This is a genomic window from Noviherbaspirillum sp., from assembly GCF_035254685.1.
In the GTDB taxonomy this organism is placed as follows: domain Bacteria; phylum Pseudomonadota; class Gammaproteobacteria; order Burkholderiales; family Burkholderiaceae_D; genus Noviherbaspirillum.
On the sequence record NZ_DATFAI010000057.1, the window covers coordinates 1 to 57,671 of the forward strand.

The 57,671-nt window shown below is 62.7% G+C and carries 45 protein-coding genes; 21 read left to right on the top strand and 24 right to left on the bottom strand.

Annotated elements, in window-relative coordinates:
- Positions 1–522 precede the first annotated feature (522 nt).
- The 3 genes from VJ698_RS23980 to VJ698_RS23990 are packed head-to-tail and all read right to left on the bottom strand — an operon-like array spanning position 523 to position 4,560.
- Positions 523–1,407 (bottom strand): universal stress protein, encoded by an 885-nt coding sequence (locus VJ698_RS23980; RefSeq protein WP_324105343.1) that lies wholly within the window; start codon positions 1,405–1,407, stop codon positions 523–525.
- Entirely contained in the window at positions 1,388–3,760 is a 2,373-nt protein-coding gene (locus tag VJ698_RS23985; protein ID WP_324105344.1) for a glycoside hydrolase family 65 protein, read from the bottom strand. Before VJ698_RS23985 ends, VJ698_RS23980 begins: the two co-directional genes overlap by 20 nt.
- The gene (locus VJ698_RS23990; RefSeq protein WP_324105345.1) at positions 3,757–4,560 is read right to left on the bottom strand and encodes a beta-phosphoglucomutase family hydrolase; all 804 of its coding nucleotides are present in this window, start codon (positions 4,558–4,560) and stop codon (positions 3,757–3,759) included. Before VJ698_RS23990 ends, VJ698_RS23985 begins: the two co-directional genes overlap by 4 nt.
- Positions 4,561–4,754: 194 nt before the next feature.
- Here VJ698_RS23990 and acsA point away from each other — a divergent pair, with 194 nt between their 5' ends.
- From acsA to VJ698_RS24015, 5 genes are read left to right on the top strand one after another with little or no spacing between them, the layout of a single operon-like run.
- Entirely contained in the window at positions 4,755–6,509 is a 1,755-nt protein-coding gene (gene acsA / locus VJ698_RS23995; protein ID WP_324105346.1) for an acetate--CoA ligase, read from the top strand.
- Positions 6,506–7,486 (top strand): pyruvate dehydrogenase (acetyl-transferring) E1 component subunit alpha, encoded by a 981-nt coding sequence (gene pdhA, locus VJ698_RS24000; RefSeq protein WP_324105347.1) that lies wholly within the window; start codon positions 6,506–6,508, stop codon positions 7,484–7,486. Before acsA ends, pdhA begins: the two co-directional genes overlap by 4 nt.
- A complete protein-coding gene (locus VJ698_RS24005) occupies positions 7,483–8,454 on the top strand; it encodes a pyruvate dehydrogenase complex E1 component subunit beta (RefSeq protein ID WP_324105348.1) in 972 nt (323 codons plus the stop codon). The genes pdhA and VJ698_RS24005 overlap by 4 nt, the downstream gene beginning before the upstream one ends.
- Positions 8,451–9,569, top strand: coding sequence for a dihydrolipoamide acetyltransferase family protein (locus VJ698_RS24010; RefSeq protein ID WP_324105349.1), 1,119 nt, complete (start codon positions 8,451–8,453; stop codon positions 9,567–9,569). Before VJ698_RS24005 ends, VJ698_RS24010 begins: the two co-directional genes overlap by 4 nt.
- A 10-nt stretch (positions 9,570–9,579) precedes the next feature.
- The gene (locus tag VJ698_RS24015; protein ID WP_324105350.1) at positions 9,580–9,825 is read left to right on the top strand and encodes an acyl carrier protein; all 246 of its coding nucleotides are present in this window, start codon (positions 9,580–9,582) and stop codon (positions 9,823–9,825) included.
- 421 nt (positions 9,826–10,246) lie between these two features.
- On the opposite strand, the gene VJ698_RS24020 is transcribed toward VJ698_RS24015, so the two are convergent.
- Positions 10,247–12,667, bottom strand: a complete 2,421-nt coding sequence (locus VJ698_RS24020; RefSeq protein ID WP_324105351.1) for an ATP-binding protein — start codon at positions 12,665–12,667, stop codon at positions 10,247–10,249.
- A 553-nt stretch (positions 12,668–13,220) separates the two neighbouring features.
- Here VJ698_RS24020 and VJ698_RS24025 point away from each other — a divergent pair.
- The 3 genes from VJ698_RS24025 to VJ698_RS24035 are packed head-to-tail and all read left to right on the top strand — an operon-like array spanning position 13,221 to position 15,869.
- The gene (locus tag VJ698_RS24025; protein WP_324105352.1) at positions 13,221–13,658 is read left to right on the top strand and encodes an archease; all 438 of its coding nucleotides are present in this window, start codon (positions 13,221–13,223) and stop codon (positions 13,656–13,658) included.
- A gap of 1 nt (position 13,659) precedes the next feature.
- On the top strand, positions 13,660–15,090 hold the full coding sequence (locus VJ698_RS24030; RefSeq protein ID WP_324105353.1) for an RtcB family protein: 1,431 nt from the start codon (positions 13,660–13,662) through the stop codon (positions 15,088–15,090).
- 2 nt (positions 15,091–15,092) lie between these two features.
- Positions 15,093–15,869 (top strand): hypothetical protein, encoded by a 777-nt coding sequence (locus tag VJ698_RS24035; RefSeq protein WP_324105354.1) that lies wholly within the window; start codon positions 15,093–15,095, stop codon positions 15,867–15,869.
- 199 nt (positions 15,870–16,068) lie between these two features.
- On the opposite strand, the gene VJ698_RS24040 is transcribed toward VJ698_RS24035, so the two are convergent.
- Complete coding sequence (locus VJ698_RS24040) at positions 16,069–18,903, bottom strand: AMP-binding protein (protein WP_324105355.1); 2,835 nt, start codon at positions 18,901–18,903, stop codon at positions 16,069–16,071.
- A gap of 133 nt (positions 18,904–19,036) precedes the next feature.
- Here VJ698_RS24040 and VJ698_RS24045 point away from each other — a divergent pair, with 133 nt between their 5' ends.
- Complete coding sequence (locus tag VJ698_RS24045; protein ID WP_324105356.1) at positions 19,037–20,350, top strand: MFS transporter; 1,314 nt, start codon at positions 19,037–19,039, stop codon at positions 20,348–20,350.
- Positions 20,351–20,361: 11 nt separating this feature from the next.
- Positions 20,362–21,372 carry a CapA family protein gene (locus tag VJ698_RS24050; protein ID WP_324105357.1) on the top strand — a complete coding sequence of 337 codons (1,011 nt, stop codon included), beginning with the start codon at positions 20,362–20,364 and terminating at the stop codon, positions 21,370–21,372.
- An 84-nt stretch (positions 21,373–21,456) separates the two neighbouring features.
- Here VJ698_RS24050 and VJ698_RS24055 read toward each other — a convergent pair whose 3' ends face one another.
- From VJ698_RS24055 to VJ698_RS24090, 8 genes are all read right to left on the bottom strand, one after another.
- Entirely contained in the window at positions 21,457–21,777 is a 321-nt protein-coding gene (locus VJ698_RS24055; RefSeq protein WP_324105358.1) for a pyrimidine/purine nucleoside phosphorylase, read from the bottom strand.
- Between the two features lie 26 nt (positions 21,778–21,803).
- Positions 21,804–22,355, bottom strand: coding sequence for an HPF/RaiA family ribosome-associated protein (locus tag VJ698_RS24060; protein ID WP_324105359.1), 552 nt, complete (start codon positions 22,353–22,355; stop codon positions 21,804–21,806).
- A gap of 175 nt (positions 22,356–22,530) precedes the next feature.
- Entirely contained in the window at positions 22,531–23,388 is an 858-nt protein-coding gene (locus VJ698_RS24065) for a hypothetical protein (protein ID WP_324105360.1), read from the bottom strand.
- 117 nt (positions 23,389–23,505) lie between these two features.
- Positions 23,506–24,504, bottom strand: a complete 999-nt coding sequence (locus tag VJ698_RS24070) for a hypothetical protein (RefSeq protein ID WP_324105361.1) — start codon at positions 24,502–24,504, stop codon at positions 23,506–23,508.
- 551 nt (positions 24,505–25,055) lie between these two features.
- On the bottom strand, positions 25,056–26,948 hold the full coding sequence (rpoD, locus tag VJ698_RS24075; RefSeq protein WP_324105362.1) for an RNA polymerase sigma factor RpoD: 1,893 nt from the start codon (positions 26,946–26,948) through the stop codon (positions 25,056–25,058).
- Between the two features lie 196 nt (positions 26,949–27,144).
- Complete coding sequence (locus tag VJ698_RS24080) at positions 27,145–28,059, bottom strand: diguanylate cyclase domain-containing protein (RefSeq protein ID WP_324105363.1); 915 nt, start codon at positions 28,057–28,059, stop codon at positions 27,145–27,147.
- 225 nt (positions 28,060–28,284) lie between these two features.
- The gene (locus VJ698_RS24085; protein ID WP_324105364.1) at positions 28,285–31,596 is read right to left on the bottom strand and encodes a PAS domain S-box protein; all 3,312 of its coding nucleotides are present in this window, start codon (positions 31,594–31,596) and stop codon (positions 28,285–28,287) included.
- 166 nt (positions 31,597–31,762) lie between these two features.
- On the bottom strand, positions 31,763–32,068 hold the full coding sequence (locus VJ698_RS24090; RefSeq protein WP_324105365.1) for a hypothetical protein: 306 nt from the start codon (positions 32,066–32,068) through the stop codon (positions 31,763–31,765).
- Here VJ698_RS24090 and VJ698_RS24095 point away from each other — a divergent pair.
- Both VJ698_RS24095 and ppsA read left to right on the top strand, forming a co-directional pair.
- Positions 32,067–32,423, top strand: a complete 357-nt coding sequence (locus VJ698_RS24095; protein ID WP_324105366.1) for an Hsp20/alpha crystallin family protein — start codon at positions 32,067–32,069, stop codon at positions 32,421–32,423. The two genes, VJ698_RS24090 and VJ698_RS24095, sit on opposite strands and share 2 nt — an antisense overlap.
- Positions 32,424–32,493: 70 nt before the next feature.
- The gene (gene ppsA / locus VJ698_RS24100) at positions 32,494–34,923 is read left to right on the top strand and encodes a phosphoenolpyruvate synthase (protein ID WP_324105367.1); all 2,430 of its coding nucleotides are present in this window, start codon (positions 32,494–32,496) and stop codon (positions 34,921–34,923) included.
- Positions 34,924–35,122: 199 nt separating this feature from the next.
- On the opposite strand, the gene VJ698_RS24105 is transcribed toward ppsA, so the two are convergent.
- Positions 35,123–35,512, bottom strand: coding sequence for a CBS domain-containing protein (locus VJ698_RS24105; protein ID WP_324105368.1), 390 nt, complete (start codon positions 35,510–35,512; stop codon positions 35,123–35,125).
- Positions 35,513–35,872: 360 nt separating this feature from the next.
- Here VJ698_RS24105 and VJ698_RS24110 point away from each other — a divergent pair, with 360 nt between their 5' ends.
- From VJ698_RS24110 to VJ698_RS24130, 5 genes are read left to right on the top strand one after another with little or no spacing between them, the layout of a single operon-like run.
- Positions 35,873–37,021 carry a 4Fe-4S dicluster domain-containing protein gene (locus VJ698_RS24110; RefSeq protein ID WP_324105369.1) on the top strand — a complete coding sequence of 383 codons (1,149 nt, stop codon included), beginning with the start codon at positions 35,873–35,875 and terminating at the stop codon, positions 37,019–37,021.
- Entirely contained in the window at positions 37,018–37,848 is an 831-nt protein-coding gene (locus VJ698_RS24115) for an FAD/NAD(P)-binding protein (RefSeq protein WP_324105370.1), read from the top strand. The genes VJ698_RS24110 and VJ698_RS24115 overlap by 4 nt, the downstream gene beginning before the upstream one ends.
- Positions 37,848–38,645, top strand: a complete 798-nt coding sequence (locus VJ698_RS24120; protein ID WP_324105371.1) for a sulfhydrogenase subunit delta — start codon at positions 37,848–37,850, stop codon at positions 38,643–38,645. The genes VJ698_RS24115 and VJ698_RS24120 overlap by 1 nt, the downstream gene beginning before the upstream one ends.
- A complete protein-coding gene (locus VJ698_RS24125) occupies positions 38,638–39,936 on the top strand; it encodes a Ni/Fe hydrogenase subunit alpha (protein ID WP_324105372.1) in 1,299 nt (432 codons plus the stop codon). The genes VJ698_RS24120 and VJ698_RS24125 overlap by 8 nt, the downstream gene beginning before the upstream one ends.
- Positions 39,933–40,415 (top strand): hydrogenase maturation protease, encoded by a 483-nt coding sequence (locus tag VJ698_RS24130; RefSeq protein ID WP_324105373.1) that lies wholly within the window; start codon positions 39,933–39,935, stop codon positions 40,413–40,415. Before VJ698_RS24125 ends, VJ698_RS24130 begins: the two co-directional genes overlap by 4 nt.
- 192 nt (positions 40,416–40,607) lie before the next feature.
- On the opposite strand, the gene VJ698_RS24135 is transcribed toward VJ698_RS24130, so the two are convergent.
- Positions 40,608–41,069, bottom strand: coding sequence for a CBS domain-containing protein (locus VJ698_RS24135; RefSeq protein WP_324105374.1), 462 nt, complete (start codon positions 41,067–41,069; stop codon positions 40,608–40,610).
- 292 nt (positions 41,070–41,361) lie between these two features.
- Here VJ698_RS24135 and VJ698_RS24140 point away from each other — a divergent pair, with 292 nt between their 5' ends.
- Positions 41,362–42,126, top strand: a complete 765-nt coding sequence (locus tag VJ698_RS24140; RefSeq protein WP_324105375.1) for an alpha/beta hydrolase — start codon at positions 41,362–41,364, stop codon at positions 42,124–42,126.
- Here the strand turns inward: VJ698_RS24140 and VJ698_RS24145 are convergent.
- From VJ698_RS24145 to petA, 5 genes are all read right to left on the bottom strand, one after another.
- On the bottom strand, positions 42,082–42,846 hold the full coding sequence (locus tag VJ698_RS24145) for a lysophospholipid acyltransferase family protein (RefSeq protein WP_324105376.1): 765 nt from the start codon (positions 42,844–42,846) through the stop codon (positions 42,082–42,084). The two genes, VJ698_RS24140 and VJ698_RS24145, sit on opposite strands and share 45 nt — an antisense overlap.
- A gap of 254 nt (positions 42,847–43,100) precedes the next feature.
- On the bottom strand, positions 43,101–43,880 hold the full coding sequence (locus VJ698_RS24150) for a slipin family protein (RefSeq protein ID WP_324105377.1): 780 nt from the start codon (positions 43,878–43,880) through the stop codon (positions 43,101–43,103).
- A gap of 14 nt (positions 43,881–43,894) precedes the next feature.
- Positions 43,895–45,310 carry a nodulation protein NfeD gene (locus VJ698_RS24155; protein WP_324105378.1) on the bottom strand — a complete coding sequence of 472 codons (1,416 nt, stop codon included), beginning with the start codon at positions 45,308–45,310 and terminating at the stop codon, positions 43,895–43,897.
- A gap of 129 nt (positions 45,311–45,439) precedes the next feature.
- Positions 45,440–45,718: a hypothetical protein gene (locus VJ698_RS24160; protein WP_324105379.1), complete on the bottom strand. Its 279-nt coding sequence runs from the start codon at positions 45,716–45,718 to the stop codon at positions 45,440–45,442.
- Between the two features lie 29 nt (positions 45,719–45,747).
- Complete coding sequence (gene petA / locus VJ698_RS24165; RefSeq protein WP_324105380.1) at positions 45,748–46,341, bottom strand: ubiquinol-cytochrome c reductase iron-sulfur subunit; 594 nt, start codon at positions 46,339–46,341, stop codon at positions 45,748–45,750.
- Positions 46,342–46,710: 369 nt separating this feature from the next.
- Here petA and VJ698_RS24170 point away from each other — a divergent pair, with 369 nt between their 5' ends.
- From VJ698_RS24170 to VJ698_RS24180, 3 genes are all read left to right on the top strand, one after another.
- The gene (locus VJ698_RS24170; protein ID WP_324105381.1) at positions 46,711–47,463 is read left to right on the top strand and encodes a peptidylprolyl isomerase; all 753 of its coding nucleotides are present in this window, start codon (positions 46,711–46,713) and stop codon (positions 47,461–47,463) included.
- A 184-nt stretch (positions 47,464–47,647) separates the two neighbouring features.
- Positions 47,648–50,707 carry a peptidase domain-containing ABC transporter gene (locus tag VJ698_RS24175; RefSeq protein WP_324105382.1) on the top strand — a complete coding sequence of 1,020 codons (3,060 nt, stop codon included), beginning with the start codon at positions 47,648–47,650 and terminating at the stop codon, positions 50,705–50,707.
- Positions 50,704–52,005, top strand: coding sequence for a sigma-54 dependent transcriptional regulator (locus VJ698_RS24180; protein WP_324105383.1), 1,302 nt, complete (start codon positions 50,704–50,706; stop codon positions 52,003–52,005). Before VJ698_RS24175 ends, VJ698_RS24180 begins: the two co-directional genes overlap by 4 nt.
- A 100-nt stretch (positions 52,006–52,105) precedes the next feature.
- Here the strand turns inward: VJ698_RS24180 and VJ698_RS24185 are convergent, their stop codons facing one another.
- The 4 genes from VJ698_RS24185 to VJ698_RS24200 form a co-directional block, all read right to left on the bottom strand.
- Positions 52,106–52,834 (bottom strand): ABC transporter ATP-binding protein, encoded by a 729-nt coding sequence (locus tag VJ698_RS24185; RefSeq protein ID WP_324105384.1) that lies wholly within the window; start codon positions 52,832–52,834, stop codon positions 52,106–52,108.
- A gap of 14 nt (positions 52,835–52,848) precedes the next feature.
- Complete coding sequence (locus tag VJ698_RS24190) at positions 52,849–54,801, bottom strand: branched-chain amino acid ABC transporter ATP-binding protein/permease (protein ID WP_324105385.1); 1,953 nt, start codon at positions 54,799–54,801, stop codon at positions 52,849–52,851.
- A gap of 2 nt (positions 54,802–54,803) precedes the next feature.
- A complete protein-coding gene (locus tag VJ698_RS24195) occupies positions 54,804–55,694 on the bottom strand; it encodes a branched-chain amino acid ABC transporter permease (RefSeq protein ID WP_324105386.1) in 891 nt (296 codons plus the stop codon).
- 358 nt (positions 55,695–56,052) lie between these two features.
- Positions 56,053–57,210: an ABC transporter substrate-binding protein gene (locus tag VJ698_RS24200; protein WP_324105387.1), complete on the bottom strand. Its 1,158-nt coding sequence runs from the start codon at positions 57,208–57,210 to the stop codon at positions 56,053–56,055.
- Between the last annotated feature and the right edge of the window lie 461 nt (positions 57,211–57,671).

The following is a 57,671-nucleotide window of genomic DNA, read 5'->3' on the forward strand; positions in this document are numbered from 1 at the left end:
CAGGCGAAAGCGGGAAGCGAAATAACTCGCCCTCGCTGCGCTCGGAACTCAGACAGATTTCGCTTCTTTATCCGCTTTCGCCTGCATTGCTTCGGCGGAGCCAGAGCGGGTGATTCAAACCCATCCCCACCCCGACCCTCCCCTTGAAGGGGAGGGAGAAGTCTGTTCTTTATCGGTTTCGCCTACAAGATAAAGAATGCTTTTCACTCCCTCCCCTTCAAGGGGAGGGTTGGGGTGGGGATGGGTTTGAAAATCCCCCTTCTGACGACGCCAAAAGAGTGCCTGCCGAAACGGAAAAAGAAGCGAAACCTGTTTGAGCCGAAGGCGAGTTTGTTTCGCTTCCCGTTTTGGCAGGCACTCTTTTGGGAACCCGCGAAGCGGGCGACGGCAGCGGGGTCGCCTTCTTTTGCTTACTTTTCTTGGCGAGACAAGAAAAGTGAGCGGCTGCCGGGCCGCCCCCGGCAAGCCCCCACGAAGAGACAACCGCATTGAATCACCGAAGAAAAAGCCAAACCTCAATACTTAACCCACAGCACCCCTACACCGATCACTCCCCCTCTGCGGCAACAACAACACCGGACACTCCGCCCCCTCAAGAATCGACTTCACCAGCAAAGCCCGCCCCGACCCGATCGCACAATGCCAGGGCAGCACGATCATGTCCGCCTCTTTCTCCCTTGCCGTGCGCAAGGTTTCGACCCCCGGATCTCCGGAAGCCATCAGTAACGTCAGCTTCTGCTCACCGATGCGCACCCCCATCGCCTGGATGCGATCGAGGAACTCCTGCCCCCAGATGTCCCATTCATACTGCGGATGATCAATATAGCGCGGCGTGGCGAGGCTGCCGGGTTCGGTCGGCTGGCCGACATCAGCACCGGCGACGCGCATGACCAGGTTCTCGATGCCGAAGTGCGAGGAGCGGTTGATGACCTGCGCCAGCGCACCCGCACATTCAGGCGTGCCGTCCTGCGGCAGCAACTGCTTGCGCCATTGCCAGGCATGCATGTCCCTGTCGGGCGGGACGATGAGCACGGGACGCGTGATGCGCTCCAGGATGTCATGGCCGAACGCGTCGCTGTCCGGCGCGGGCTCTTCCGCGCGCTCGCCGTGGAAGCGCGTCGCGAGGATGACCATGGCATGTCTCGCGGCGCCCGCAGCGTGCAGCGTGGCGTCGGCCAGGTCTCCGGTGGCCCGTTCGACGATGATGGCATCGCGCTCTTCCTGCGGCAGGTTCGCCCGGCGCAGGGCATCGTCCACTTGCGGCATCCGCGTCGCATCGGTCACGACGCGCAGTTCCGCACGCAGGGTCTTCGCCACGACCAGCGCCACCGGCAGGGCAGCGCCGAAGCCGGGCGAGTCCACGAATGGCAGGACGATATGCATCGCCTCAGCATTGACGGCATTCACGAGCCATCTCCTTCCATGTTCCGTCGCTGGACGTCCAGCGGTAGGTCAAGGCGGCCTGCAATGCGACCGCCGGTGAGTCGCCGACCGCGACAGGCACCGGAGCGCCATCGGTCAGCGCAATCTCCAGCATCGTTGGCGTGACACTGAACGCAATCCGCTGGCCGCGCCACAGCAGGGTGAAGCGAACGACATCCCAGTTGTCAGGGCAGTGCGGCGCAAGCGACAGGCCGGCGTCGTCCAGGCGCAGTCCGGCGAATCCGAACACGAGCGACTGCCACAGTCCGCCGAGCGCGGCGATATGCACGCCGCCGGAGGCATTGCCCATGTTGTCCGCCAGGTCGATGTCGCGTGCCTGCCGGAAGTAGCGCAGTGCGAGTGCCGTGTCGCCGAGGCGCGCCGCGAGCAGCGCGTGGATTGCGGGGCTCAGCGAGCTGCTGTGCTCGGTGCGCGGTTCGTAATAGCGGTAGCAGGCTTCCTGCATGGACGGCGCGATGCGGTGACCCAGCAGCGCGAGCAGCATCACGACGTCGGCCTGCTTGATGAGGGTGGAACCCTGCGTGCGTTCCCGGCCCAGGATGACGTCCAGCGGCAGGCTGCGCTGCGCATACGGCGCGAGGTCAATGTCTTCCAGCCCGAAATAGCCGGCGAACTGTTCGATCATGCCGCGCGCGGGATCGATGCCGTCGTATATCGCGGCGGCGATGGTGCGCCATCGATCGGCTTCACCCTCTTCGACGCCGAGACGTCCGGCGAGGCTGCGCCATTGTTCTGGATAACGTTCCTTCAGCACGTCCATGGCGTTGGCTGCGCATTCCAGGTTCCAGCGCGCCATCCAGTTGGTGTAGGCATTGTCATCGATCCCGTCGTGGTATTCATCCGGCCCGACCACGCCGCGGATGTGATACAGGCCGTCGCCCTCGAAGCGGCCGCGGCTCGCCCAGAAGCGTGCCGTCTCGACCAGGATCTCGGCACCGGCCTCGCACAGGAAGCCGTCATCGGCAGTAGCCTGCCAGTATTGCCAGACGGCGTAGGCGATGTCGGCGCTGATGTGGTGGGCCTGCGCACCGGTCACCACGGGGATGACCTTGCCTACAGGCGTGGTCGCGTACGACGGCGTGACATCGTCGCCGGTGTCGGCTGATTCCCAGGCGTACAAGGCGCCGCGATAACCCAGTCGTTGCGCCTTGCGGCGCGCGGCATCGAGCGTGTGGAAGCGGTACATCAGCAGAGCGCGCGCCGAGGCCGGATCGGTGAGCGTGTAGAACGGCAGCAGGTAGGTTTCCGTGTCCCAGAACACATGGCCCTTGTAGCCGTTGCCGGTCAGCGCGCGGGCTCCGATGGAAACATGCTCGTCCGCCGGATTGACGGTGGAGATCAGGTGATAGCAGGCGAACCTGATCGCGCGCTGCGCATCCTCGTCGCCATCGATGCGCACGTCCGCGATGTCCCAGCGCCGCTGCCAGGCTTCCACGTGGCGCTGGATGGCCGGCATGACACCGTCGGCCAGCACGGTATCCAGGTTTGCGATCGCGGCCTGTGCCGGTGCTGCGTGCTCGTGCGTCGTGCAGCATGTCTCCACCCAGTCGTAGCGCCAGGTCTGACCCGTTTCGATATCTGCCTCGACGGTGCTGTCGATGCTTTCCGGCGACGATGCCACGGGCGCGGCTTCCACGCCGGTTTCCAGCGAGACGAGCCGCGGCGCGACGGCCAGGGCGATGTGCATGCCGGCCTGCGTGCTGCCTTCGAGCACATGCACGCGGCCGAAATGGGCATCGAGGCAGGATATGCCGCGCGAAAATGTCCTCGCCGCCGCCGCGGACGGCGGCACGAAACCCGAACGCGCCACCAGTCTCCCCGCGAGCGTTTCCGAGGTGCAGAGCGAGCTTTGCAGCAGGAGATGCCGGTCCGCGAGCGAGGCGAGGCGCAGGAAGAGCACGCGAATGATGCCGCCGCCCTTGTCACGCAGGCGGAACTCGCGGCGGAAGACACCTTGCCGCATGTCGAGGATGCGGCGATGCTCCATGAGCGAAAATCCCTGCTCCGTGCGCGCATCGGATGCCGTTCCCGCCGACAGCAGCGTCCATCCCGGCGCGGCGACCAGTTCGGGCAGGGTGGAGGGCGGGATCACATCGAACACGCCGGCGATGAATACCGCCGGCGCCGAGAGGGAGGTGCCGAACGGCAGCGAACCGCGCTGGCCGAGGTAGCCGTTGGCGACGGCGAACATCGATTCGAATTCATGTTCGCGCGCTGGCGTGAACTCGTTGTCGATCATCAGCCAGAGCGGATCGTCGGTCGGCTGGAACAGCGGATCGGCCGCAGGCTGCTGGATGCCAGGTGAAAGATCGTTCATGGCTGAGCCTGGTCCGGTTGGCATTCCGCGCTGGCAGCGATCTGCGACAGATCCTCCACGACCACCGTGGCGCCGGCGTGCGCAAGCGCTTCGGGCCGTCCCAGCCGGTCCACGCCGATCACCGCTCCGAAACCGCCGGTGTGTCCCGCCTCCACGCCGGCGGCAGCATCTTCCACCACCACCGCCCGCCCCGGTGTGACGCTAAGGCGGCGTGCAGCCTCGAGAAATGTATCCGGGGCGGGCTTGCCGCGCAGCTCGCCGCGCGCCAGGTCGATGCCATCGACACGTGCATCGAACAGCGGCAGCAATCCCACCGATGCAAGGATCTCGCGGCAGTTGGCGCTGGAGGAAACCACGGCGGTGCGCAAGCCGCAGCCGCGCAAGGCGCGGATCAGTTCAACCGTCGACGGATACACCTCGACGCCCTGGTTGCGGATCAGCTCAAGCAGCAGCGCGTTTTTCCGTGTGGCCAGTGCGTGGATCGTCTGCGCGTCTGCAGGGTCGGATGACGTCCCTTGCGGCAGGGAAATCCCGCGCGAGGCAAGGAAGCGCCGCACGCCTTCCTCGCGCGGCAGACCATCGACGTAACGGCTGTAATCCTGCACCACATCGAACGGCAACTGCTTGCGGCCGGTCTGCTTTTCCCATGCGCGGAGGAAATCGTCGAACATCGCTTGCCATGCGCGCGCATGCACCGTCGCCGTCTTCGTGACGACGCCGTCGAGGTCGAACAGCACGCCGTCGAAGCGTGCGCGGTCGAGCGTGAAGGATGCACTGTGCGCGGCGCCCGGCATCTGCATGTGGGGATCTCCATGGCAAAGAGACATGCTGGTAAGACCGGAAAGCCGCCAAACAATTTCCAGGCGCGCAGCAGGCAGGCGGCATCGCGCCCCGGGGGACGAACCGCGGGCATATCGCGCTTTGATGCCGATCAATAGCCCGCAACACCCCGGCGGGACAATGGTTTGAAGCAAGGCATGAGGGGAATGAGCGCATGGAACGCAGCTCCGTCATCCGCAAGTCCGCAACCGGTTTCGGCGTGTCGCCGAACTGGGTGGATTACGCTGAAACCCGGCGCGAGTTCTCCTGGGAAAGGGCGCGCGCGGAGTTGGCCGGCCTGCCGGGCGGCGGCATCAACATGGCGTTCGAAGCAGTGGATCGCCATGCCACGGGCAAGGCGTGTGGCCGTGTCGCGTTCCGCTTCCTGGGCGCGGACGCCGACCGCGACATGACCTATGGCGAACTTTCGACGTTGACGAGCCGTTTCGCCAATCTGCTCGGCCAGCTTGGCGTCGCCAGGGGCGAGCGCGTGTTCATCCTGGCCGGCCGCATTCCCGAACTGTATGTAGCGGTGCTGGGTAGCCTGAAATACGGCGCAGTCGCCTGCCCGCTGTTTTCCGCATTCGGGCCCGAACCCATCGCGACGCGTCTGACGCTCGGCGATGCGAGGGTTCTGGTGACGACCGAAGCGCTGTACCGCCGCAAGGTGGAAAAGATCCGTGACCGGCTGCCGGGCCTGCGGCATGTCTTGCTGGCACAGACCGCGGGCGACATTCCCGACACGGCCGATCTGCAGCGGCTGATGGAACAGGCAAGCGACGAATTCGATGTCGCGCCGACGCAGCCCGACGACATGGCACTATTGCACTTCACCAGCGGCACCACCGGCGCGCCAAAGGGCGCGGTGCACGTGCACGACGCAGCCGTCACGCACTGGGCTACTGGCCGGTTCGCGCTCGACCTGCATCCGGATGACATCTTCTGGTGCACCGCCGACCCGGGCTGGGTGACGGGAACCTCCTACGGCATCATCGCGCCGCTGTTGCACGGTGTGACTTCCATCGTCGATGAAGCCGATTTCGATGCTGAGCGTTGGTACCGCATCCTGCAGGAGCAGAAGATCACGGTCTGGTATACCGCCCCGACCGCGATCCGCATGTTGATGAAGGCCGGCGACGAGATTCCGCGCAAATATGCATTCCCGCAACTGCGCTTCATCGCCAGCGTGGGCGAGCCGCTGAATCCGGAAGCGATCTGGTGGGGCAAGGAAGTGCTCGGCCTGCCGATCCACGACAACTGGTGGCAGACCGAGACCGGCGGCATCATGATCGCCAACACGCCGGCCTTCGACATCAAGCCCGGCTCGATGGGACGTCCGCTTCCCGGCATCGATGCTTTCATCGTCGAGCGCGGCGAGCAGGGCGAATTGCGCATCATCGACACGCCAGACACCCAGGGAGAACTGGCCTTGAAGCGCGGCTGGCCGTCGATGTTCCGCGGCTATCTCAACAACGAGGAACGCTATCGCAAATCCTTCGCGGGCGAACTCTACCTGACGGGCGACCTGGCGCAGCGCGATGCCGACGGCTACTACTGGTTCGTCGGCCGCGCCGATGACGTGATCAAGTCCTCCGGCCACCTGATCGGCCCGTTCGAAGTCGAGAGCGTCCTGATGGAACACCCGGCGGTCGCGGAAGCAGGGGTGATCGGCAAGCCGGATGAAACCGTGGGCGAAATGGTCAAGGCATTCGTGTCGTTGAAGAGCGGCTACGAGGCGAGCGATGCGCTGCGCATGGAATTGCTCGGCCATGCCCGCAAGCGTCTCGGTGCGGCCGTGGCGCCGAAGGAAATCGATTTCCTGCCGTCGTTGCCCCGCACGCGCAGCGGCAAGATCATGCGCCGCCTGCTGAAGGCGCGCGAGCTCGGCCTGCCGGAAGGAGACACCTCGACGCTCGAGGGACAGCCATGAGCATGACATGCGACAAACCGGTCTGCCTGGGATTCCTCGCCGACATGCTGCGCATCCGCCGCATGGAAGAGAAAGCGGCGGAGCTGTATGGCACCGGAAAGATCCGCGGGTTCCTGCATTTGTATATCGGCGAGGAAGCGGTCGCGGTGGGTGCACTGCATGCCCTCGATATAGGTGACAACATTGTTGCAACATACCGCGAACACGGCCATGCGCTGATCCGCGGCGTTTCGATGAACGCGATCATGGCGGAAATGTTCGGCAAGCGCGACGGCTGCTCGCGAGGGCGCGGCGGCTCCATGCACCTGTTCGACCGCACGGCACGCTTCTTCGGCGGCAATGCGATCGTCGGCGGCGGCCTGCCGCTCACGGTCGGCCTGGCGCTGGCGGACAAGATGCAGGGCATCCGGCGCGTGAATGCCTGCTTCTTCGGTGAAGGCGCGATGGCGGAAGGCGCTTTCCATGAGTCGATGAATCTCGCCGCCCTGTGGAAGCTGCCGGTGCTTTTCCTGTGCGAGAACAATTTCTACGCGATGGGTACCGCACTCGCGCGCTCCGAGTCGCAGACCGACCTCTGCGCGAAGGCGGCCAGCTACAAGGTCCCGGTGATGAAGGCCGACGGCATGGATGTGCTGGCAGTGCACGAGGCGGTGCAGCACGCCGCACAGCAGGTGCGCGCCGGCGAGGGGCCGTTCTTCCTCGAATTGCAGACCTACCGCTTCCGCGCGCATTCGATGTACGACCCTGACCTGTACCGCGACAAGGCGGAAATCGAACAATGGAAAAAGCGTGACCCGATCGATGGCTTTGCCGCCCACCTGAAGCAGGAACGCATGTTGACCGATACGGAATGGCAGTCCATCGACGGGCAGGCTTGGCAGGAAGTGGAGGCGGCGATCGCCTTCGCCGACGCATCGGAATGGGAGCCGGTCGAAGCCTTGACGCGGGACGTCTATTCGCCGGAGGCGCGGCCATGAAGATGAGCTACCGCGAAGCCATGCGCCAGGCGTTGCGCGAAGCGCTGACTACCGATCCGCGCGTATTCCTGATGGGCGAGGACGTCGGCAAGTACGGCGGAACCTATGCGGTATCAAAAGGATTTCTGGAGGAATTCGGACCGGAGCGCATCCGCGACACGCCCCTGTCCGAGCTGGGGTTTGTCGGCGCGGGCATCGGCGCTGCGCTCGGCGGCATGCGCCCGATCGTCGAGGTCATGACCGTCAATTTCAGCATGTTGGCGCTGGATCAGATCGTTAACACGGCTGCCGCGATGCGCCACATGTCGGGCGGACAGTTCCATGTGCCGCTCGTGATCCGCATGGCCACCGGTGCCGGCCGGCAGGTCGCGGCGCAGCATTCGCACAGCCTCGAAGGCTGGTATGCGCATATTCCCGGCATCAAGGTGCTCGCGCCGGGAACGGTGGCCGATGCGCGCGGCATGCTCGCACCTGCCCTGGCCGATCCCGACCCGGTCATCATTTTTGAACATGCGCAGCTCTACAACATGGAAGAGGACATCGCTCCCGCGGCGTGCGACATTCGCTCGGCCGCAGTGCGGCGCGCCGGCAATGACGTGAGCATCATCGCCTGGAGCGGCTGCCTGCCGAAAGCGCTCGAGGCGGCGCAAGGTCTGGCCGAGGAGGGAATCGATGCGGAAGTGATCGACCTGCGCGTGCTGCGTCCACTGGATACCGCAACCATTGCCGCGTCGGTGCGCAGGACACATCGCGTGGTGGTGGTGGATGAAGGCTGGCGGACTGGCAGCTTCGCGGCCGAGATCGTCGCGCGCATTGCCGAAGAGGTTTTCTACGAACTGGACGCGCCGCCGGCACGCGTGTGCAGCGCCGAGGTACCGATCCCTTACCCGCGCCACCTCGAGGAAGCCGCGTTGCCGCAGGCGAAGACGATCGCGGCAGCAGCAAGACAGGTGGTGGGCAAGACATGATCGAATTCAAGCTGCCGTTTCTTGGCGCCGATGTCGACGAGGGAAAACTGCTCGAATGGCAAATCAAGCCCGGCGACACCGTGCGGCGCGGCCAGGTGATCGCCGTGGTGGATACCTCGAAGGCGGCGGTCGACGTGGAGAGCTGGCAGGAGGGAACGGTATTCGAGCTGCTGGCACAGCCAGGCGAAACGCTGCCGGTCGGCGGCGTGCTGTTCACGCTGCTCGAGGCCGGAGAGTCGCCAGAGACCGCGCAACGGCATGAACGCGCAGCACCAGTTGCTGCGCCTTCCGCCTCTGCTGCAAGGCGCAGGATCTCTCCCGCGGCACGCAAGCACGCCGAGGAACATGGCATCGACCTTGATCGTGTGGCCGGTACCGGACCGGATGGCACGGTCACCTTGCAGGACGTGCAAGCGCTCGAAGGGAAGGCGCAGCCTGCCGCGCCTGACAGGCAGACGGAAATGCGCAAGGCCATCGCGGCGGCGATGAGCCGTTCCAAGAAAGAGATTCCGCACTACTACCTGAGCGAAACCGTGGCGATGCGCAACGCGCAGCAATGGCTTGCTGCCGCCAACGAGAAACGCAGCATCACGGAGCGTTTGCTGATGGCCGTGCTGCAGTTGAAAGCGGTGGCGCTGGCCTTGCAAAAGTATCCGGACCTGAACGGCTTCTACATCGACGGCGCGCACCAACCGTCAGCGGCCATTCATGTCGGCGTGGCGATCTCGCTGCGGCAGGGCGGCCTCATCGCGCCCGCCATTCATGACGTCGCGGAGAAGACGCTGGACCAGCTGATGCAGGACCTGAGCGACCTGGTAAAGCGGGCGCGCGCCGGATCGCTGCGCAGTTCCGAGATGACCGACCCGACCATCACGGTGACCAACCTCGGCGAGCAAGGCGTGGATGCGGTGTACGGGATCATTTATCCGCCGCAGGTGGCGCTGGTGGGTTTCGGCAGGATTCGTGACATGCCATGGGTAAGCGACGGCGTGCTGTGCACGATGCCGGCGATGACTGCCAGCCTCGCTGCCGATCATCGCGTCTCCGACGGACATCTCGGCGCGCTGTTCCTCGCCGAAGTGCGCGAACGGCTGCAGCGGCCGGAACAACTCTGAAGGGGCGAGCATGGAACAACAGGAACTTCTCTCCACCGTGTTGTCCACGCTCACCACTATTGCCCCCGAGGTTGAGACGGATGCGCTCATTGTTGACAAGCCCCTGCGCGAACAGGTCGACCTCGATTCCATGGACTGGCTCAACTTCCTGATCGGCCTGCACCAGAAGCTGAAGGTGGATATCCCGGAGTCGGATTACGCGAAGCTGCGAACCTTGAATGACCTGCTGGCATATCTGCGTGCGAAGGCGGGATGAGAGGTGCTGATTGGCATCTTTAGTGTCCACGGAAGCGCGGGAAGAAAACCTTTTTGTCCACGGAAAGCACGGAAAGCACGGAAAGAAAAACTCTTTGTCCAAGAAAGACACTCGGCGTGTCCCACGAAAGGCTTCACGTTTTTTACCTCACGCCGTTCAATTATCGCAAGTCTCTCTTGCGTCGTCCCCGCGAAAGCGGGGATCCATGCTGAGTTTCTGGAGTGGCCACCCGTCTTCTTGGGAATGACATCCTTGCGCAAGCAGGCTTATCTGAGCGAGTCAGGAACATTTCCTGAAATTTTTCGTGTCTTTCGTGGGGCACGCCGAGTGTATTTCGTGGACAAAGAGTTTTTCTTTCCGTGCTTTCCGTGTTTTCCGTGGACCCCCAAAGATTTTGGTCGAAACGTTCCACTAACACCGATCAACCCGCATCCTTGCCGTCCTTCGACCTGCTCCCCTCGTGTTTCGAGAATGCCTTCATCAGCTCGGCGAGTTCCGCGACACGCATCGCGACCTTGTAGTTGACGCTGCCTTCCGGGTAGCGGCCGTCGCGTGCGACACCGGCTTCCACGCCGGTCAGCAGGGAGATGGCCTGGTCCACGTCTTCATAGGCGTAGATCTGGAACTTGCCGGTGTTGACGGCGTTCACGACGTCGCGGCGCAGCATCAGATGCTTGATGTTGGCAGCAGGGATCAGCACGCCATGCTCGCCGTTGAGGCCGCGCGCTGCGCAGATATCGAAGAAGCCTTCGATCTTTTCGTTGACTCCGCCAATGGCTTGCGCCTGTCCGAACTGGTTGACCGAGCCGGTCATCGCGAGCGACTGTCTGACCGGCACGTCGGCCAGGCGCGACAGCAGCGCGCACAGTTCGGCCATGGAGGCGCTGTCGCCTTCCACCATGCCGTAGGACTGTTCGAATACCAGGCTGGCCGACAGGGCCATCGGCTGGTTCTTCGCATAGCGCGACGCGAGGAAGGACGACAGGATCAGCACACCCTTGGAGTGGATCGCGCCGGACAGCTTGACCTCGCGTTCGATATTCATCAGTTCGCCTTCGCCAAGGCGCGCTGTCGCCGTGATGCGTATCGGTTGCCCGAAGGCGAAGCCGCCGAGTTCGAGCACCGTCAGGCCGTTGACCTGGCCGGCGACCGCGCCGTCGGTGCTAATCATCAGCGTGTCGCGCAGGATCTCTTCATGCAAGCGGTCGCGCAGGCGGTCCTGGCGGCGTATCTGTGTATCGATCGAGTGCTGCACGTCGACGGCCTTCACCACGTTCCTGCCTTCCTCGCGTGCCCAGTAATCGGCCTCGCGCAGCAGGTCCTTCACGCTGCCCATATGGGTGGAAAGCCGCTCGCTGTCGCTGGCCATGCGCGCGCCATGCTCGATGACGCGCGCCACCGCGCCGCGGTCGAACGGCAGCAACGATTCCTGGCGCACCAGCGTGGCGATCATGCGCGCATAAAGCAGGTGGTTATCCGGATTGCGTTCGATGCGTTCCTCGAAGTCGGCAGCCACCTTGAACAGTTCACCGAATTCCGGATCGTATTCCTGCAGCAGGTAATAGAACATGCGGTCGCCGAACAGCACGATCTTGGCATTGAGCGGGATCGGCTCCGGCTCCAGCGACACAGTGCTGATCAGGCTGTAGGCCTGGCCCAGCGATTCGATGTAGATTTCGCGCGACTTCAGCGTGCGCTTCAGGCCTTCCCAGGCGAACGGTTGCATCAGCACCTTGCGCACGTCCAGCAGCAGGTAGCCGCCATTCGCTCGATGCAGTGCACCGGCCTTGATCAGGGTGAAATCGGTGACCAGTGCACCGAGCTGTGACATGTGCTCGACGCGTCCGACGAGATTGCTGTAGGTCGGATTGTCCTCGCTGACGATGGGTGCGCCGCTGTGCTTGCCGTTCGACACCAGCACGTTCACCTCGTAGCGCCGGAAATCCTCGTGCGCCGTGAGCACGGCGATGCCCGGCGCGACCTGTTCTTCCTGCTTGCGGAAATCGTCCGCATGTTCGATCACGTCCATCTGCACCACGTCGAGGTAGGACAGCACCTGCGGCAGGTCGCTGAACGCCATGCGCACTTCATTCATCGCATGCTCGACGGCGGACAGGATGGTGTCGCGGTTGAGCTGCTTGATGTGTTCGGTGCGTTCCTTGTGCCATTGCGGCAGGCGGCGCAGGATTTTTTCCAGTTGCTCCTGCAGGCCGGCGATCTTTTCCTCGATCTGCTTCCTCTCCTTTTCCGGCAGCTTGTCGTATTCGTCCGGAGGCATGATCTCGTGGAAGCGCGTGGGCGCGAAGGCGAAACCGCCCGGCGTGCGAAGCAGTACCGTTTCCTGTTGGTGCGCCTGCTTTTCCAGCTCGCCCAATGCCTGCTCCTGCCGCTTGCTGAATTCGTCCTGGATCGCACCGATCTTGTCACGGTATTCGTCGCTCTCAAACAGCGCCGGGATGGCGGATTCCAGGTAATCGATGAGCTGGTCCATCTGCGCGCGCAGCGCAGTGCCCCGACCGGCCGGCAGCCGGAGCGCACGCGGCATGTGCGGCTGCGCGAAGTTGTTGACATAGCACCAGTCGTCCGGTCCGGGCTCGCTGCTCGCCTTCTTCTCGAGAAACTGGTGCACCATGGTGCGCTTGCCGAGCCCCGAAGGACCGAGCGCAAAGATGTTGTAGCCTTCATGGCGGATCCCCGCGCCGAAGCGTACCGCGTCCATTGCGCGCATCTGGCCGATCATCTCGCCCAGGTCGGCGAGATCGGCGGTGGTGAGGAAAGGCAGCTTTTCGGGGTCGCAGGACTGGTAGAGCTGTGCCACCGGCAGGGCAGAGGGAGTGGTCATTTTCGTGTCGTCAGTGTCATGGAAAGAAGTGTCTCCGTCTCGCGGAGTCCATCCAGATATAGCCTTGAGGTGGAAGCCGTCTCCGCGCGGCCCCCTCCTCCTTGCAGGAGGAGGGCTAGGGCGGGGGAGTGAGGTGGGGTCAACAACTGTGATTGCACCACCTCACTACCCCCATCCCATCCTTCCCCCTGCAAGGGGGAAGGAGCCTGGTCGAGGGCCGCTCTTGCTGCCACGGGCTTATGTGGACCATCTGCTACCGTTTCTTCCGTTCAGCAGCAGGGCGATGCGGCACGGCGCATCGGCGAGCGCTGTCAGCTTCCATCCTAGAGTCGAGCGGCCGTGCCATCCTTGCGCCAGATCATCCAATGTTTCCTGCCGCTATTGGAGAGCCTCATCTGTCACGTATGCGGGCGGCGAAGAACGTAATGAATCGCGTTTCCGCTGCACGATTGTGGGAAGCCCCGCCGCGTTGATCGATCTCAAGGCCACCCCGGGCGGCGCGCCTAATCTGAATCTGTTTCTTCAGGATTCGCCGGCAGGGAACGGGGATGCCATGCTGCACGATGTAGCCGCCGCTGAAGGTTGGGAACACTTCCGCCATGGAGCGGATATCGGCATTCGCGGTATCGGCAAGACCAGGCTGCAGGCATTCGAGCAGGCCGGGCTGGCCCTGACCTCTGTCGTCACAGAACCGGAAAGCGTGCGCGCCCTGCACGCCGTCGATATCCGTTGCAGCAGCCCGGACGACGACTTTCTCTTCCTTGACTGGATCAATGCGCTGATCTACGAGATGGCCACGCGCGGCATGCTGTTCCGGCGCTTTGTGCTGTCGCAGGATGGCGCCACGCTCTACGGCACCGCATGGGGCGAGCCGGTCGATGTCGAGCGTCATTGTCCCGCGGTGGAACCGAAGGGCGCCACGCTCACCGAACTGAAGGTGCAGCAGTCCGAGGACGGGCGCTGGATCGCGCAATGCGTGGTGGATGTCTGACATGGATATTTCATCCTTCATTCGCCAGTCCGCGACGATGTGGGAGATGCCCCCGCACGGCGCGATGCAAGTCCCGGCCATCATCTTCGCCACCGAGCCACTGATGCAGGCAATGGACGAAAAGGTCCGTGAACAGATCTGCAACGTGGCGATGCTGCCTGGGATCGTGAAGGCCGCCTATGCCATGCCCGACGCGCACTGGGGTTACGGCTTTCCGATCGGCGGCGTGGCGGCATTCGATCCCGACCAGGGCGGCGTGGTGTCAGCCGGCGGCGTCGGGTTCGACATCTCCTGCGGCGTGCGCCTGCTCAAGACCGGCTTGAAGGACAGCGACCTTGAGCCGCGCAAGGAGGCACTGGCCGCAGCGCTGTTCCGCGAGATTCCCGCCGGCGTCGGCAGCCACGGTGCGATACGGCTCACCCCGGAAGAGATGGACAAGATGCTGGCCGGTGGTGCGCAATGGGCCGTGGCGCGCGGCTACGGTACGCAGGAAGACCTGCACGCCATCGAGGAATCCGGCCGCATGGAAGGCGCCGATCCTGCTGCCGTGTCCGATGCGGCGAAGCACCGGCAGCGTGACGAAATGGGCACGCTCGGCTCCGGTAACCATTACCTCGAAGTGCAGCGCGTGAGCGACATCATCGACAAGGACATCGCGCAGGGCTTCGGTTTGCAGGCGGGCGATATCGTGGTCAGCGTGCATTGCGGCTCGCGCGGGCTGGGGCACCAGATCGGCACCGAATTTCTGCGCGAGATGGCCTGGGTCGCGCAGCAGCACGGCACCACGCTGCCGGACCGCGAGCTGGCCTGCGCGCCGATCAAATCGGATCTCGGACGGCGCTACCTCGGCGCGATGCGTGCCGCCATCAATTGTGCGCTGGCCAATCGCCAGATCCTCACGCACATCACGCGCGGCGTCTTTGCCCGCGTCTTTCCGCAGGCGACGCTGTCGCTGCTGTATGACGTCTCGCACAACACCTGCAAGATGGAAGAGCACGAGGTGGACGGCACGACAACGAAGCTCTTCGTCCATCGCAAGGGTGCGACGCGCGCCTTCGGCCCAGGCCATCCGTCGCTCCCGCCGCACCTGCGGCCGTACGGCCAGCCGGTGCTGATCGGCGGCAGCATGGGCACTGCGTCGTATGTGCTGGCCGGCACGGCGCGCTCGATGGCGATGTCATTCGGTTCGGCATGCCATGGGGCAGGGCGCAGCATGAGCCGGCACGAGGCGCTGCGCCGCTTCGGTGGCAAGCATGTGGCCGACACGCTCGAACAGCGCGGCATCCTGATCCGTAGCCCGTCGATGCGCGGCGTGGCGGAAGAAGCGCCTGACGCCTACAAGGACGTGAGCGAAGTGGTCGAGGCCGCCGACGAGGCCGGCCTGGCACGCATCGTGGCTCGCCTGGAGCCGAGGGTTTGCATCAAGGGATGATCATGCACAAGGATGAACCGCTGTCGACGCGGCGCGAGGAACGCACGGCACACGCGGCAATCGGCACGCGCACTGCCGTCGGCACGGGCAACCATGAATCCATCCGCCCGTCTGCACTGATCCGGCAAACCGGCGGCACCTATGCCGCGGAACTCGGCATTGATCTCGCTAGCGGCGCTCCGGCGGAAGTCTACAAGTGGTTCATCGCCGCGGTCCTGTTCGGCGCGCCGATTTCGGAAGCCGTCGCAATGCGCACCTGGCATGAGTTTGCGCACGCCAGCGCACTTGCGCCGCGCAGGATGCTGGACGCCGGCTGGGACAGGCTGGTCGAACTGCTCGACCACGGCGGCTACACCCGCTACGATTTCAAGACGGCCACCAAGCTGCTCGCCATCAACGAGGCATTGATGCAGCAATACAAGGGCAACCTCAACGCCCTGCACGACAGTGCTTCCGGTGAATCCGATCTGGAGCGGCGCGTAATGGAGCTTGGCAAGGGCATCGGCGCAGTCACAACGAACATCTTCCTGCGCGAACTGCGCGGGGTCTGGCCCAAGGCAGACCCCATGCCGTCCGATCGCGCGATCCAGGCAGCGAAAGTGCTCGGATTCGTCAACAAAAGCGTCGACGACCCGGGCCGCATCCTGCAACGCCTGAAAGAGGTCTACCGAAAGGACCGCCCCCGCTCAAAAGACTTCCCCGCCTTCGAAGCGGCCCTCGTTCGCTACGGCATCACGTTGCGCAGGAAAGGAGCGCGGCGAAGTGCGGCTGGTGTATGAATTACCACGGAAAATTTAAAGAGCTTCTTGTCTCTTGCGGACGGTCTTGACTAATGTACGTCTCGTCTCCGGACTGATAAAAAAATTGTCCACGGAAAACACGGAATTCACGGAAATTTCTTATCGATTTTTTCCGTGCTTTCCGTGTTTTCCGTGGACAAAAATGTTTTACGTAGCACTGCACGGAAGTCAACGCGGCTTATCCGGTCGCGAACTCTCCGCACAGTGCGGCCATTGCGGTGCGCGCATCGGTGCTTGCATGCATTGCGTCTGTCCACGCGGGGCCGGGTGGTGGCAGGACCGGGCCGAGCTTGAATTCGATGCTTGAGCGGCGCGGCCACCAGGTGTCGCCGCGCAGTGCGATGCGGGTGCCGCGCAGGCCGCCGACGACCAGTGGTGCGCCGGCACGCGCTGCGGCGACGAAGGCGCCGGCGTGGAAGGGTTTGAGGCCGGCTTCGCGGCTGAAGGTTCCCTCCGGGAAGACGATGACGTTTTCGCCGCGCCGCAAGGCTGCCGCAATCAGTTCGACGTCTTCCATGCCGCGCCGGGGATCGTCGCGCTCGACGAAGATGCTGCCCAGGCCGCGCAACAGGCGGCGCATGACGGCTTGGCGGGTGAATTCGCGTTTCGCGGCAAACGCATATCCCGGGCTGGCCGGCAGCAGAGCGCTGAGCACGATGCCGTCCAGGTAGCTGGCATGGTTGACCAGCAGCACGTGGGGCTGGCGCGGCAGGTCACCGAGTCCTGTCGCCGAGAGCGGTACTCCCGCGAGACGGAACAGCAGCCGCGTGCCGAAATGCCCGATGCGGCGGCCGGCGGCGGGATGCCCGAGCAGCATGATCAGGCCGCCGCAGGGAAGGGCAAGTACGGCGAAGAGCAGCCATGCGTAGACGCCGTATGCCCAGGTCCGGGCACGGCGTGCCGCGACCCGGGCATCGGCCAGCAATGCGTTCGCCATGAAGCGGGCCGTGTTCAGCCAGGGCAGGACGGCGGGCTGTTCCGCCTTGCCGCGCTCGTAGGCCTCCTTGCTGGCGAGGCGGCGAATCTTTCCGCTGGAGGTCTTGGGCACCGAATGCGGCGGCACCAGCACGATGTCATCCGCCGGCATGCCGATCACATCCACTGCGGTCTGGTTCAGGATGTCGTGCAAGTGCGCGCGCGCCGCCTCGTCGCGTTCGCGCGTCTCGGCCATGATGACCAGGCGTTCGCTTCCGGTGGCGGGATCGGGGCTGGCGAACACCGCGACGCAGCCCTTGCGGATGCCTGGTATGTTGCCTGCGGCCTGCTCCAGGTCGTAGGGATACAGGTTGCGTCCGCCGCGCTTGATGAGGTCTTTCACGCGGCCGGCGATGAAGACTTCGCCGTCGGCCATGTAGGCGTAGTCGCCGGAATCGAGCCATGCGCCATGGAACAGCGTCGCGGTCGCAGCGGGATTGCGATAGTAGCCGGAGGTGGCGGACGGGCCGCGGAACTCCAGCCGGCCGACGTGCCGTTCCGGCAGTTCGAGGCCCGCCTCATCGACGACGCGAATCTCGTGTCCCGGCAGCGCGCGGCCGCAGGAAGGAATGGCGAGCGTGTCTTCGCCGCTTCCCGGCAATGCTTCGCCCTTGCGGTCAAAGGATTCACGTGCGATGAGGTCGATGCGCGGACCACGTTCCAGCGGCGGGAATGCAAGCCCAACCGACGACTCGGCCAGGCCATACACGGGCGTGATGGCCTGCCTGCGCAAACCGCAGGGCGCAAAGCGTGCGGCGAAGGCTTCCAGCGTGGCAGGGCTCACCGGCTCGGCGCCGTTGAGCGCAAGCCGCCAGCTCGACAGGTCGAGTTCCCTGATGCTGGCGTCGCTGACGTGGCGCACGCACAGCTCATAGGCAAAATTCGGTGCGGCGGACATGGTGCCGCGATGGCGTGTGATGGTCTGCAGCCAGAGTGCCGGGCGCGCCAGAAAAGCGAGCGGCGACATGAGCACCAGCGGGATGCTGTGGTACATGGTGCCGAACCAGGCGCCGATCAGGCCCATGTCGTGATAAAGCGGCAGCCAGGAGACGAACACGTCTTCCGGCCCGGCTTGCGTGGCCTGCCCGAGGGCGCGAACATTGGCCAGAAGGTTCGCGTGCGTGAGCACCACGCCCTTGGGATCGCCGGTGCTGCCCGAGGTGTATTGCAGGAAGGCGATATCGCCGGGCTGCGGACGGTGGCGGAGCGCTTGCGGCGTTGCCTGCAATTCGGCGGGCGTGACGATCGCCGCAAGACTCGGGACGGCGGCCTGCAGCATGAGCGCAACTTGCCGGGCCTGCTTCACTGTGACGATGAGCGCAGCTCCGGCATTGGAAAGAATGCGCGCGTGGCGCCGCAGGTGGTCTTCGAGCTGGGCCATGCGCGCCGGCGGATAGATCGGCACCGGGATGGCGCCGGCGAGCATCACACCGAAAAAGCATGACAGGTAATCGAAACCGGTCGGCAGCATCAGCGCCACGGTCTGCCCCGGCTGCACGCCTTTCTCCAGCAGGCCGGCGGCGATGGAGCACGCACCGTCGAACAGGTCGCGATAACGGATCGGATGTTCCTGGTGCTGCTCGTCGTGCAGCAGGATATGCACCGCATCGGGCTGGCGGGCGACATGCCATTCAAGCACGTCCACCAGAGTCTGCGCTTCTGCGGGAAGGCCGGTTTCCCGCGGACCAGCCAGGCTGACGGTTTCCGCTGCCGAGATCTCCGGGCGCGCCTGTGCCAGCAAACGCAGCAGCTCGCGCGGCGTGTCGGTCTCGGAAAGCACCTCGCCCGGCAGTTCGACGCCGAATGCGTTGCCCACGCGCTGCATCAGCTCGACGCGCGCCAGGCTGTCCAGTCCGAGGTCGCGCTCGAAGGAGGAGTGCAGGCCGGCCGCGGGCGCATGGCCGGGATGGGTTTCGCGGGCGAGCTGCTGCACGATGGCGAGCAGTTGCTCGTCGGCAGGAGTTTCGATTGTTGGGTGGCGCTCGTTCACGGTAGCGGCGAAAAGGAATTGGTCATGCGCCTGCAACTCGTCAGCCATAGGCCTGTCCATCCTCACCATAAATCTTCACCGGCCCGCATCCTTGTTATGGATCAAGCAGGAGGAGGGCGGAGACTTTTCATCCATCCCGGGCGGCCGTATCCTTTCCTTTCCACAGAGCGGGCGGCAAACCATGCACCAGACCACATCAGCGGCTGCTCCGGGCGCGGAGAGCGCCCTGGCGCCCGGCGTCCTGCGTCGGGAAGTGTGGAGCTGGGCGATGTACGACTTCGCCAATTCGAGCTACACCACGGTCGTCATCACGGCCATCTTCAATGCCTACTTCGTTGCGGTGGTCGCCGGCGGGGCGGCCTGGGCGACGCTGGCGTGGACCGCCGCGCTGGCCGTCTCGAACCTGCTGCTGATGGTGATCGGCCCGGTGCTCGGCGCCTATGCCGACTTGCGCGCCAACAAGAAGCGTCTGTTGCTGGCATCCACTGTCGGCTGCGTGGCCACCACCGCATCGCTCGCGCTGGCCGAACCCGGGACGCTGGCGCTGAGTGTCGTCTTGCTGGTGTTGTCCAGTGTCTTTTATGGCATCGGGGAAAACCTCGTCGCCGCCTTCCTGCCGGAGCTCGCCAGCGGCGACAGCCAGGGCAAGGTCTCCGGATGGGGCTGGAGCCTCGGCTATCTCGGCGGACTGCTGTCGCTCGGGATCTGCCTTGCTTACGTGAACTGGGCCATCGCGCACGGCGAACAGGCGCGGCAATACGTGCCGGTGACCATGCTGATCACGGCCGCGATGTTCGGCATCGCCAGCCTGCCGACCTTCCTGCTGCTGCGCGAACGCGCGCCACGCCAGTCCCTGCCCGGCACCGGCCTGCTGCGGCAGACCTTCGGTCGGCTGCTGCAGACGCTGCACCGCACGCGCCATTACCTCGACCTGCGTCGCTTCCTGCTCTGCATCGTGGTGTACCAGTCGGGCATACAGGCCGTCATCGCGCTGGCCGCCATCTATGCCCAGCAGGCGATGGGCTTCTCGACGCAGGACGCAGTGGTGATGATCATCGTGGTGAACATCACCGCCGCAGTGGGCGCGTTCGCATTCGGCTACGTGCAGGACCGCATCGGCCACGTCGCCACCATCGCGCTCACGCTCGCGGGCTGGATCCTGATGGTCGTGCTGGCATGGCTTGCGCACGACCGCGGCCTGTTCTGGCTGGCGGCGAACATCGCCGGCCTGTGCCTCGGCGCAAGCCAGTCGGCCGCGCGCGCCTTCGTCGGCATACTCAGCCCCGCAACGCGACGCGCCGAATTCTTCGGGCTGTGGGGCATGGCGGTGCGGCTCGCCTCCATCATCGGCCCGCTGACCTACGGCCTCGCCACCTGGCTGTCGCAGGGCGACCATCGCCTCGCGATGCTGATCACCGGCGGCTACTTTGTCGCCGGTCTCGCCATGCTGAAGTCGGTGGATGCAGAACGCGGAAAGCGCGCCGCACAGACCTGAGCGAGCGAAAGATGACCGAATCCATGCAAGCACCGGTCAGGCGCGTGATGTTCGGCGGCGACGTAATGCTCGGCCGCCTGGTGAAAGAGGCCATCGCGCGCTTCGGCCCCGACTATCCGATGGGTCCCGTATCGGAACTGATGCGCGCCGCCGACCTTACGGTGGTCAACCTCGAATGCGCGATCACTTCCTCGAATGAACAGTGGCGGGGCGAGCCGAAGGCCTTCTACTTCGGCGCACCGCCGCAAGCCATCGATGCATTGCTGCATGCAGGCGTGGATCTGGTCAGCCTGGCGAACAACCACATCCTCGATTTCGATTTCCGTGGCCTGTGCGACACGCTGCATTATTTGCGCAACGGCGGCATCCGCTTCGCCGGCGCCGGGGAGAATGTACGTGAAGCGGCGGCGCCCGTCATCGTCGAGTGCGGCGATATCCGATTCGGCATGGCGGCCTTCTGCGACCATCAACAGGATTTCGCAGCGCAAGCCGACCAGCCCGGTATCGCCTATCTTGACTTCAGCGACGAGAACGCCGTGCTGGCAGCCTTGCATGACGCGCTCGAAGCATTGCGCCATGCCGGCGTCGACTGGCCGATTCTTTCGCTGCACTGGGGGCCGAACATGGTGCACCGGCCGTCGCAGCGATTCCGCGCGCTGGCGCATGCCGCCATCGAATCGGGATGGAAGATCCTGTTCGGCCACAGCGCCCATGTCTTTCACGGCATCGAGATCTACCGCGGCTGCCCGATCATTTATGCGGCGGGCGACCTGGTGGACGATTATTACGTCGACGAGAATTTCCGCAACGACCACCAGCTGCTGCTGGAACTGGAACTGACGCGGGATGCATGGCGCCGCATCATTCTTCATCCGGTCTTCATCGAAGATTGCCAGGTGCGTCCGGCACGCGGCGCGCACTTCGAATACATTGCGTCACGGATGACGGATCTGTGCGAGGAAATGGGGACCCGTGTGCGCCGGGAGGATGCGCGAATCTGGATCGAGCGCAATGGCGGATGAGTAGCGAGTGTGCGGCGGATGAGCGGCGGATGAGCGGCAGACGGCAGGCAGCGCCATCCTTGCGCTGCCTGCCGTCCGCGTGAATCAGGCATTCCCGAAGTGGCAAACGTAGTGCACCGGTTCGTAGGCTTCCAGGTCGAAGGTCGTCCTGGCGGGCACCTGGAAGCGCTGGCCGCTTTCATAGTCCTTCCATTCGCCTTCTTCACCGATGCGCGCGCGGCACTTCCCGTCGATGATTTCCATGATCTCCGGCGTGTCCGTGGTGAAGGTCACCATGGACGGCATGATGACGCCGATCGTCTTCTTCGTCTGGTCCGGGAAAATGAGATTGTGTGAAATGCATTTTCCGCCGAAATAGATGTTTCCCTTCTTGAGGACGGAAACATGATCGAATTGGTTGCCCATCAATGCTCCTTATCGCGCGAACGCGCTCAATGCATGCCCGGAATGTGGTGGCCGGCCGTCACCCGCTTGGCCTGCAGGCCTTCGGCGGCGACATGCTCGAGGAACTGCACTTCGGTGCCAACCGCGATCGAGTCGAAATCCGGATACGCCACGTTGTCGCGCTGGAAGTAGTACTCCCGCCCGTCCGGTGTTTCGATGAAGCCGTAGCCTTCGTCGAACAGCTGCGTCACATGCCCGTGCAAGGGCACTTCGTGTGTCTTGACGTCGCCGCGCTGCTCGCGTACATAGTCCTGCAGCCGTCGCACCGCTGCTTCGAAGGCATCGCGGATGACCACGAAGACGTCCTCGTGGCGATGCACATGGCTTACCGCAATCTCGGTGCCGGGCAAGGTCAGGTCCACGCGAACTTCATACATGAGGCCCTGGGTGTGGTGCTTGCCGATCGAATCCACCGTGACCTGGCAGTGCATGACATGCTCGGAAAAATGATCCAGCTTTTCCGCGCGCTTGCGAATCTCCGCCTCGATGGCGTCCGACGGAGGAAGATTCAGGAAGGTGATGTGAAGTGGGATTTTCATTATGTCATCCGTAATGTTGTCCGAAAAATCTCCCGGCTTGTGAGCTGAATGGCAATTTTCAGCTTAGGGCGACTATGCCGGGCAGGTTTGATGCAGCGCAGAACGGGGAGTTTTTTCCTGCCGGACTGACGTGCTGAAATGCAAGCCTTGCCGCCGAAAAATCAGTGTGTCTTCTTCACATCCCAATGGTGTACTGATGTGCGCCATGCGGCAGCAACGGAATCCTGCGCGCTCCATCCAGCATGACCTGCGCGGCAAAAGAGATGGAATCGAATCGTGCCTCCAGCAACAGACTCGCATGGATGCCCGCCGCGGGCGTGGAGCGACGTTCAAGGACCACGCCTTCTCCTTCTTCGCTCTCCAGTTCGGCCATGTTCTCAACCTGGAACACCTGCGTCTCTTCGCCTGCAAAGAGCGGATCGGCGGCAATGGCTTCCCGCACGTGGCCGAGCACGGCGCCTTTCTCCAGTTCAACGTAGACATAGCGCTGCGGTCGGCCGTCCACGCTGCGTATTTCGCCCGCCAGCGCTTCCTTGATGCCGTGAATGTGCGCAACGGCCGCGCTGTGATGGAGGCTGATGCCGGGATGATGGTGGAAGCTTTCATGGCCGCGCGGGATCAGCATGTCGAATGCCCTGGTGAACAGCGGCAGCACCCCCGGATCCCAGCCCGCGCCAATCACCGCCGGCATGCGGAAATGATGCGCCGCCGCGTCGATGTCGGAATAATGCGCCTCGCGTGCCGGCCCCTCAAGCCGGGCGCATTCGACGATGGGAATGTGTGCCTGCAGCAGTTCGCGCGCGACGCCCGTCGCACTGTCGGGCGGGACGCAGACCAGCGCGACGCGCACCATGGGAAGATCGCGCACATGCTCCACCACCGGAGCATGCCGCAGTCGCTCCGGAACCACAGCGCGCGACCCGGCACGGAGGACGATCCCCGCAAGCGTCAGTTCGGCGTCGCCGATGAGCGCGTCGGCGCACGCCTTGCCCAGCCTGCCGGGGCCGATTACCGCAACCTGGAGCTTCTTCATGGCGTCAGCAGCATTCGAAGGATTCCTTTGTCCATCTTAGGCGCTGCGCTGCTTCACGTGGTGAGCTGACGCAAGAACAGGATGCGGTCACGCCAGCGATCATAGCGATCATAGCGGTCAGAAAGGCGACATCAGCATGCTGCCGCCGCCGTCCTCATATCCCTTGGCATGGTGGCGCGGCGTGGCGACGAAGCCGTGACGATGGCCGTCGGCATCGAGATAATCCCCCACGACCACCCCCTTGCTGTTGATGCCGAATACTTCGGTGTTCGTCGCGCCGGGATAATCGATGGTGAGGTAGTTGCCCTTGGCCAGCACAAAGCCGTGCATCACGCCGGCTTCGAGGTAGGTGCCGGCGATCTGCCCGCGACGGTTGATGCCGTAAGGCGTTGTCGAATCCGCACCGGGCCGGTCGATGTTGGTGATGCCGCCGCCGCTGGACAGATAGCCATGATGTTGCGTATTGCTGCTGATGTACTCGCCGACGACCTCTTCCGCATGATTGATGCCGTAAGCATAGGTTGAGATGGAGCCGGGAACGTCGATGGTCGTGAAGTTGCCCTGCTTGAGCATGAAACTGTGAATGTCGGAAATGCGCGTGGAGATGTAGGTGCCGATGATCGTGCCTGCATCGGTGATCCCGTTGGCGGACGAAACATAGATATAGGGCTCGGGCTGGGCGAGGGTGGTGTAGGTGCCGCCTTCGAGCAGGAAGGCGTAGTTGAAGCCGTGTCCGACGCGATAGCCACCTGCGATCACGCCCTTGTTGTTGATGTCGTAAGCGGTCTCCGCAATGTCGGGATCATCGCCGGGCGCAGGCGGGTACTGGATCGTCGTGAACTGCCCGTTCTCCAGCAGGAATCCGTGGTTGATGGAGAACTGCCCCGGCAGCTGGGGATGGAAGAAGCGGCCGACAATCGCGCCGGCGTCATTGATGCCATAGGCGGCAGTGCCGAGCGCATCCGGAACATCGATGGTCCTGAAGCTGTACTTCGCCTCGTGGGGCGGATGGAGCGGGGTGGCAGGTGGCTGGGGTGTGCCGTTCGCCATGGCCACCGGTGCAAGGCATGCCGTGAAACAGAGTGTCGCGGCACAATGGGCAAGGTTTTTTCTCACTGCAGGCTCCTTCGCAAAAGATGCACGATTGGAAAAGATGCAACGACGCGAATCGTTGCTGCCTCCGGCACTTCACCTGCCTTCTGTTCTCCCTGGCAGAAAACCGGGGAAACAGGAATGACTGATGGCGATGAAGGAGCGCGCCTCTGCAGGGCGCGTGGTCGGTTACTGGGAATGCGAAGCCGTGAGCACGGAATCGATGACGCGGACGTGGGATAGGGCGGGAAGGCGCGGGGTTCCCGCTTTGGAGGTGCGTTAAATGATGCCGGCGTTGTATTGACGCCGGATCAACCTGCTTGCAGGCCTGCTACGCAAAGGCTGCACGAAGGTAATGTCGTTCAGTCAACAGGCGGTTTTTGCGTCGGCGTTCGCGAAAAGTCGATACGTCAGGCGCAGGTCCTTGCAAGACCTTGAATTGCTTGCAGGCGGGAAGCAAAAGTTGAAGCCAGGCGTAGCGCCAGGATGGGGGATTCAGCGTCTTTCCATCCCGGTACGGCTGTCAATCCCGCGTCCGCAGAAATGACAGCCTGCCGCGCCTTCACCTGACTGCTTCAATCCGCTTCCAGGAAACTCCGCAGCTTGTCCGCACGGGATGGATGACGCAGCTTGCTCATCGCCGTTGCCTCGATCTGCCGCACGCGTTCGCGCGAGGCATCGAGCTGCTTGCCGACTTCTTCCAGCGTATGGTCGCGCGAGGTATCGAGGCCGTAACGCATGCGCAGGACTTTCGCTTCGCGCGGCGTGAGCGAATCGAGCATGTCCTTGATGATGGCGCGCATCGATGCCTGCACGGCGGCGTCTTCCGGCGCCTGGGCGTGGATGTCCTCGACCATGTCGCCGAGTTCCATGTCGCCTTCTTCGCCGACCGGCACGTCGAGCGATATCGGCTCCCTCACCACTTTCAGGATCTCGCGTACCTTGGCTTCCGGCAGCTTCATCTTGACCGCCAGCGTTGCCGGATCGGGAACGACGCCGGTTGCGCTGCGGATTTCGCGCGAGATGCGGTTGAGCTTGTTCACCATCTCCATCATGTGCACCGGCACGCGGATGGTACGGCCTGTATCGGCCACCGAGCGCATGATGCCCTGGCGGATCCACCATGTCGCATAGGTGGAGAACTTGAAGCCACGCCGGTATTCGAATTTGTCGACCGCTTTCATCAGGCCGATATTGCCCTCCTGGATCAGGTCGAGGAAGGGCAGGCCGCGATTGACATACTTCTTCGCGATCGACACCACCAGCCGCAGGTTCGCCTCGATCATCTCGTTCTTGGCGCGACGCACGCGTGACTCCGCATCCGTCATGCGCCGGTAGAGCCCGCGCAGATCGGCCAGCGGAATCGCCACATGCTGCTGGATGTCCAGCAGGTTCTGCTGCTGTTCCTTCACCACGGCCGCATAGCGAGTGAGCCTTGTGCTGTAGGCATGCCCGGCCGCCGCTTCATCATCGACCCACTGCAGGTTGGTGGCATTGGATGGAAACACCGAAATGAACTGCGCGCGCGGCATGCCGCACTTGTTGATCGCGACTTCCATGATCGCCTTTTCGCTGCGGCGCATGCGTTCCACCTGCTCGCGCAGGGAACCCGACAGCAGGTCAATGGCCTTGGGCGCGAGGCGCAGGGTGGACAGTTCATGCGTGATGGTTTCCTGCGCCCGAAGATAGGGGCGTGAACCGTAGCCGCGTTTCACCTGCGCCTTGTCCAGCGCATCCAGGGCGTCGCCAATGCGGGCGAATGCCGCGAGCGCGTGCAACTTCAGATGCTGCAACTGGCGGGGCGACATGCCCGACGCGGTGTTTTCCTCGTCCGCCGCTTCCTCTTCGTCGTCCAGGCTTGCCAGTGCATCCGCATCGTCCACGTCTGCATCGGCAGCGGCATCCTCCACGGCAGCATGCGGTTCGCTGATGCCGCTCACGAAGTCGCCGATCTTCATCTCGTCCTTCGCGATCCGGTCTGCTGCGGCGAGGACCTCGCGGATGACCGCAGGGCAGGCCGACATCGCGTGAACCATGTCTTTCAGGCCATCCTCGATGCGGCGGGCAATCTCGATTTCCTTCTGCTTTGTGAGCAGGCGCGCGGTGCCCATGCGGCTCATGTAGAGACGCAGGGGATCGGTGCTGCGGCCGAAATCGGAGTCGTTGGTCGAGGACAGGGCGGCCTCGATCGCCGCCTCGGCTTCCTCGTCGGCCGGGCTGACGGTCGCGCTGTCGGACCACAGCAGGGTTTCGGCGTCCGGGGCTTGCTCATAGACGGCAATGCCAAGGTCGGTCAGGCCGGCGGTGACGCCTTCAAGCGCGTCCGTTTCGGCAAGGCTTTCCGGCAGGTGGTCGATGATTTCAGCGTGCGTGAGATAGCCGCGCTGCTTGCCCAGGTCCAGCAGGGCCTTGAAGTCTTCGCGGTAACGCTCGCGTGCGATGTCGGATGTGTCGGTTCTGGAAGTCACTGCTGCTTGTTACTCCTGCGAAAAATGCGGTTCGTCCGGGTCATTGATCGTGGATGCGCATGATGCGTCGCATAGCAGCCGGAAGAGCCAAAAAGACAACTGGAAGTGTGTTATCCCTGTGTGCGATATGGGGATCAAGCCGGAATTTTCGAGGCCTTTGTCCGAAAAATCGAGAGCAGCAGAATCGCCGCCGCTTTCAGATGGAGCGGTAAAAACGGAAGGCATGCCCGCCTTGCCGTTTTGCTTCCTGCATGGCCTGATCGGCGCGACCGAGCAAGGTCTTCGCATCTGCGCCGTCGTCCGGATAGACTGAGACGCCGATGCTCGCGCCGAGTTCGATTTTGCGCCCATCGAGCATGGCGGGGCGGGCTACCGCCTCCATCAGCGCGGCTGACAGTGCCGCCACGGCATCCCTGTCTTGTATTTCCGTCAGCACGACGGTGAATGCGTTGCCGCCAAAACGCGCCACCGTGTCTTGCCTGTGCACGGCAGCGCGCAGGCGCTCGGCGACGATGGCCAGCAGGTGGTCGCCCGCACGGTGGCCCAACTGCTCGTTGACCGATGCAAATCCGTCAAGGTCAAGAAACAGTACCGCCAGCATCTGGTGCGCGCGCTCCGCATGTGCCACGACGAGTTGCAGGATGCTGAGGAAGAACAGGCGGTTCGGCAGTCCTGTCAATGCGTCGTGGTAGGCCAGGTAATGATCGGTATCGTCGCCTTTCTTCCTCGCGCCGGTTTCGTGCTGGATGGCGATGAAGTGGCTCACCACACCGTCCTCGTTGAAGAGCGGCGCAATCACTTCATCCACGGTATAGGAAGAGCCGTCCTTGCGGCGCTCGACGACTTCGCCTTGCCAGACATGGCCTGCGAGAATGGTCTCCCAGAGCCGCGTATAAAAGGCCTTGTCCTGCATGCCGGCATGCAGGATCGCGGGTGTGCGGCCGATCAATTCCTGCGGGGAATAGGCGCTCATCCTGCTGAAGGCGGCATTGACCCAGACGATGCGGCCTGCTTCATCGGTGATGAATATGGCATTGGCGACAGTATCGAAGATTCTTGCCAGGCTTGCATGGCTGACACTGCGCAGATCGGCGTCGAAGGAACGGTTCATCACCAGTGCAGTTGCAATGGGAAAATGCTGCACGCAGCACAAGACTGCGCCGGTGCGCAGAACGTCATGTCGGAGGGGAAACGGTCACGCGGCGAATGCCACGCCTTAATGATCTCGTAAAATGCGAGGCGGCAGACCCGGTTCATGAAGAACTGCACTATTACATCGAGTGCCTGACACTTGGTGTACGCGCCACGTCTTCCCCCGAGCTGCCGCACTTTCAATTTAGTGCGCGGGCCGAAGTCTGCTTTGAGAAAGATCAATGGGCAAGCCTGCCAGCAGGTAGCGCCCGCATTCCTCGACCGGCAGCGGCGGGTAGAGCAGGAAGCCCTGCACATCGTCGCAATGCTGGTCCATCACGAACTTCAGCTGCTCCGGCGTCTCCACGCCCTCCGCGACGACCCGCATGCCGAGGCTGTGGCCCATGGCGACGATGGCACTGGCAATTGCCTTGTCGCCGGAATCGCCCGGAATGCCATGGATGAAGGAACGGTCGATCTTCAGAATGTCCCCCGGCAGGTGTTTCAGCGAATTGAGCGACGAATAGCCGGTGCCGAAATCATCGATCACGATCTTCAGCCCCAATGCCTTCAGTTCCTTCAGCGCCTCCACCGTATGCGGCTCGGTCTGCAGGGCGGATTCCGTGACCTCGAGGTCGAGGCGGATATCGCCGTCGAGCCGATGCGCGTGCAGTTTGTTGCGTATTTCTTCGATCAGCTGTGGACGCTTGATCTGGCGCACCGACAGGTTGATGGCGAGACGGACGGGCGCTGCGCCCGCCGTGCGCCAGCGCCGCATCTGTGCGCAGGCCGTATCGAACACCCAGTCACCGATCGATTCGATCAGGTCGGTTTCCTCGGCGATCGGAATGAAGCGCGAAGGCGCTTGCTGCCCGTGCTGCGGGCGGTTCCAGCGTATCAGCGCTTCGACGCCGACGATGCATCCGGTGGCGAGGCAGACTTGCGGCTGATAGAGCAGCTCCAGCTCATTCATCGTGAGCGCCTTGCGCAGGTCGCGATCGATCAAGAGCGTCTCGGTGGCGGTGCGCGTCATTTCGGGCGAATAGAATTCGTAGCCATTGCGTCCCTTGTCCTTGGCGCCGTACAAGGCCATGTCGGCGGACTTGGACAGCGTCTCGGGGTCGAGTGCGTCATCCGGATAGATGCTGATGCCCACGCTGGTGGATATCGTGAGCAGCTGGTTGGATAGTTCCAGCGGTTGGGCGACGAGCCGGGTAAGTTTCTGCGCGAGCATCGCCGCATCCTCGATATCGTCCAGCTGCGGCAGGATGATGGCGAACTCGTCGCCACCGAGCCGCGCGACGGTGTCTTCCTCGCGGATCGCGACCTGCAGGCGCGCCGCCACGATCTGCAGGAGCTGGTCTCCGGCGGCGTGGCCCAGCGTGTCGTTGATCAGCTTGAAGCGGTCGAGGTCGAGCAGGAGCAATGCCGCGCGCGTGCGGTGGCGCCGGGCATGCGCCAGCGCCTGCGAAATCCGGTCGTTGAACAGCAGCCGGTTCGGCAGGCCGGTGAGCGGATCGTGGTAGGCCAGCCGCGTCAGCTTGTCCTCGGTCGCCTTGATGGTCGTGATGTCCGAGAAAACCGAAATGTAATCGGTGATGCGGCCGCTGTCGTCGCGGACCGCGGTGATGGTTTCCCATGCGGGGAACAGTTCACCCGACTTGCGGCGGTCCCAGATCTCGCCCTGCCAGACGCCGGTTTCGTCAAGGCTGGCCCAGAGGTTGCGGTAGAACGTGTCGTCCTGCCGGTCCGATTTCAGCAGGCGCGGATTCTTCCCGATCACTTCCTCCGGCTGGTAGCCGGTGATGCGCGTGAAGGATTTGTTCACCGCGACGATCGTGCCGCCCGCATCGGTGATGAGGATGGCATCACTGGTGTGCTCGAACACGGTGGCCGCCTGGCGCAGTTTCTTCTGCGCTTCCGCCAGCTCGGTCATGTCGAACAGCGTGGCGCGGCTGCTGGCAACGTCGCCGCTGATATCGAATGCAATGGAGGTGCTGAGCATGACCGGCAGGATGCTGCCGTCCTTGCGGATGAATTCCAGCTCAAGCTCGCGCACCTTGCCCGGATCAATGAACTTCGGGAAGTTCTCGCTGAATTTTTTCCTGCTCTCCTCGGTGAGCATCTCGGTGATCCTTTTCCTGCCGACCAGCTCCTCGGCCGTATAGCCAGTCCAGTCGAGCTCGGTCTTGTTGACCTGTACATAGACGCCGTTCGCGTCGAGTGTGTGATAGCCGCAGGGCGCGTGGTCATACAGGTCCTGCAGCTCTTCGGCGTAGCGCTCCAGTTCCCGCTGGATGTGGATGCGTTCGCTGATGTCGCGCACGACCGCCATCCAGCGCCCATCGGGCAGGATGCGCGCGTTGATCTCGACGGGGATGAACACGCCGGCCTTGTTGCGCAATTCCCAATTCGCGACCTGGGCATGTTCGCTGTTCTGCAGGAAGTACTCCCTGGCTTCAGCCAGGCGTTGCTTGTCCTTTTCGGGAATCAAGTCGCCAATGCGTTTTCCGACGAGCTCGTCGCGGTTGTAGCCGAGCATGCGACAGGCGCTCATGTTGACGTCGGTGTACCGGCCCTCCGTGTTGGCAATGAAGATGCCGTCAGCGGCGTTGTCGAACAGTTGCCGGAACAGCCTTTCGCTTTCCTCGAGCGCGTGTTCGGCCTGCTTGCGCAGGCTGACGTCCTGGACCATGCCGACGATGGTCAGCGGTTGCCCTGTCGCATCGCGGCTGAAGATGTCGCCGCTTCCCAGCACCAGGCGTTCGTGCCCATCTTTCGTGCGGACGCGGAATTCGACGTGGTAGGGCTTCTGCTCGGTGCGCGCCACGCGCAGCACTTCCTCCAGCGCCGGCCTGTCGCCGGGATGTACCATGTCCAGAAAACGTGCAATGGGGCAGGGCGATTGCCCTGGCGGTAATCCGAAGAGCTGCAGCACTTCCGGCGAGGCGCTGACCTCGGCAGCCGCCAGGTCCCAGGTCCATGTACCGGAGAGGGAGGCGGCTTCGGTCTTCGCCAGGTTGGTCGCGATCCGGCCCAGCGACTCCTGCAGCGTGTGGCGCTCGCTGATGTTCTCGACGGCGGCCAGCAGGTAGCGCATGCCGCCTTCCCCGCTGTGCACAATGGAGAGGTTCAGGCTGCCCCACGCAATGGTGCCGTCCTTGCGGAGATAGCGCTTCTCCCATGTCACGGACGGCACCATGCCGTCAAAGACCTGCCTGCGCAATTCCTGGTCCCTCGACCGATCGTCGGGATGGGTGACGTCGAGGAAGCTGCGCTCCAGCAGTTCATTGCGCGTGTAGCCGAGCATGGCGCAGAGGTGCTGGTTGACTTCGAGGAAACGTCCTGTCTCGGAAAATTGTGCCAGGCCGATGGGCGTTTCGTTGAAGAAATTGCGGAAACGCTTTTCGCTCGCGCGCAGCATGGCCTCCGCCTGCTTGCTGCGTGCAAGGTCTTTTCTCAGGCGCTTGATCGCTTCCGTGAGGGAATCGATGCGCGCTTGGAGCGTGTTTTCCATAGGGGTGACGTCCCGGCTTGCTGTGTTGGACAATGGATTGGACGACAAATGCCAGTGTGCGATCCCCGGTCGGTTCTGCTTTGCGGAAAGATAAATGCCGCGTATTTATTCAGTGCAATCTGCAGCGGGCACGATGAGAGGCAAGGGGGCAAGCCCTGTCTTGTCTTCATGCAATCCGCACAACGCTGCATGGCACGCGAAGCACGATGCGGCCTGCAGCTTCCGGAATTGGATTGACCTCGGTCATAGCGAAGTAGAGTCCATTACCTATCATGAGTGCAGCAGAAGCATTGTGCTGCACTTCGTCGCGCGCGCATGCGCGGCTTGGCGCCGCAAAGCGTTGTTCAATTTCCGGACGCTTTTTCTTTATGGAGGCCACTATGGCAAATCTGACCCGTTTTGATCCGTTCAGCGACATGATGCGTTTCGACCCGCTGCGCAACATGGATGATTTCTTCAAGGAGTTTTCCATGATGCCTTCACTGCGCGGCATGGAAGCCGAGCCGCGCATTCGTGTGGATGTCGCCGAGACCGATCAGGCCTACCAGATCAAGGCCGATATTCCCGGCGTGAAGAAGGAAGACATCAAGGTCGCGATCGATGGCAACACGGTCTCCATCAGGGCGGAGACGAAAGAAGAAAAAGAAGAGAAGATGGAAGGCAACATGATGCGCAAGGAGCGCCACTACGGCGAGTGCTATCGCAGCTTTGCCCTGCCGCAGGACGTGGATGAGTCTAAGGCGGAAGCCAAATACCAGGATGGTGTGCTGAGCCTGACGCTGCCGAAAAAAGCCGGCGGCTCGACGAAGCAGATCACCATTCAGTAACACCGGCGTCCGGTAGCCGTCCGTGCAAGGGGCGGCCTGCCGGAATCCGATGAGCGCAACGGCAGGCAGCATGGCAACCGCTCACGCATCATTCGTCCGCTGGTTCGCCGAGCTCGGCATTGATGATGTGCCGCTGGTCGGCGGCAAGAACGCGTCGCTGGGCGAGATGGTTTGCGAACTGGCGCCGAAGGGCGTCAGGGTGCCGAACGGTTTCGCCATTACGGCGGAGGCGTATCGTCATGTCCTGGATCGCGCCAATGCCTGGCCTGCGCTGCACGAGGCGCTGGATGGCCTGAAAGCGGACGACGTCGAAGACCTTGCCCGCCGCGCCCGCCTTGCGCGTGAGATCGTCTATCGCGCCGCATTGCCGGAGGATCTGGCCGCTCAGATTACCGATGCCTATGCCGCGTTGAAAAAGGAATACGGCAGCGAACTTGCCGTCGCAGTGCGCAGCTCCGCCACCGCGGAAGACCTGCCGACGGCCAGCTTCGCCGGCCAGCATGAAACCTTTCTCAACATCGCCGGTGAGACGCGCCTGCTGGACGCGGTGCGCCACTGCTTCGCCAGCCTGTTCACCGACCGCGCGATCCGGTACCGGATCGACAACGGCTTCGACCATTTCAAGGTGTTCCTATCGGTCGGCGTCATGAAGATGGTGCGCTCGGACCTGTCGTCGAGCGGCGTCGCCTTTTCGCTCGATACCGAATCCGGCTTCCGCGATGTCGTCTTTATCACGGGTGCGTACGGGCTGGGTGAGAATGTGGTGCAGGGCACGGTCGATCCTGACGAGTTCTACGTCTTCAAGCCGACCCTCAAGTCTGGCCATCGCACCGTGCTGCGGCGCTCGCTCGGCGCGAAGAAGATCCGCATGGTGTACGCGAGCACGGCGGGCCGCGAAACCACGCGCAACGTGCCGACGCCGAAGGATGAACGGCGCCGCTTCTGCATTAGCGATGAGGAAGTCCTGCAGCTGGCTGCCTCCGTCATCACCGTCGAAGAGCATTACAGCGCGAAGGCCGGGCATCCGGTGCCGATGGATGTCGAATGGGCCAAGGACGGCGTCGATGGCAAGTTGTACATCGTGCAGGCGCGGCCGGAAACCGTCGCCTCGCGCAAGGCCGAGGGCATGCTCGAGGAATATGTTCTCGAGAAAAAGGGGACGGTGCTGGCTGCGGGACGTGCGGTGGGCGGCAAAGTCGCGGCCGGCGCGGCGCGCGTGATCACGGATGTGTCGCAGCTCAACGCATTCCGTCCCGGCGAAGTGCTGGTGGCCGACACCACCACGCCGGACTGGGGAACGGTCATGAAAACCGCCGCCGCGGTCGTCACCAACCGCGGCGGCCGTACCTGCCATGCAGCGATCGTCGCGCGCGAGATCGGCATTCCCGCCGTGGTCGGCTGTGATGACGCGACAGAACGCATCCGTAGCGGCGAGGACGTGACAGTGTCTTGCGCAGAAGGTGATATTGGCCATGTCTATGCGGGCAAGATCCCGTTCCGCACCATACGCACCGACCTTTCCTCACTGCCGCGCCCGCGCACGCACCTGATGGTCAATCTCGGCAACCCGGATGTCGCTTTCCAGACCAGTTTTCTTCCGGTGGATGGCGTAGGACTGGCGCGGATGGAGTTCATCGTCGCCGAGCACATCCGCGTGCATCCGATGGCGCTGGTGCATCCGGAACGCATCGACGATCCGGCGGTGCGCGAGGAGATCGCACTGCTCACGCGCGACTTTGCGCGTCCGGCCGACTACTTCGTGCGCCAGCTCTCCGAAGGTGTCGGCACCATCGCTGCAGCCTTTTATCCGCGGCCGGTGATCGTACGCATGTCCGATTTCAAGACCAACGAATATGCCAGCCTGACCGGCGGGCGCTGGTTCGAACCGCAGGAAGCGAATCCGATGATCGGTTTTCGCGGCGCCGCGCGCTACGCGCATCCGAACTATGCCGAGGGCTTCGCGCTGGAATGCGAAGCGATGAAGCGCGTACGTGACACCATGGGCTTGACCAACGTGAAGCTGATGATTCCGTTCTGCCGGCGCATACAGGAAGCGGAAACCGTGCTGGATGCGATGGCGCGCCAGGGCCTGCGGCGCGGCGAGAATGGGCTGGAAATCTACGTCATGTGCGAGATACCGAACAACGTGCTGCAGATCGACGCCTTCGCCCGCCTGTTCGACGGCTTCTCGATCGGTTCAAACGACCTCACCCAGCTCGTGCTCGGTGTGGATCGCGATTCGGAGATCGTCGCCTTCGATTTCGACGAGCGCGACGCCGGTGTAAAGGAAATGATCCGGCAGACGGTGGAAGGCGCGCGCCGCAACGGCCGCCACTCCGGCATCTGCGGACAGGCCCCGTCCGACTACCCCGACATCGCCGAATACCTCGTCGAGATCGATATCGACTCCATCAGCCTGAATCCGGACACGGTGCTCAAGACCTTGCGGAATGTGCTGGAAGTGGAGAAGCGGCTTGGGAGGAACGCTGGAGGGAAGTAGGAGGTCGTTGATAGACTGAAAAACCTTGTTCACGGAAAACACAGAAAACACGGAAAAGAGGTTCAAAAGTTTCCGTGCTTTCAGTGTTTTCCGTGAACATTCAAACGGGCCTGAGCACCGCGGAAATGCCCGTCAACACATGTGGTGCAACATCGACGGGGTGAGTCGCAGCCTAATGGCTTAACTTTGTTATAACGGCTCAGGGCTTTCCTTTGTCGAGGAAGAGCCGTACGAAGTCGAGCGAGGACACAATCCCGACCATTGATGCCTTGTCCTTGACCACCACGTGATGAACCTTGTGGCTGAGCATCGTCTCTGCCACTTCCGCCAGCGTCGCACTGGCTGGCACTTCGATTGGCCGGTAGGTGCAGATTTCCCAGGCCTTCACGGATCTCGGATCTTTGCCTGAAGCATGGAAGCGCAGCAGGTCGGTGGAGGTGACAATGCCGACCACCGTGCCGGTATCGTCATAAATCGGCGCCGAAGAAACCTGGTGCGACTGCATCATCGCTTCCACTACCTCCACCGTGTCGTCCATGTCCGCCGGACTGAGGACGCGATGCATGATCGAGGAAACGGTATTGCCCATGATTATCGCCTGAAGTAAGTCACGGCCGCCCGCCATGCAAATGGAGTGCGGCAATAAGACCATACGCGCGGTGCGCAGCATTGTCTTGAGCTGGTTCAAAGACAAAGGCGTTGTCCACGGAAAACACGGAAGACACGGAAACGATTCGGAACTTTCCGTGTTTTTCGTGTTTTCCGTGGACATGGTTTTTAGACGATCCCCGTATATCGGCGACCCTGCAAGAGACAAGCACAATGTTTGCGGTGCAATTCAGCCGCATTTGATCTCGCTCCATGATGGGCCCTGGCTGCCTGCGGTAAGGTAACCTGCAGGCGGTCGCTATTGACCGGCGGTTAACCTTGGAGTGTGCCGAACGCCAACATGGACACCACGCAAACCGGCCCGTATCGCACTTCGCCATCTTTGCGATCTTTCATGCCCCGCGTGCTATTGCAGGCATTGATCGATGCGCTGAACGACGCCGGTTTCCGCTGCGTCGGCCCGAAGGTCAGGGACGGGGCTATCGTGTACGAGACGCTGCGCGATGTGTCGGAACTGCCTGCAGGCATGCAGGATGTACAGGAGCCGGGCCGGTATCGCATCGAATCGACAGGTACGCCGCGCATGTTTGCGTGGGCCAACGGCCCGCAGGCCCTCAAGCCCTTGCTGTTCGCGCCAAGTGAAGTGTTGTGGTACGCGCGGCGTCAGGCTGACGGCAGCCTTGCTTTCGAGGCCGACTTGCCGCAAGAAAAGCCGCTCGCGGTGTTCGGCGTGCGCGCCTGCGATCTTGCCGCGTTGGCAATCCAGGACCAGCACTTCACGCAGCAGGCGCACGGCGCCTGTACCGATCCGTACTACGCCAAACGCCGCGAGGAAATGTTCCTCATCGCGGTGAACTGCACCCATCCGGCATCAACCTGTTTCTGCGCTTCGACCGGCGATGGGCCACGCGCACAGCAGGGCTTCGACATGGCGCTCGACGAACGGGACGACGGCTTCCTGGTGACCTGCGGCAGCGAACGCGCGCGCGCGATCCTCGACAGAATGGGGCTGGTGCAGGCCTCAGGCGAACAGATTGACGAGGCCATGCGCGCCACGGACGACGCAACTCAGCGGATGACCCGCAGCCTGCCCGGTCGCAACCTGCGCGATGCGCTGTTCGCCCGGCTCGACCATCCTCGCTGGGAGGAAGTAGCAGAGCGCTGCCTGTCCTGCGGCAACTGCACCTCGGTCTGCCCGACCTGCTTTTGCCACAGCGAACACGATCTGCAGCAGATCGACGGCATGCAATCGCAGCATGTGCGCGAATGGGATTCCTGTTTCACGCGCGGCCATAGCCAGATCCACGGGCTCACCGTGCGTCCCGACACGCGCACCCGTTACCGTCAGTGGCTGACGCACAAGCTCGGCAGCTGGCATGACCAGTTCGGGCGCAGCGGCTGCGTTGGCTGTGGCCGCTGCATCACCTGGTGCCCGGTGGGCATCGACATCACCGAGGAAGCGACGGTGATCTGCCGGGAGCAGCCATGAACCCCTATCTGCCGGCCGAGGCGGAAGTGGTCGAACGCGTGCAGGAATCGCCGACGATCTTTACCTTGAACCTGCGCCTTTGCGATCCGGCCGTGCGCAGCGCCTACAGCTTCGCACCTGGGCAGTTCAACATGCTTTACCTGCACGGCGTCGGCGAGGTGCCGATTTCCATCGTCTCCGATCCGCACGATCCGAGTCTGCTCGGCCATACCATCCGCGTGGTCGGCCGTGTCACGCGCGGCCTGGCGGAACTCAAGACGGGCGACCATATCGGCCTGCGCGGTCCATACGGACGCGGCTGGCCGCTGCAGGAAGTGCCGGGGCACGACGTCCTGATCGTCACCGGCGGGCTGGGCTGCGCGCCGGTCGTCTCGGTGATCAACTACGTGATCATGCGGCGCACCCTGTTCGGCAAGCTCACCATCATCCAGGGTGTGAAGCGTGCGGAAGACCTGCTGTGGCGCGAACGCTATGCCTACTGGAGCACCTTGCCCGAGACGCAGGTGCTGTTGTCCGCCGACCATGGCGGGACGGTATGGCCCTGGCATGTCGGCCGCGTCACCGAAGTGTTCCGCGATGCCGCAATTGCCGCCGAACGAACCTTCGTCATGATGTGCGGCCCGGAAGCGATGATGCACGCCAGCGTGCGCGACCTGACCGGACGCGGCGTCGCGGAGGATCATATCTACGTCAACATGGAGCGCAACATGCAGTGCGCAGTCGGCCATTGCGGCCATTGTCAGTATGGCGGTCTGTTCGTCTGCCGGCAGGGGCCGGTGTTTGCCTATCCCGAAGTCAAGGCCTTGTTCGGCGTGAAGGGGTTCTGATGTCTGCCGCACCACAAGCCAAACCTCGCATCGCGGTCCACAAGTTCACCTCCTGCGACGGCTGCCAGCTCGCCTTCCTCAATCTCGGCGAAACACTGGTGCAGCTCGCGGAGATGGCGGACATCGTGCATTTCGCCGAGGCCGGGCCGATCGCGCCCGGGCAGCACGTCGATGTCGCGTTCGTCGAAGGCAGCATCACGACGCCGCATGAGCTCGAACGCGTGCGCCAGGTGCGCGAGAACTGCACCTGGCTGGTCACCATCGGCGCCTGCGCTACAGCCGGCGGCTTGCAGGCCTTGCGCGGGCTTGCCGATGCGCGCACCTGGATATCGGAAATCTACGCCAGCCCGGAATACATCGATTCACTCGCGACCTCGACGCCGATTGCCGATCATGTCAAGGTCGACCTGGAACTGTGGGGCTGCCCGGTGAACAGCCGGCAGGTGCTGGGCGCGCTGCGGGCACTGATGTCGGGCGTGATGCCCGCCGAGGAGGAAGACAAGGTCTGCCTCGAATGCAAGCGGCGCCAGAATATCTGCGTGGTGGTGGCGCGCGACCTGCCGTGCATGGGACCCGTCACGCGCACCGGATGCGGCGCACTCTGTCCATCCTTCGGACGAGACTGCTACGGCTGCTACGGCCCCGCGGAAAACGTCAACACACGCTCGTTGTCGCGTCGGCTGGCGGGGCTGGGGCTGGTCCGCGAAGAGATTGCGCGGCGCTATTTGTCCATCAACAACGGCGCTCCGGCATTCCGCCGCGCCGGTACGGCGCTGGAGGATCCGGGCGATGGCTGAGGGGCGCACCGCGAGCATACGCGTGCCGCTGCTCGCGCGGGTGGAAGGCGAGGGCGCGCTCGAAATGGAAATCCGCGAAGGCCGGCTGGAAGAACTCAGGCTGCGTATCTTCGAACCGCCGCGCCTGTTCGAAAAATTCCTCGAAGGGCGGAGCTGGCATGAAGTGCCTGACCTTGTCGCACGCATCTGCGGCATCTGCCCGGTGGCCTACCAGATGAGCGCGGTGCATGCGCTCGAAGGGATTTTCGGCATCGATCCCGGGCCATGGGTGCGCGCCATGCGCCGGCTCATGTATTGCGGCGAATGGATAGAGAGCCATTGCCTGCACATGATGCTGCTGGCCGCGCCTGATTTCCTCGGCTACGGCAGCGTCATCGAGATGGCGCGCGAGCATCCGCTCGAAGTGCGCCGCGGGCTGGCGCTGCAGGCGCTGGGGAACGACCTGATACGGCTGCTGGGCGCGCGCTCCGTGCATCCGGTCGGCGTGCGCGTCGGCGGTTTTTACAAGGCGCCGACGATGGAAGCCGTGGAGAGCCTGCGCGAACGCCTGCGCACCGCGCTGCCTGAAGCGCAGGCATTGATCATCTGGGCCGCGAGCCTGCCGGTGCCCGATGCTGAACAGCAGTTCCCCTGCGTGGCGATGCGGCATCCCGCCGAGTATCCGATGAATGAAGGGCGCATCGTGTCCGACCACGGCCTGGACATCGCGATCGACCAGGTCGACAAGCTGTTCACCGAGCGGCAAGTACCGTACTCGACGGCCTTGTTCAGCGAACTGGACGGCAAGCCCTATCTCGTCGGCCCGCTCGCGCGCATCAATCTGAACCAGGATTGCCTGCCGCGCATCGTGACGGAAGCCTTGGGCGCCACCACAGTCCGCTTTCCCAGCCATAACCTGTTCCACAGCGTTGTCGCCCGCGCAGCGGAAGTCTGCTATGCGATATGGGAGGCCTTGCGCATCCTCGATGCCTACGTCCTACCGGACGCGCCGTACGTCGATGTCGTGCCGCGCGCCGGTATCGGCTATGGCTGCACAGAAGCGCCGCGCGGAATGCTGTGGCATCGCTACGAGACCGGTGACGACGGCACAATGAGGACGGTGCGCATCGTACCGCCGACCAGCCAGAACCAGGGACGCATCGAGGACGACCTGAAGCAGACGCTGGAACGCTTCGGTCTGCATCGCAGCGACGCGGAATTGCGCCACATGGGCGAACGCGTGATCCGCAACTACGACCCGTGCATCTCCTGCTCGACGCACTTCCTCAAGCTCAAGGTGCGGCGGGTATGAACGCGATCAGGATCATTGGCATCGGCTCGCCCTTCGGCGCCGACTGCATCGCCTGGGACGCCGTCGATGCGCTGGAACAGAGCGGTACGCTGATACGCTTCCCGCGCCGCGTCGTCGAGACCTTCCGCTGCGGCTCGCCCGGCACCGGACTCCTGCCGCTGCTGACCGGCGTGCAGGCAGCCATCCTGATCGATGCCATCATCACCGGGGCGCCACCCGGCACGGTGCATAGGATCGATCCGGACGAACTCTACCTCGAAGCGCGGCAGATATCGTCGCACGATCTTGGCGTCGCCGAAACGCTGGCCCTCGCAAGAACGCTCGGCCTGCTACCCGAGAAGCTGGTGATTTACGGCATCGAGACAGGCAAAAAGGGAGAAGAAACCGAAGGCATGGCAGTCCTGATCAGCGCCATCGCAGACGAGATCGACAGCTATCTGCTGATTGCCGGATTGTCCACGGAAGATGAGGAAAGATAGACAAGGTTTCTTTCCGTGTTTTCTGTGTTTTCCGTGGACAATTCTGATCCCTGCAAATCGCTTGTGGCGGCAGAAACTGCCGCATGAAGTGGCGCTGCGTGAGGTCAAATTCTTTTGTCCACGGAAAACACAGAAAACACGGAAAGTTTAGAAGGATTTTCCGTTTCTTCCGTGGATGCAAAGACTCAGCGCCTATCCGCGTACCCGCATCTCGCGCTTGTGCGCGTTCGTGATGGCCTGCACGAAGCTGTGCATTTCTTCGGCGACGATTTCCAGCAGGTCGTCGAGCGTGACGATGCCAACCAGCACGCCGTCGTCCGTTGCCACCGGCAGGCGCCGGATACCGCGCTGACGCATGACGGTCAGCGCATCGTTGACGGAGTCGGCGGGTTTGGCGGTGACCGGGTCGGCGGTCATGATGTCCGCGACGCGCAGCGACTGCGGATCGAAATCACGCGCCACGGCGATGACGGCGATGTCGCGATCGGTCACGATGCCGGTCACGACTCGGCCGATCGGGGCTTCACGCACCACCACCAGACTGCCGACGTGCTGGTCGCGCATCAACTGCGCGGCTTCCTTCACGCTCATTTCTTCCGTGGCAAAAATCACAATCCGGTTGCAGATTTCGCCGATATCCATTTTCTCTCCCATGCTTTCCTCCATGCGTAAAGTCCAACTTGAAGTTTGTGCCCGGAGCGAGGGAGGGCGTTGAGATAACTCAACGGCGAGCGTACGGGCCGGCCGCGACGGCAAATCGTGCCGGAAATTGCCGGAAGTGCAAATGATGCATGCAGATACGGCAAGTCTATTGCCTGCAGCCCATGAAGAAGACGCCGGCAGGCCTTGATATTTCGCAGCCCACCCGTACTTGATTCATGTGCGGGCGGAACATGGCGCAGTGATCGTCCTCTCACTTCTGTCAATTGCCGGATCAACATCAACCATGCCAACGCCGCTCGGATACCGACTGAGAAGATTGAAGCGCAGCCTGCTTGCGAAAACGGCATTGCTGACGTCGCGTGCCAGCTCCTTGCTGGGAAACACCAGCACCCTCGCAAAGATGGAGTACCTCGGCCATGAACCAGGCCGGCGGCTCGTGATTTTCCTGCCGGGCATCGACGACCTGGCCGAGGATTTCGAGCGCAGGGGATTCATTGACGACATGCGCCGGCACGGCATCATGGCTGATGCCATCGCGATCGATGCCCACTACGGCTACTACGCTACGCGCACCATCCATGACAGGATCACGGACGACGTGGTTTCTTCCGCGCGTTCGGCCGGCTATGAGGAGATATGGCTTGCCGGCATTTCACTCGGTGGCTTCGGCGCGGCCTCGTACGCTGCGCGGCATGCATCGGACATCTCCGGCCTGCTTCTGTTCGCGCCTTACCTTGGCGGCGCGCCGCTGATTCGCGAAATCGTTGCAGCTGGCGGAATTGACCGATGGGAACCGGGCGAAGTGGGCACGGATGACTATCAGCGCGCCTTGTGGTCCTGGTTCAAGCAACACCTTTCCAGAGACGATCCGGCGCTGCCGATTTATCTCGCTTACGGCAACCGCGACATGTTCCGCCGGGCCAATGGCCTGCTGGGCCAGGTTTTGCCGCAGGAGCGCGTGCTGTCGATTCCCGGCGGCCATGACTGGCACACCTGGAAGGCGCTATGGCAGATGGTGCTGCCGAACTGGAAATCCTCCCTCGGCTAACCCCTCGCCGGACAACGGCGCCATGGCACGCCGTACCGCTTCACGCAGCTCTTCTGCGGCTGCCACATCCCCGTCCCCGGGCATGGTCACCGGTCCGATCTCCAGATGCAACGCGCCACGTCGCGGCATCCATGTCCCCGGCTGCAATGCCTTGCGCACGCCACGCAGGCCTGCGACCACGACCGGAACCTTCGCGCCGGCTGCGGCAAGAAATGCTCCCGAGTGAAACGGCCTCAGCCCGGGTTCGGGTACAAACATCCCTTCCGGAAACAGGATGACGTTCTCGCCATCCTTCAACGCCCGTGTCAGCCGCTTCACGTTCGAACCCTTGCGGCCCGGCCTCGAATGCATGAGCACGATCACCCCGATGCCCCGCAGCAAAGGGCAGATCAGGCTCTGGCTGCGATACTGCTGGCGCACGACGAAGGCATATCCCGGCCGTGGCGGAAGCAGCGCGACCAGGACGAGGCCATCGAGAAAACTGGTGTGATTGACCAGCAGGAGATGCGGCGCAGACGGCAAGCGCTCGATTCCCCTTGCGGACAGTGGCATCCCCGCGAGGCGGAACATCAGGCGCGTGGCACAGCGGGCAACCGGCCTTCCCCATGAAGGCCGGCGCAGCACCATCAAAACGATGCCGAAAGACAGCACCACAAGGATGAACACGCCCCACGCATAACAGCCGAACAACCAGTCGCGAAAGCGTCGTGAGCCTGTCATGGAAAAAAGTCGATCAGGAGAAATGATGAGACATGGTTGGTTGGCACCGCAAAACCCGTTGTCCACGGAAAACACGAAAAACACGAAAAATTCCAAAAGCATTCCGGCGTTCTGCGAAAGCTATGGAACTCCGCACTATGGCAACTCGGTTTGAGTGTTGTGCCACATGCTTTACGATTCATTCGAAGTCTTCGATTATTCCGTGTTTTCTGTGTTTTCCGTGGACAATGGTTCTTTGCTGTCCGGACAACGCCTTACCCAGGCTTGCGCCCCTCGCCGCGCATTGCTTCGTTCAGGCTGGTCATCAATTCGATTGGCATCGGAAAAACGATCGTTGATGTCTTGTCGCCGGCGATATTGCTCAGGGTTTGCATGTAGCGCAGCTGCATTGCGCCGGACTGCTGCGCGAGGATGTTGGCCGCCTGCATCAGCTTTTCCGATGCCTGCAGCTCACCTTCGGCGTGGATCACTTTCGCGCGGCGCTCGCGTTCTGCTTCTGCCTGCCGCGCGATGGCGCGCACCATCGATTCGTCGAGGTCGACGTGCTTGATCTCCACGTTCGAGACCTTGATGCCCCAGGCATCGGTCTGCGCGTCAAGCACCTGCTGGATGTCCAGGTTCAGGCGCTCGCGTTCGGCCAGCATGTCGTCGAGTTCATGCTTGCCGAGCACGGAGCGCAGGGTCGTCTGCGCGAGCTGGCTGGTCGCTTCAAAGAAATTGGCGACCTGGATGATCGCCTTGTCCGGTTCGACCACGCGGAAGTAGATCACGGCATTGACCTTCACCGAGACGTTATCGCGCGAGATCACGTCCTGCGTCGGTACGTCGAGTACGATGGTGCGCAGGTCGACGCGCACCATCTGCTGCATGGCGGGAATGATGATCACCAGGCCCGGGCCCTTGACCTTCCAGAAACGGCCGAGCTGGAACACGACAGCGCGCTCGTATTCGCGCAGGATGCGAATCGAGGAGACGAGCAGCACGATGACCAGGAACAGCAGGCCGCCGAATCCGAATCCGAAATCAATGAACATGGCTCATCTCCTTCTCAATGACTTTCCAGCGGGACGACTTCCAGCAGCAGTCCCTTGCGCGCGACGACGCGCACTTTCTGCTTGCGTTGCAGCGGCATCTTGCTGACCACGTGCCAATTTTCCCCATGGAGCAGCGCCCACCCCTCGCCGGGCGCGCCTGCCTGCGTGATGTCCACCACTTCCGCCGTGTCGCCGATCATTTCCACCGGTCCGCTGACGATCTTGCGCCGCCGTGTCTTCAGGACCACACCGACCATGCCGACGATCAGCAGGGCGCTCAGCACGGCAACGGTGACGATCAGCGAGAGAGGAATGCCATAGCCGGGCAGCTCGGTGTCGATCAGCATCAGCGCACCGGCGATGAAGGCCGCAACGCCGCCCAGCCCGATGATGCCGAAACTGGGAAGGAATGCCTCCGCGATCATGAAGGACAGACCGAGCAGGATGAGCCCCAGTCCTGCGTAATTCACCGGCAGCAGTTGCAACGCATATAGCGCGAGCAGCAGGCAGATGCCGCCGACCACGCCTGGCACGCCGAAGCCGGGACTCATGAATTCGAACAGCAGACCGTAGACGCCGATTGTCATCAGCAGCAACGCGATGCCGGGATGGGTGATCGTGGCGAGGAGCTTCGCGCGCCAGTCGGGTTGCAGGTCGATGAGCGCCGCGTCGCGGGTGTGCAGTTGGCGGTCCTGTCCGGCGGCATTGATGGTCTTGCCGTCCACGTGTGCGAGCAGCGCCGGGATGTCCGGCGCGATAAAGTCGACGACATGCATGCGCAGCGCCTCATCCGCCGGCAGGCTCACCGCTTCGCGCACGGCGCGCTCGGCCCAGTCGGGATTGCGGCCCCGCAGCTGCGCCAGTCCGCGGATGTAGGCGGCGGCATCGTTGACCTGCTTGCGCGTCATCGGCGAAGTGGTGGCGTCGTCGGAAGACGCGGCCTTGCCGCTCTTCCTGTCCTTGCCGTCGCCGGCCGGCTCGGACGGTCCGCCGATCTGCACCGGCGTTGCTGCGCCGAGATTGGTGCCGGGAGCCATGGCCGCGATATGGCTTGCGTACAGGATGTAGGTTCCCGCGCTGGCGGCGCGCGCTCCGCTCGGTGCCACCCAGGTTGCGACGGGCACCGGCGAGGCGAGGATGGCCTTGATGATCGAGCGCATCGAGGTGTCCAGCCCGCCCGGCGTATCCATCTTCAGAATGACGATCTGGCTGCCGTCCTTTGCGGCGCGCGCGATGCCGCGCACGACATAGTCTGCCGTCGCGGGGCCGATGGCGTCGTCGATGGTCAGCAGGGTGGCCGGTGCAGGTGCGGCGATTGCCGGGAGCGGGAGGAGGGAAAGCAGCAGCGCAAAGAGCAAGGCGCGCACCAAGTCCGCGCGCCGCCCGCCGGGCGCGGCTGAAGCGGTGACTGGACATTCCCGACGCAACATGGCGATGCTCCGAACATGGAAGAAGGTACCGCGCCTGTCTGCTCCATGCCTTCGATCATGTCTGCATGCAGCGTGGAACGCATTGCGCCCGATCAGTAGGAACGCAGAGCATTGCAGGCGGACAACCTTCTAGAAGCGGTCAGGCTCTGTGGGTGGCGCTTCTGGCGGAGAGTGCTCGGGAATGATTTCGGGCGCGCCGGGCCCGGGGGGAATGCTCGGATCGGGCGGCGGTTCGGGGATCTCCGGGCCGGGCGGCGATGGCGGCGTGATTTCCGGCTCGTGGCCCGGCACCACCGGGATTTCCGGCGGCGTGCGCGGTGTTTGCTGCAATGAAGGCGTCGTTTCCACGTCAGGCTGTCCTTTGATGTGCTTCGGAGCGCTGGTTGCGCCGGTCTGCACGGAACGCATCGTTCATGCCACCGTGCGATTGCATCGGCTCAGCCTGATTTCTTGTCCGTGCCGATCACAAGCCTGGTGTCGCTGAGATAGGTGTAGGGCGGCACTTCGAGGTTGCGCGGCGCCGGGACATTCTTGAAGACGCGTCCCGCAAGATCGAATTTCGATCCATGGCAAGGGCAATAGAACCCGCCGGGCCAATCGGCACCCAGGTCGGACGCTCCCGGTTCCGGGCGGAACACCGGCACGCAGCCGAGGTGGGTGCAGATGCCGATCACCACGAAAAAGGGCGGGCGGATGGAGCGGGCGGGATTGACGGCATACTGCGGCTGCTGCGGCTGTGATGAACCGGGGTCGACCAGCAGGTTGTCATGCTTGGTCAGGCCGGCCACCATGGCCTCGGTGCGATGGAGCAGCCAGATCGGCTTGCCGCGCCATTCGACGGTGGTCAGCTTGCCCGGCGCAATGGTGCTGATGTCCACTTCGACCGGAGCGCCGGCGGCGCGTGCCGCCTCGCTTGGCTGCATGCTGGAGAGAAACGGCTCCGCGACAGCCACGACGCCGATGCCGCCAACGACAGTGGTGGCGGTGAGCAGGGCCTTGCGCCGGTTGAGATCGTCAATAGTGTCTGCCATCTGGGTCTCCTCACTGAAGACGTGCTGCGGATGCTCCCTGGAGTTTTTGGCTTTTTCCACGCCGCGCATCATTGTCTGTCGCGATGCCTGATGTGAAATTGACGCGCGGCGAGGCAATCCGGTTCCCGTCCCGATGCACAGCATTTTCCATACCACGCATGCAGGATGCCCGCTGACCATTTCTTGCGTCCGGCCGGACAGAATCTTTTGCCGGTCATCCATGGTGTCGCCCGCCGCAGCGGCCGAATGTAACGAGACTTTGCGTATTCTCCAATCGCATGTCCTTGCCTCTCGAACTGGCCGCTTTTCGTGCTCATCTAAAGAAATCCGCAGGGGCCGTCGCCGAAATCAGAGCAAGGAGCGTACGAAATGACAGCGATTGTACGAATCGACGATGAAGTCATCGATGTGAACGACTTCGTCAGGATATTGAAGCTCACAGGGCAATTCGAAGGACTCGTGGAGCAACTGGTCAGGGACAAGCTGACGGTGCGCGCGGCGAAGAAGAAGGGCGTCTCCGTGACGCCGGAGGAAATACAGGAACGGGCGGACCAGTTCCGGCGGGTGCAGGGCCTGCATCGCGCGGCCGACATGAACCACTACATGGATGCGCTCGGCATCAGCCTCGACGAATTCGAGGAATTCGTTACCGACAGCCTGTATCAGGAAAAGATGATGGCGGAGGTCTGCAGCGACAAGGCGGTCGACGCCTACTTCAAGCTGAATTCACCCAAGTTCGACAGTATCGAAGTCAGCCACATCGTGATGGATACGGAAGGCAAGGCCAAGGAAATGATGTCCGTGCTGCGCGACGATCCGGAAAGCTTTGAGGAAATGGCGCGCGAGCATTCGATCGCCGACACACGCGAGAAGGGCGGACTGATCGGCAAGGTGCTGCGCGGATCGCTCAAGACGGAAATCGAGGCAAAGGTGTTCAACGCCTCCGTCGGCGACCTGCTTGGGCCTTTCCCGTCACCGGACAAGTCCTTCTTCGAAATCTTCATGGTCAACGCCAAGCATCCGGCCATGCTGGACGAGGAAACCGCCGCGGAGGTGCGCCGCCTGCTGCGCGAGGAATGGCTGATGGCAAGGGCGCAGGAACATATCATCGAGGCGAGGTAGCAGATCGGTTAATTGCGCCGCCTGTTCCTTCCCCCTTGCAGGGGGAGGGTTAGGGTGGGGGTAGTGGGGCTGAATTACCGCAGAAGTGGATTCACACACTCTACCCCCATCCTGGCCTTCCCCCTGCAAGGGGGAAGGAACCTGGCGGCAATCTCGCTGAAGCCGTCTCTTTCGCACGTCACCCATGGAAGCCTCACCCAAACCCCAACCCCTCGCCGATTTCCTCTCCTCCGTGGAAATCCTTTCGCCCTTTACGCACGAGGAGCTCAACCAACTGGCGGTGCATGCCGAATCGCGTTTCTTCAATTTCGGCGACACCGTTTGCAATGCCGGCGATCCGGCGACCGGCCTGTTCGTCATCAAGTCCGGCTCGGTGCGCATGTTTACCGAAGAGCATGGCAAGGAAATCAGCATGGGCGTGCGTAAGGTCGGCGAGGTGTTCGCGGACATTGCCATGCTGCGAGATTACCGGCATGAATCTTCCGTGCGCGCCTCGGCCAAGACCGAGCTGCTGTTCATTCCGCGCGAGGTGATCGAGCCCATCGTGGCGCGCAACCCCGCCGCCTACACGTTCGTGACGAGCTATGTCGCCATCAGCTCGGCCGGCGGCTTCGTCACCCGCCTGTTCGATCTGCGCGGCAAGGTCAACAAGAACGAGCTGGAGGAATTCATCCGCAGCGTAGGCGTGAAGCGAGTCGCCGCCGGAAAGGAAATACTCAAGCAGGATTCGCGCGACGATCGCCGCCTGTACGTCATCCGTCAGGGCGAAGTGCGCATCGTGCGCAGCGAGGAAGGTGAGGAGTACACGCTTGCGACCTTGCGCCACGGCGAGATTTTCGGCGAGAAGGCATGCCTGATGCGGCAGGAACAGATGGCATCGGTCGTCACGAGCACCGAAGTCACCTTGCTGGTGATCCCCGAGAAGACCATACACGTCATTCTCGAACGCAATCCGAAGCTGCGCGAGGTGCTGGAAGACCGCGTGCGGATCATCGAGCGCGAACTGCATCGCCAGAAGAAGCTGGCCGAGCGGCGCAAGCGGCCGGTGGTGCTCGACCTGCAATCGAAACCCGAAGCCGGCGAGAAGATCATCAAGCGCTTTGCCTGGGTCGAGCAGGCCGAGGAAATGGACTGTGGCGCGGCCTGTCTCGCCATGTTGTGCAAGCATTACGGCATCCCGATGACGCTCGGCAAATTGCGGGAACTGGCCAATGTGACCACGGCGGGCGCGACCATGGACAGCCTTGCGCGCGCCGGCGAATCGCTCGGCTTCACCACCCGCGGCGTGCAATGCACCTACGAAGCGCTGCTCGGTTTCGAACTGCCGTTCATCATCCACTGGGAGGGTTACCACTACGTCATCGTGTACGGCATTTCGAAACAGCAGGTATGGGTGGCAGACCCGGCGATCGGCTTCCGGAAAATGAGCGTGGAAGAATTCGAGCGCGGATGGAGCGGCACTTGTCTTGTTTTCACTCCCGGCCAGAACCAGGTGCAACTGGCGGCCGCCCGTTCTCCCTGGATACGCTTCGTCGGCTATCTGAGTCCGTACCGCAAGATCCTGGCACACCTATTCCTCGCAACCTTCGTGATCCAGGTGCTTGGCATCGTGCCCCCGATGATCATCCAGAACATCCTGGATGGCGTGATCGTGCACCAGAATTTCAGCCTGCTGCACCTGCTGATCATGGGCCTGATCATCGCCAATGTGTTCACGCAACTGATGACGACCATCCGTTCCTTCCTTGCCAACTTCATGGTGCGCAACATGGACTTTGCGATGATGTCGCAGTTCTTCAAGCACACCATGTCGCTGCCATTCTCCTTCTTTGCCAAGCGCAAGACCGGCGACATCCTCGCGCGCTTCCAGGAAAACATCACGATCCGCGCCTTTCTCACGGAATCGACTGTCACCACCATTCTCAACCTGCTGATGGTTTTTCTCTATTTCACCATCATGTTCATGTACAACGTGAAGATGACGCTGGTGCTGATCGCTTTCGTGATTCCCATCATCGCGCTGACCGTGTTGGCGACGCCGCGCGTGAAAAACTATGCGCGCGAAGTCTTCGCGGCCTCGACGGATGCGCAGGCCTACCTGATGGAAGCGCTGGGCGGCGTGGAGACGGTGAAAGGCATGGGCATCGAGCGGCCGGTTCGCCTGAAGTGGGAAAAGAAATACGCCAAGTCGCTCGAGACACAGTATCGCGCGCAGACCTTCAACATCTGGGTATCGCTCGTCAGCCAATTGCTCAACGCCGCCACGACCATCGCCATTCTTTGGGTCGGTGCGAACCTGGTGCTGGCGCGTGAACTCACCATCGGGCAGTTGATGGCATTCAATGCACTGATGGGCAGCGTGCTCGCGCCCCTGATGGGGCTGGTCGGACTGTGGAGCAGGCTGAACGATGCGGGTGTGGCGATGGAACGGCTGGGCGATGTGCTCGACATGGAGCCGGAACAGAGGCCGGAGGATTTGCCTTCGCGCGTGGTGTTGCCCGATCTGCAGGGCGAGATACGCCTCGAGAACATCTACTTCCGCTATGGCGGCAACGACACGGCCTACGTGCTGGAAAACATCAGCCTCGACATCAAGCCGGGCGAGCTGGTTGCCATCGTCGGCCGCAGCGGTTCGGGCAAGACCACTCTGGCGAAAATGCTGGTGGGCTTCTATCCGCCGAGCGAAGGCAAGATCATCGTCGACGGCTACGACATGAGCGTGATCGACAAGGAGTATTACCGCGCGCAGGTCGGCTACGTGATGCAGACCAACCTGGTGTTCTCCGGCACCATCGCCGAGAACATCGCGAGCGGCGACGAAAGCCCGGACCGGCGCCGCATCGAGGAAGTGGCGAAGATGGCCGATGCGCATGCCTTCATCAGCAAGATGCCGCTGGGCTACGAGCAGGTGGTCGGCGAGCGCGGCATGGGCCTGTCGGGTGGACAGATCCAGCGCCTGTGCATCGCCCGCGCGCTGTACCATGATCCCCGCCTGCTGGTGTTCGACGAAGCCACCTCGGCGCTGGACACGCAGTCGGAAAGCAACATCATCGGCAACATGAGCGAAATCCTGCGGGGCCGCACCGCCGTCATCATCGCGCACCGGCTCAGCACGATCATGCGCGCCGACAAGATCCTCGTGCTGTACGAGGGTGCAATTGTCGAGCAGGGACGACACGAAGAACTGGTGGACAGGAAGGGCATGTACTACCAGCTGGTGCAGAAACAACTGAGTGCGGCATGAAACTCTACAATCCTCTCGGACATGCCAGCTCCGCCGTGTCCTACGCGGGGCTGATTGAAAAGATCGAAATCATGCGCTCCACGCTGCGCTGGGCATCGAAGCTGGAACGCCCCGACATCGAAAAGCTGCTGCGGCAATCCGGCGCCCTGCGCGACGAAGTGATGCAGCTGTCGCACAAGGAGCGCTTCGTGCAGGCCGCTTCCGCCGAGCCTGTCGTGGTGGAGCAGACGCCCGGCGAACGCAGGCAGGCATTGCTTGACCGCAGCTTCGTGTTCGAAGGCACCTTCGGTGACAACCCGAAACTGCTGGAATCGCTGGAGATCGCGGAAAAGGCCGCGCCCACCGACCTGCCGGTGCTGATCGACGGCGAGAGCGGAACCGGCAAGGAGCTGATGGCGAAAGTGATCCACGCCAACGGCTCGCGCGCCGACAAGCCTTACATCTCCGTCAACTGCGGCGCGATACCCGATAACCTGCTGGAGTCGGAACTGTTCGGCCACAAGAAGGGCGCCTTCACCGGCGCGGCAAATGACCGCAAGGGCAAGTTCGAAAGCGCCCACAAGGGCACGATCTTTCTTGATGAAATCGGCGAACTGCCGCTACCGGGGCAAGTGAAGCTGCTGCGCGTGCTGCAATCGCACGAGATACAGCGCGTGGGTTCGGACGAAGTGATCACGGTCGATGCGCGCATCGTTGCTGCAACCAACAAGAACCTGCGTCAGCTGATCGAGGAGGGCACCTTCCGCGAAGATCTCTTCTACCGGCTCAGCGTGATCCATGTCACCCTGCCGCCGTTGCGTGAGCGTAAGGACGAGATTCCCTTGCTGTTCGCCTATTTCGGCGACGAGGCGGCGGAAGCGCTGAAACGCGCGCCCATCAAGATGACGCCGCGCCTGCGCGACTTCCTGCTGAATTACGCCTATCCGGGGAATATCCGCGAGCTGCGCAACCTGATCTACCGGCTCTCATGCCTTGCGGGCGACACAGCGGATTTGTCGCATCTGCCGGAGGCGATCCGCCCGACGACACAGGTTGCGCCCGTCCTTCCCGCAGTCGGCTCGGCGACCTTCGCAACGCTGAGCGACGCCAAGCGCGCCGCCAGCGACGAAGCGGAAAGGGCATTCCTGGAAAAGGGATTGCGCGAGGTTGGCGGGACGGTGGCGGAGCTGGCGCGGCGCTGCGACATGAACCGTTCGCATCTGCAAATGCTGCTGAAGAAGCATGGCATTCATTCGAAGGATTTCAGGCAGAAGAATATTGTGCGCGGCGGGGGAGAGAGGGATTTGAGTGTGGGGTGAGTTGTCGGGGCCATATTTGCGTCGCGCTCCTTCCCCCTGCGAGGGGGAAGGAACCCTACTGTGCGCTTGGCAAGCGCAGCCCGCAGGAAAACGTCAGCCCTCAATGCTGATGCCCACCCCCCAAATACGCCGCCTTCACCGCCGGATCATTCTTCAGGCTCTCTGCCGGGCCATGCACCGAGATGCGCCCGTTCTCCAGCACATAACCATAATCCGCCACATTCAGCGCCGCTGCTGCGAACTGCTCCACCAGCAGCATCGTCACGCCGCGTTCCTTCAGGCGCGAAATGATGCGGAACACTTCATCAACGAGAATCGGCGCCAGTCCCATTGATGGTTCGTCGAGCAGCACCACTTCCGGATTGAGCATGATGGCGCGCGCCATGGCTAGCATCTGCTGTTCGCCGCCCGAGAGCGTCCCGGCCAGCTGGTCCTGCCTTTCCTTCAGGCGCGGGAACAGTTCCAGCGCCTTCTCCAGGTCGGTGTTGATGTCGCCGCGCGGGCGCGAGCGGGTGAAGCGCGGGAAGGCGCCGAGCAGAAGGTTGTCCTTCACGCTCATGGTCGAAAAAACGCGCCGGCCTTCCGGCGAATGTGCGAGGCCGGCGCGGGCGATGCGGAAGGAATCCATGCCGGTGACGTCCTTGCCGTCGAACCGGACATTGCCTTGCTTCGGCTTGAGCATGCCCGAGATGGCGCGCATGGTGGTGGTCTTGCCGGCGCCGTTGGAGCCGATCAGCGTTACCACCTTGCCCTTCGGGACTTCCAGCGAAATGCCGTGCAGGACTTCAACCTTGCCGTAGGCGGCGTGCAAATTCTGAATCGATAACATGTTGATGTCCTCTCTCAAGCTGCGACTGCGCTCTCGGCGCTGCCACCGAGATATGCCTCGATCACGCGCGGATCGGCCTGCACCATGGCGGGCTTGCCTTCGGCGATCTTCTGGCCGAAGTCGAGCACCGTGACGGTGTCGCAGATCGACATCACGACGTCCATGTGATGTTCGATCAGGATCAGCGTGATCCCATGCTCGCGGATCTTGCGGATGATCGACACGAGTTCCTTGATGTCGGGCGCGGTCAGGCCGGCGGCGGGTTCGTCCAGCAGCAGCAGGTTCGGGTTGAGCCCGAGCGCGCGGCCGATTTCCAGCAGGCGCTGCTTGCCGTAGGGCAGATTGCGCGCTTCCTCGTTGGCCAGTTCCGGCAGGCCGACGAACTTCAGGATGCTGGCGGCGCGGATCCGCGCACTGCGCTCTTCCTCGCGATAGCGGCGCGTGTGCAGCATCACGTCGAGAATGTTCGAGCGGAAGGTGTGATGCAGACCGACCAACACGTTTTCCGTCGCGGTCATTTCGCCGAACAGCTGCACGTTCTGGAAGGTGCGCGCCACGCCGCCGAGCGCGATCGCCGACGGCGTCGATCCGGAGACCACGCGGCCATTGAACTCCACGGTGCCGGCGGTCGGCTGGTAGATACCGGTGAGCACGTTCATCATCGTGCTCTTGCCGGAACCGTTGGGGCCGATCAAACCGTGGATGGAGCCGGCCACGACGTTCAGGTTGACCTGGTTGAGCGCCTTGAGGCCGCCGAACTGCATCAGCACCTGGCGTGCCGCGAGCAGCGTGCTGTTCGCGCTCACGCTTTGGCCCGGTGCCGCCCATGCATGCTTCTCGTCGCCTTTCTCATGGAACTCTTCATGACGATGCACCGCGTGCGGGCGGATCTTTTCGACCACGCCGCGCAGGTAGCCGACGATGCCGTCCTGCAGGTAATACACGACGAACAGGGTCATCAGGCCGAAGATGGTGAGGCGCCAGTCGGTGATGTTCTCGAGCCGGTAGGAGAAGACGGCCATGCCGATGGTCGATGCCACCGGCACCAGCACCTCGTGCGCAGTGCGGGTCTTCTTCGTCAGCATGAAGGCGCAGCTGCCCGTCACGATGACGGCGGCGGCCACGGCGATCTTGCGGAACAGCTCGATGTCCGACAACAGGCTCGGCAGCATCACCACGATCAGTGCGCCAATCAGTGCGCCGGAACGGGTCTTGCGTCCGCCCATGATGACCGCCAGCAGGAACAGGATCGTGAGTTCAAAGTTGTAGGTGTTCGGCGAGATGTATTCTTCCGAGTAGGTGTACAGGCTGCCCGCCAGGCCGGCGAGCCCGGCGCTGATCACGAAGGCATACACCTTGTAGCGATACACCGAGACGCCCATGCAGTCCGACGCCACCGGGCTGTCGCGCAAGGCCTGAAAGGCGCGGCCGAGATGCGACTTGAGGATGCGGTGGACCACGATCAGCGACAGCACCATCAGCGCAGCGACGACGTAGAAGTACGGCACCTCGGTCAGCTTGACGCCGAAGAAGGAAGGCTTCGGTACCTTGATGCCGAGCGGGCCTTCGGTGAGGAAGGTCATCTCGTTGATCAGGATCTGCACGATGGTGCCGAACGCCAGCGTTACCATGGCGAGGTACGGGCCCGTCACGCGCAGCGCCGGCAAGGCCAGCAGTGCGCCGAACACCGCGGTCACCGCGATGCTCGCCGGCACCGCGACGAGAAACGGCATGCCCAGCTTGAAGACGAGGACGCCCGTGGTGTACGAGCCGATGCCGAACAGGGCCGCATGGCCGAGCGACACCTGGCCGGTGTACCCGACCACGATGTCCAGCCCGAACAGCAGGATCGCGTAGATCAGGATGGTTTCCGCGAGATGGATGTAGTAGGGGTTATGGAAGACCTGCGGAAACAGCGCGAGCGCGGCGATGCCGGCGAGCGCAAGGATGCGATTCTTGTTGAACATGTTTACACCTTCTTGATCGCGGCTTTGCCGAACAGGCCGGCGGGTTTGACGGCGAGCACGAGCAGCAACAGCAGCAGGCCCGGTACTTCCTTGTAGCCGGTCGAGATATAGAAGCCGGTCAGCGTCTCGGCAACGCCCAGGATCAGGCCGCCGACGATGACGCCGACGCCGGAGGTGAGGCCGCCGATGATCGCCACCGCGAAGGCCTTCAGGCCGAGCGCCGAGCCCATGGTCGCGCCGGTCAGCGTCAGCGGCGCCACCAGCACGCCGGCAAAGGCCGCGGTTGCGGAAGACAGGGCGTAGGAGAAAGTGATCACCATGCTGGTGTTAATGCCCATCAGGCCGGCGGCATCGCGGTCGTTGGAGGTGGCGACCACCGCCTTGCCGTAGATCGACTTGCGGTTGAACATTTCAACAGCCAGCATCATCGCCAGCGCGCCGATCACGACGACCACCTGCATCGGCTGCACGTTCGCGCCGAAAACCTGGAACGGCGCTGCGGACAGCGGGGAAGGGAAGGTCAGGTCGTCCTTGCCCCAGATGTTTTCGGCGACGTTCTTGAAGATGATCGCGAGCGCAATGGTCGACATGATCCAGCCGAATTCCGACTTGATCTTGATCGACGGGCGCACGCCGATCCGTTCGACGACCGCGCCCTGCAAGGCGCCGAACAGGATCACCAGCGGAATCATCAGCCAGTAGTTGAGATAAGGCCCGCCGTGGATGTTGCCCACGAGGCTGAGGCCGACCAGGGCGCCAAGCATGAGCGCTTCGCCCTGGCCGAAATTGAGTGTGCCGGAAGTCGCGAAGGTGAGCTGATAACCGAATGCGATGACCGCATAGATCATGCCCAGCGCGATTCCGCTGAATGCGAGTTGGAGAAGGATATCCATGGTTGCCTTGGAAGCTGGAGCTTGGAAGACTCAAACGCGCTCCCCCTTCAAGGCCAGGATTTACCCAAAATGTTGGACATGTATCACTACGGTGTGAACGACATTTCGTAAGGTCCCTTCCCCCTTGCAGGGGGAAGGTCAGGATGGGGGTAGTGAGGTCGAATCGTCGCAGTCGAAAAATCGGCCTTCATACCCCCATCCCAGCCTTCCCCCCTTTCAGGAAGAAGGGGCCCTACGGCGCGCTCCTTGCACAGAAGTGCAAACATCGGCCGATTTGTAGGTAAAGCTGAGCCCTTGACGGAAGGAGTGCTCTCTCACGAGCGTTTCCCGTGATTAGTTCGAGTAGAGCCTTTGAGACTTACTGCGCGTGCACCACGTGCCCTGCCTTGACCATGCCCATGACCGGCATGCCCATCTTGACGGCTTCATGGTCGGCCTTGGTGAAGGGCTTGTCGTAGGTGGTCACGACGCCGTCGACCTTGGCCTGCAGGTTTTCCAGCGCGGCACGCACTTTCGGGCCTTCGGTGGAGCCTGCCTGCTTGATGGCGGCGGCCAGCAGGTAGACGGAGTCATAGCCCTGCGCGGCGGACACCGGCGACGGGATGCGTCCGCCAGCCGGCTTGTAGGTGGCAACGTAGGCATCGATGAAGGCCTTGCGCTTCGGCGTGTTGGCTTCCTGGATGAAGGTTTGCGGCATCAATGCACCTTCGCCGTTCTTGCCGGCGTTGTCGATGAAGTTGCCCATGGAAAGCGTCCAGCTGCCGATCATCGGCACCTTCCAGCTCAGTTTTTCCATGCCGTTGGCGATCTGCGCCAGTTCAGGGCCGATGCCATAGGTAAGGATGGCTTGCGCGCCGGCGGCCTTGGCCTTCAGCAGCTGCGCCGTCATGTCGACGTCCTTGATGTTGAACTTCTCGACGGCGACAGGCTTGATGCCTTTCTTGTTGAGCGCCTTCTCCAGGTCCTCGCGGCCAAGTTGGCCGTAGTTGGTGGAGTCGGCCAGGATGGCGACCTTGGCCAGCTTGCGCTTGCCGATCGCTTCGTCGACGATCATCGCGGACTGGATGGTGTCGTGCGCAGCATTACGGAAAATGTAGTTCTCGGGCTGGTCGTCGAACTGGTGCGTCACCAGCGAGCCGGTGGCGACGTTGTTCATGACGGGAATCTTCGCTTCCTGGTAGAAGCGTTGCGAGGCGAGCGACACGCCGGTGTTGATGAAGCCGACGGTGGCGACGACCTTCTCCTTGTTGATCAGTTCCTGCGCCACTTGCACGCCGCGTTCGTTCTTCGCTTCGTCATCGCGCTCGACCAGCTGGATCTGGCGTCCGAGCACGCCGCCGTTCTTGTTGATTTCGGTCACAGCCAGCTTGACGCCGTCACGCATCGAAACGCCCATCGGCGAAGAGCCGCCGGTGAAAGGCCCTGACACGCCGATCTTGATCGGATCCGCTGCGATACCCGCGACGGACCAGCTTACCAATGCAGCAGCAATGAGCGTCTTCATTTTGTATGTCATGTCATCCTCTAACTTTTCTAGTGGTTTTTGGTTGCGTCAGATCCAGTCCGACACGTTGGCGATGCGTTTCGATGGGATGCAAGGTGACTTGCGCCGACAAAGAAAACCGCAACGGGATGAGGGTATTACGAGTTAGTTGTTCATACAAGCGTATAACTACGTAGGTATGTGCGTAATAGCACGTTGTGATTGTTTTAATGTTATTGAACCCGCAGAAGGGATATCACGGAATGCATCGAAGCCGGTGCGCCTCACGGCCGGCGGCCATCCGCTCCGCAATGTCTTTGTCTTGATCGATCCACCCGCCGCAGGAACGCCACGCGTCCTCGCAGCATCTATTTTCTGCAAACGTTGTTGGAGCGTGACAGGCCGGGCCTTCTGCGCGCGGCATAATGCGCCAGTTCGAAAAAGTTGATCCAGATCACCCGGAAAGATCACTCTCAAATATATGATTTGTTCCA

What these genes read in the sequence shown, in the direction of transcription:
- VJ698_RS23985 (WP_324105344.1), bottom strand. Translation starts at nt 3,760, where the DNA reads ATGAACGATCTTTCACCTGGCATCCAGCAGCCTGCGGCCGATCCGCTG.
- VJ698_RS23990 (WP_324105345.1), bottom strand. Translation starts at nt 4,560, where the DNA reads ATGCAGATGCCGGGCGCCGCGCACAGTGCATCCTTCACGCTCGACCGC.
- acsA (WP_324105346.1), top strand. Translation starts at nt 4,755, where the DNA reads ATGGAACGCAGCTCCGTCATCCGCAAGTCCGCAACCGGTTTCGGCGTG.
- pdhA (WP_324105347.1), top strand. Translation starts at nt 6,506, where the DNA reads ATGAGCATGACATGCGACAAACCGGTCTGCCTGGGATTCCTCGCCGAC.
- VJ698_RS24005 (WP_324105348.1), top strand. Translation starts at nt 7,483, where the DNA reads ATGAAGATGAGCTACCGCGAAGCCATGCGCCAGGCGTTGCGCGAAGCG.
- VJ698_RS24010 (WP_324105349.1), top strand. Translation starts at nt 8,451, where the DNA reads ATGATCGAATTCAAGCTGCCGTTTCTTGGCGCCGATGTCGACGAGGGA.
- VJ698_RS24015 (WP_324105350.1), top strand. Translation starts at nt 9,580, where the DNA reads ATGGAACAACAGGAACTTCTCTCCACCGTGTTGTCCACGCTCACCACT.
- VJ698_RS24020 (WP_324105351.1), bottom strand. Translation starts at nt 12,667, where the DNA reads ATGACCACTCCCTCTGCCCTGCCGGTGGCACAGCTCTACCAGTCCTGC.
- VJ698_RS24025 (WP_324105352.1), top strand. Translation starts at nt 13,221, where the DNA reads ATGCTGCACGATGTAGCCGCCGCTGAAGGTTGGGAACACTTCCGCCAT.
- VJ698_RS24030 (WP_324105353.1), top strand. Translation starts at nt 13,660, where the DNA reads ATGGATATTTCATCCTTCATTCGCCAGTCCGCGACGATGTGGGAGATG.
- VJ698_RS24035 (WP_324105354.1), top strand. Translation starts at nt 15,093, where the DNA reads ATGCACAAGGATGAACCGCTGTCGACGCGGCGCGAGGAACGCACGGCA.
- VJ698_RS24040 (WP_324105355.1), bottom strand. Translation starts at nt 18,903, where the DNA reads ATGGCTGACGAGTTGCAGGCGCATGACCAATTCCTTTTCGCCGCTACC.
- VJ698_RS24045 (WP_324105356.1), top strand. Translation starts at nt 19,037, where the DNA reads ATGCACCAGACCACATCAGCGGCTGCTCCGGGCGCGGAGAGCGCCCTG.
- VJ698_RS24050 (WP_324105357.1), top strand. Translation starts at nt 20,362, where the DNA reads ATGACCGAATCCATGCAAGCACCGGTCAGGCGCGTGATGTTCGGCGGC.
- VJ698_RS24055 (WP_324105358.1), bottom strand. Translation starts at nt 21,777, where the DNA reads ATGGGCAACCAATTCGATCATGTTTCCGTCCTCAAGAAGGGAAACATC.
- VJ698_RS24060 (WP_324105359.1), bottom strand. Translation starts at nt 22,355, where the DNA reads ATGAAAATCCCACTTCACATCACCTTCCTGAATCTTCCTCCGTCGGAC.
- VJ698_RS24065 (WP_324105360.1), bottom strand. Translation starts at nt 23,388, where the DNA reads ATGAAGAAGCTCCAGGTTGCGGTAATCGGCCCCGGCAGGCTGGGCAAG.
- VJ698_RS24080 (WP_324105363.1), bottom strand. Translation starts at nt 28,059, where the DNA reads ATGAACCGTTCCTTCGACGCCGATCTGCGCAGTGTCAGCCATGCAAGC.
- VJ698_RS24085 (WP_324105364.1), bottom strand. Translation starts at nt 31,596, where the DNA reads ATGGAAAACACGCTCCAAGCGCGCATCGATTCCCTCACGGAAGCGATC.
- VJ698_RS24095 (WP_324105366.1), top strand. Translation starts at nt 32,067, where the DNA reads ATGATGCCTTCACTGCGCGGCATGGAAGCCGAGCCGCGCATTCGTGTG.
- VJ698_RS24090 (WP_324105365.1), bottom strand. Translation starts at nt 32,068, where the DNA reads ATGGAAAACTCCTTGAAGAAATCATCCATGTTGCGCAGCGGGTCGAAA.
- ppsA (WP_324105367.1), top strand. Translation starts at nt 32,494, where the DNA reads ATGGCAACCGCTCACGCATCATTCGTCCGCTGGTTCGCCGAGCTCGGC.
- VJ698_RS24105 (WP_324105368.1), bottom strand. Translation starts at nt 35,512, where the DNA reads ATGGGCAATACCGTTTCCTCGATCATGCATCGCGTCCTCAGTCCGGCG.
- VJ698_RS24110 (WP_324105369.1), top strand. Translation starts at nt 35,873, where the DNA reads ATGGACACCACGCAAACCGGCCCGTATCGCACTTCGCCATCTTTGCGA.
- VJ698_RS24115 (WP_324105370.1), top strand. Translation starts at nt 37,018, where the DNA reads ATGAACCCCTATCTGCCGGCCGAGGCGGAAGTGGTCGAACGCGTGCAG.
- VJ698_RS24120 (WP_324105371.1), top strand. Translation starts at nt 37,848, where the DNA reads ATGTCTGCCGCACCACAAGCCAAACCTCGCATCGCGGTCCACAAGTTC.
- VJ698_RS24125 (WP_324105372.1), top strand. Translation starts at nt 38,638, where the DNA reads ATGGCTGAGGGGCGCACCGCGAGCATACGCGTGCCGCTGCTCGCGCGG.
- VJ698_RS24130 (WP_324105373.1), top strand. Translation starts at nt 39,933, where the DNA reads ATGAACGCGATCAGGATCATTGGCATCGGCTCGCCCTTCGGCGCCGAC.
- VJ698_RS24135 (WP_324105374.1), bottom strand. Translation starts at nt 41,069, where the DNA reads ATGGGAGAGAAAATGGATATCGGCGAAATCTGCAACCGGATTGTGATT.
- VJ698_RS24140 (WP_324105375.1), top strand. Translation starts at nt 41,362, where the DNA reads ATGCCAACGCCGCTCGGATACCGACTGAGAAGATTGAAGCGCAGCCTG.
- VJ698_RS24145 (WP_324105376.1), bottom strand. Translation starts at nt 42,846, where the DNA reads ATGACAGGCTCACGACGCTTTCGCGACTGGTTGTTCGGCTGTTATGCG.
- VJ698_RS24150 (WP_324105377.1), bottom strand. Translation starts at nt 43,880, where the DNA reads ATGTTCATTGATTTCGGATTCGGATTCGGCGGCCTGCTGTTCCTGGTC.
- VJ698_RS24155 (WP_324105378.1), bottom strand. Translation starts at nt 45,310, where the DNA reads ATGTTGCGTCGGGAATGTCCAGTCACCGCTTCAGCCGCGCCCGGCGGG.
- VJ698_RS24160 (WP_324105379.1), bottom strand. Translation starts at nt 45,718, where the DNA reads ATGCGTTCCGTGCAGACCGGCGCAACCAGCGCTCCGAAGCACATCAAA.
- petA (WP_324105380.1), bottom strand. Translation starts at nt 46,341, where the DNA reads ATGGCAGACACTATTGACGATCTCAACCGGCGCAAGGCCCTGCTCACC.
- VJ698_RS24170 (WP_324105381.1), top strand. Translation starts at nt 46,711, where the DNA reads ATGACAGCGATTGTACGAATCGACGATGAAGTCATCGATGTGAACGAC.
- VJ698_RS24175 (WP_324105382.1), top strand. Translation starts at nt 47,648, where the DNA reads ATGGAAGCCTCACCCAAACCCCAACCCCTCGCCGATTTCCTCTCCTCC.
- VJ698_RS24180 (WP_324105383.1), top strand. Translation starts at nt 50,704, where the DNA reads ATGAAACTCTACAATCCTCTCGGACATGCCAGCTCCGCCGTGTCCTAC.
- VJ698_RS24185 (WP_324105384.1), bottom strand. Translation starts at nt 52,834, where the DNA reads ATGTTATCGATTCAGAATTTGCACGCCGCCTACGGCAAGGTTGAAGTC.
- VJ698_RS24190 (WP_324105385.1), bottom strand. Translation starts at nt 54,801, where the DNA reads ATGTTCAACAAGAATCGCATCCTTGCGCTCGCCGGCATCGCCGCGCTC.
- VJ698_RS24195 (WP_324105386.1), bottom strand. Translation starts at nt 55,694, where the DNA reads ATGGATATCCTTCTCCAACTCGCATTCAGCGGAATCGCGCTGGGCATG.
- VJ698_RS24200 (WP_324105387.1), bottom strand. Translation starts at nt 57,210, where the DNA reads ATGACATACAAAATGAAGACGCTCATTGCTGCTGCATTGGTAAGCTGG.